The organism is Pseudoalteromonas piscicida (assembly GCF_002744175.1).
GTDB classification, from domain to species: Bacteria; Pseudomonadota; Gammaproteobacteria; order Enterobacterales; family Alteromonadaceae; genus Pseudoalteromonas; species Pseudoalteromonas piscicida_B.
The window spans coordinates 1-56,231 of sequence record NZ_NKHF01000102.1; the positions used below are offsets into that span (position 1 = coordinate 1).

Below are 56,231 nucleotides of genomic sequence, written 5' to 3' on the forward strand. Positions count from 1 at the left end.
ATACCCTTAACATGGTAGGAGGTGGTTCACCCGCCGATGTGTGTGTATACACACCAAGTCGAAGGCTTATGAAAACACGACGGTTTTGTCACCATTAATAAACAGTTTGTGCTCACAAGCTAGTTGTAGTGCATTGCAAAATACAGTTTTCTCTATATCTCGACCAATTTTAGCCATTTCTTCTGCATTATGGGCGTGACTCACTTGTGTGACGTTTTGTGCAATGATTGGGCCTTCATCTAGTTCATCATTGACAAAATGCGCTGTCGCACCAACGATTTTGACACCGCGTTTGAAGGCTTGATGATAAGGTTTGGCACCAATAAATGCGGGTAAAGATGAGTGGTGAATATTAATAATCCTACCTTCAAAACGAGATACAAACTCAGGAGTCAAAATACGCATGTATTTTGCTAACCCGACAATGTCGGGGTTGTATTGCTCAATGAGTTCAGCCATTGCAGCATCGTGCTCTGAGCGGGTTAATCCTTCATGTGAAACTAGATGAAAAGGAATACCGAAGCCTTTTACAAGGGGCTCTAGCGTGTCGTAGTTGGCTATAACGGCTTGCACTTCGATATTGAATGCTTGTTCGTATTGCTTAAGCAAAACGCCACCCAAACAATGCACTTCCTTAGTTGCTAACAACACAACTTTAGTACGCTCTTGACCATAGAGGTTAAGCTTTGCTCCTTCTGGGAGTAATGCTTGAAGCTGAGCGATGAAGCTATTATTTGGTGCGCCGCTGAGCTCTGTGCGCATAAAAAATCTGTTTCCTTCTTTATCAACAAACTCATTATTACGCGTGATGTTTAGATCGTGCTCATGACACAGGCTAGTGATCTTGGCGATCAACCCTATGTCATCTTTGCACTCTGTCGTTAGTATGTAACTCATTTCCTCATTCCTACGGTTAATACTGGTTAAACGAATCAAACAAATTATCAACTTTAACAAGAATTAGCCACGGGGTTAGTTAAATAAAAGGGCTAATGAAGTTGGTATAAGGAGCCATAAAATGTTCCGTAGGCAAGCCGGTTTATCACAATTCACTGCAAATATACCGCTGAGTGAAAGTGAGCCTACGGAATCACAAAATACGTTACATGAGAATCGTTGGCTTGATCTAGGGAGCTGTCGTTTAATTACAAAAATATGGAGAATTAGACCACTGTTATAGGCTTTTATGCTTCATGTAACAGTGGTGGAGTTTTGATTATGAAAACTAGATTGAATAGTCTTTATGCATTCATAAGTCACTAATCATAGTTTTAATTTTTTGCACATATTGATGAGATTCGCCATAGTTTTTAGAAAGAATCTGTATTGCTCTTTTCGCTTTTTCTTTTGCTATATCGACTTCATTCAAGGCGATATATGCTGGCAAAGCATTACGTATTATCAAACCCGTTCTTGCGTGGTCTGCGCCAAAATGCTCTTCTGTCATCGTTATTAAATTATCAAATTGATTTCTGGCAAGCTCAAATCGTTTATTTTCTATGTAGATCCTTGCTAGCCCATTTTTAATAGCAATTATTAAATATGGGTTTATCGAATCCATCGATTTTGCTTGCAAAAGCGCGTGCTTATAGTACTGCTCTGCTTCTGAGTAATTTTTTGCTTTATACTCTAGGTTTCCTATGTGGATAAAACCTACGACACTATCTTGATTAGGTTCTTTGTAAATATCTTTTTGGACGCTAATTGAGCGCTTTAGTAGTTCTCTTGCTTTGTCAAAGTGTTTTAGTTCACTGTAAGTAATCGCTATATTTTGCATACTCTTAGCAACGTATGGGTGTGTCTCACCATAAATTTTTATACTACTAGTTAGGCCTTGCTCTCCAATGTTTATTGCCTCTTCGTATTGAGTTAGGTTATTAAGCATTGCTGAAAGTTCAATCTGTGAATAAGCTATTTTGTGATGGGTTTTAGGTAGGTGCTGCATTAATAGTTCTAGTGACTGCTTTCTTGTTTTTACAGACTCTTTGTATAAAGATTGATTTTGTTGGTTATGTGCCAAATCCAGTAAAATGTCAGCTTTGAGTATTGGGTCCTTCACTAAATTTAAGGCTTCAGTTAGCCGTTTTTCTGCAAGTTCAAATTGACTGTTGTGATCAAGGGCTTTACCGTTAAACCAGAGCGCAGTTAACCTCTCGTTTGGTAGTAAAGTTTTATCATTAAGAAGCTGAGCTGTGATATCTATAGCCTGTTTGTAGTCATTTAAAGCGGTATAGCATTTTGCAATCTTGAGCTTTACAAGATGAACTTGTTGCTCCTGAGGTGAGACCAGTGATAGCGAGGAGCTATATACATCGCGTGCCCTTTCATATTCACCCAGACCATAAAGCGAGTCCGCAATAGTCATTTTTATTTCAAATAAAATATGGGGAGCTGTTGAGAATTTTCTTTCAGCAGTTTCAACATTTCTCCATAACAAGTCTTTGGCTAAAATTGACTGGCCTGAGTTAACTTCTGGGTTGCCACTCGCAAATGTCTCAATCATAAATTTAGCAATGTGCTCAGTCGTTTGTTTTTCTTGGCTTAGTTGTGCATTTTTATAGATAAGGAATGTCGAAAAAGCTAGCACTACACATATAAATATTGCGGTTGCTAGGCTTGAAATGGGGTTGCGCTGTATAAATTTCTTTCCAGAATAAACTAAGCTTTGGTTAATACTTAGGGGGAGTTTGCCCATGTAGTTCTTGATATCTTGCGCAAGTAATGAAGAAGTTGAATATCGCTTACTTTGTTTTTTACAAGCATGTTCTATTATTGCTTTGATTTCATCATTATTAGACTTTAGGGTCTTTTCTAAAATCTTCCCCAAACTATACACATCACTTTGAGTAGTCAGTGGCTCACCCGCTATCTGCTCGGGGCTAGCATAGTCTTTACTGAGGCCGTTAATGTAGGCCGAGTAGGTGGCGTCGCTTTGTTCGCTTAGGGTATGAGCAACGCCAAAGTCAACTAATTTCGGTTCACCAAGCTTGTCGACAAGAATGTTTTCGGGTTTTAAATCACCATGAATAATTCGGTTTTGGTGAGAGTAGTTGACGGCATCACATATTTTTATAAACAGCGACAACAATTCTTTGTTCGGGATATTTTTGCAAAACTTTTGTAGTGGCTCACCCTCAATGTATTCCATTATCAGGTAGATTAAGCCTGACTCGGTGGTGCCAACATCGTAAACTTTGGCAATATTGGGGTGGTTTAAGCGGGCTAAATATTGCGCTTCTTTAAACGCAAGCTCCTTTGAAGTTAACAACGTGATTGATGGTGCAATAATTTTAATGGCAACATGTTGTTCTAGTTGACCATCGCAGCGCTCGGCAAGATACACCACGCCCATACCGCCTGAACCAAGTAAAGTGGTTAGCTTAAAGTGCTGAATTTGTTCGCCATTAAGTGAAAGTAGGCTTTTATCGCTATCTAGGGTATCTACTTGTTCAGCAATAATACTACTGAATAAGGTCTGCTGAGCATTTTTTTTATGTGCTGTAATAAGTGCGCTGACTTCGCTTTTAAGCTCCAATGAGATATCGGGGAGCTGCTCTAACCCAGCTGTTAAGTCATCTGGCGAATGCGTTAATAGATGATCGAATATACTGAGTGCGTCTTTGAAAGTCATGGTGCGTCCTTTTATTTTTATTATGTATTAACTCTTATAAATGCTTTGGCGGCCTCAAGTTCGCGATAAACAGTCGCTTTTGAAATATTGAGCTGTTCCGCCAGCTGTTCAGCTTGGAGACCTAAAAAGTAGTGCTGAGAAAAGATATCGGCTTTCGTTGGGTATTGTTTCGCAAGTTGTGAGAGCGCGTTGTCTAACGCGAGGTATTGATCTGGTGAAGCCTCTGTTGCTTCTTCAACCCAATAAGGCGGGGGCGTTCTCTTTTGTGCTTTTAGTTTGCGGATCTCGTCTCGCAGTACATTGCGAATAAATAGGCTAAGATAGCGGTTTAATTGTGTTTGATGTTCAATGCCATAGTTTGGAGGAATTAGTTCCATCAAGGATTGGTGCAAAAGGCAGGTCGTGTTGGGCAAGTTGTTTAAAATGAATGTCGCATCCAGCTGTTTTTTGTGTGCTTTCAGATGTGAACTGCAAACATTTTTTAAATGGTTATAGACTAAAGCTTTAAGCTTTTTCTCACTCTCTTTACAGTCTTTTTGCCAATTAGCCAACAGTGCAATGATATCCATGCGTATTCCTTTTTTCTGCAATTGCGTAATTATCCTAGCAACAAAATCGATGTAAATGTAATTATTTTTTAACCAGTTGAGAAAATCTCTTTGGTTTTTCGTGGAGATAGGTTTTGTAAAGGACTTCTATAGTCAGGCTATCACTTAGGTGTGACCTGAACGCGACAATAATAAAAAGGTGTTGCGTTACTTTTAAGGACCGAGGAGGGAAATCCATGAAAAATAAATTTACGTTAAGTTGTATTGCCTTGAGCTTGTTATTGGCGGGGTGTGGCTCTGACGATTCATCTCCAGACATACCAAATAATGATAATTCCGGAGATAAAACAACTGATACTGATAAAGCGCCTGTGATAGCAAACATTTCGGACGTTACGGTCGATGAAAAGGCGACAGCAACAATTACAGCAGATGTTGAAGATGAAGGTGAGGTGACTTTTGTTTGGGAGCAAATCAGCGGCCCCGATTTAGCCTTAGAGGGGGCGAATAGTAATAAGCTTGATGTTACCGCTCCTGCTACAACAGACAATGAAGTGGCAAAATTACGCTTGACGGTGACCGATGCGAGTGAGCAAACGGCCACTACAGATGTAACCGTAAACATTAATCAGCTGTTCGACCAAGTTACATTAGAGGGTAAGGTAATAGGTGTTGACTTGGCGGGGGGGACTGTCAGTGCTCAGTACGATGAAAACAACAGTGTTGCGCAAATCGATGAAGATGGTAAGTTTAGCGTATCGTTGAAACAAGATGATGACGCTCCAACCTCCGCTATTGTTTCTTTATATGCTCAAGGGGCCGATGATAAAAGTGCGATCGAGCTGCAGTCCTACACCTTAAGCTTTGCCTCTTTACAATCTCAAGCAGGTGATGACAATAAACTGGCTGATGATGAACTTATACAATTACAATTATCACCGTTTAGCAGTGCAACCGCAGCTTCATTGGAAGCACATAATGGCGATACCATTAAAACTTTAGAGCAGCTGCAGCAAAGCTCGGTCAGTATTGATCATGGGCATAGGATGAATAGCGCAATTGTTTATCAATTATATCTAGATGAGCAAAATCTGACTGTGACCCCTCCTCCAGCCAGTGCCCCAGCGAGCGGCAGTGATACGGTACCACCTCCAACACCACAAAGTTCTCTGGATTGGTTAAAAGATACAGAGGTGTTTAGGCAATACTTAGAGGAAAAAATAGGCTCTCCAGAGTACGCTGACGCTAAAGCAAAATTGTTTGAAACTGAGCAGTTAAGTGTTATTTCCTCGACTCCGGAAGTATTGTACTTATCACACGATTTGTATTTTCCTGGCGGTGGGGGGACTAAAATAACCTTTAACTCCGACGGCACAGGGACAGTCCTGATTGGCGACTTCGAAGACTCGATTAATTGGATATTTAAAGAAGGTTTCATCACGATTACCCCTCAAGACGAGCGTATGCTGGAATCAAGTGCTACCTATTTTCGGTTAGATGAGCAAGGCAATGAAATAGAGGTAACTGTTGTCGAGTGGCTGGATAGTATAAGGATTAGTTTAAGAGACCTTGGCCACAAAGCGCTGAGTGCTGAAACAATAATCAGTAGGCATAGGGAATATCCAAACGGGGGCGGGGAAAATCGAAATTTTATCTTTACCGTAGAAAGTGCAGCGTATAGTAATAACAACCATCAAAAGATAGATATTACCGTTGGCCAAAAGGTTAGCTTACCGTTACTCAGCTACAGTAGTTTAACTGAAGATTCAGGGTTTAGTTCTGCTTTATTCTCGTTTGATACTAGCAATACTGGCACGCTTCATTTATCAAAAGATGAAACTGCCTCCTTTAATTGGCAGTATGCTGGGCAAGGTGTAAATCAAAAAGTAGTGATAGATGTACCGACTTTAGACTTTAACTTTGAATATCAGCTGTTAACACCGCAGGCTAGCCGGTATATGGTTTACGGTAAAGTACAGCAGTCAGACGATTCTAGTACAGTGGTCGGAACGGCTTATAATTTAGATCCGGAAGCTAGCTGGGTTAAAGAAGAAGTCGTAGGCGTATGGAGTAGACGGTATGCAGGGAGCTATTTTGATTCGTTTTGGTATGAACTCTATGATGACGGTAAGTCTTACTCTGTTAGCACGTTTGACTCCAATTATGACGGCTCTCTGACAGAGGATGAGGTTAATGTTGGTTATGGTAATTGGGAGCTGGAAAATGGTGAACTTACACTTCATAACTATCAAGATCCCAATTGTACATTTACTGGCTGCCAAGTATTAAACTCACGTACCTTTACTATTTTGAGTAAAACACCATATAAATATGCTATCCAAGCAGAAGTGAACTATGTCGATGGTTGGTCTGTTCATGAAACCTTTGACTTAACGGCTCATAAAACTCGACCATTAAGCCAGTATTTACCAGCGTCACTGATTGGCACTGTGCTACCACAATTTACACCTAATCATCATGTTCCAAATTTGGTTGATGTTGAGTCATTAATCGATACAGAGCTATATACACTCGAACATGATAACTGGAGTAACCAAGTGGTCAGTTCACTCTATTTAGAGCAAGGTGGAGAGTTTACTTATTCAGGTACTCAGAATATGACCGGAGATTACGACCTTAAGGCAGATCACCGTGTTCGTTTAGAGGTTGATGATCGTAGTTTGTATTTTGCTATTTTAGCAGAGCAGGACAACACTTACCTAAGCGGATTAGATGGTAATGTAAGTCCATATTTTACCCAAAAAGACAATGCCGAGAGCTATGCAAAGGCGGTGAAACAAACGGAACCTGTAGCCTCGTTTAAAGACTTACAAGAACAGGCTATTTATATGGCTGATAGAAGTCGAGAAGGAGATTGGGTTATTACCTACATTGTTGTAAATGAAGAGACAATTACTGTGTACGGCGATGCTGATTTTAGCGATGTACAAGCAACGATGAATTACACTCAAAACGAAGATGGCAGTGTAATCGTTTCCGGCAATCAATTGTTTATTGCACAGCATAATAGCCAGTTTAGTACAGTGATCACTGTTGACGGTGAAGGAAGAGATTTTAATTACTTCTTTTATACAGCCGAACAAGTTAGCGACTTCGTAGAAGCTGCAAATCAATTACAGGCACTGGCATCACACTAGTTCTTGCTTAGCTTTACAATAATAGTAAAGCTTTGATATCCGCGACTAAAGCCTAAGTTTACTTAGGCTTTTTTCATCACCGTCCATGATTGAGTAATGCTTTTAGCTTTGCGGGTTTTACGGGTTTTGAAAGGTAATGAATTTGTTCATTTTTAGCTGTCACTTTTACTTCTTCATCTCTTACAGCAGTAATGAGAATTGCCGGTACAGTGTATTGCCAGATACTGCGTAGTGCTTTGATAAGCGCAATACCATCGCAATCGTTATTCAGTTGATAATCCATTAAGATAGCGTCAGGGGCATCGTTATGCTCAGCATATTCCAGCGCTTCTTCTACCTGACAAAATAGCTGATAGCGGCAATGCCATTTGTCTAATAGGCTTGCCATGGCCTCTAGGTTCTTTGGATCGTCATCCACCGCAACTACATTAAGTTGGGTCTTGTTTTGTGGCTTTTGGCCGATATCTTCTTTTACCTGTAACAAGTCGGCATTGCCGTAAGGGATGTCTATACTAAAGCGGCTACCATGGTTAACCATAGATTTCACCGAGATAGAAATTGAAAGCAAGTCACATAAACGTTTAACCACGCCAAGACCCAGTCCAACTCCTTTGTTATCACCGGCTTGAATACGATAAAAGTCATTAAAGATCTTATTTTGCTCGTGATCTGAGATCCCAGGCCCCGTATCCCATACCTCTAATCTCAAGCTGTGTTTACCGCGGCGGCAGGCAATTAATACTTTACCACTTTCGGTATATTTTACAGCGTTGGAGACCAAGTTTTGAATGATACGGCGCAGATAAGTGGTATCACTGTGCACTATGCTATGAGAGCTCCTGACTTTAAGTTTTAAGCCCTTTTCCTTTGAAAGAATGGCGTATTCGTTGGCTAGCGGCAGTAAGATATCATCAATGTTAAAGTGTCTTGGTGTCGGCTTCATTGCACCTTGTTCAAGCTTTGCAATGTCTAGTAATGCACTCATCAAATGAACGGTAGAATCTAAACTATCAGTGAGTTTTTCAAAGTTACTTTGATCTTTGTTGACTAACTGATCGGTATCAATTGCGGCTAAATATAGACGTGCAGCGTTGAGTGGTTGCAGAATGTCATGACTTGCCAGAGCTAAGAAGCGAGTTTTACTTTCGTTAGCTTGCTCTGCTTCTTTTTTTGCTGCCATTAGGGCTTGCTCTGTCTCTTGGCGGTTTGCGATTTCAGCTTTAAGATCCATATTTATGGTGCGGATCTCTTGTGTCCTAGCTTCGATGCGGTTCTCCAGATCCATGTTGATTTCTTCTAGCGCGTTTTGCGTCGCGATGTGGGTAGTGATATCCGAGAAGCTGGTCACAAAGCCTCCCTCCGGCAGTGGATTACCCGTCATTTCAAATACTTGGCCATTGCGGCGGTGGCGGATAAAGTGATGTGGTGTGCCATTTTTTAGGTGCTGTACACGTTTACCGACATGTTTGTCTATTTCACCTGGGCCACATTCGCCACGTTCTGCATTGAAACGGATCACTTCTTCAATGGGCTGGCCTACTTCTAAAAAGCCATCTGGATAGGAAAACATCTCGTTATAGCGTCTGTTCCATGCCACGAGTTTTAGATCTTTATCGACTACGGAGATCCCGTGACTTAAGTTTTCTAGCGATGTATAGAGTAGATTTTGATTAAACTGCAGTGCTTGTGTGGTTTCATCAAAAAAGTTGACCACTTCTTCAAATGCCATTTGGCGGCCTGATGATACAGTTCGGATCAAAGCTTGAGCTGAAGAGGCGCCTAATACGCCAGTTAGTGCTCTTTCACAGAATGAAATAAATTCGGGAGCTGGGTAGCTATCATTATCTTCTAAAATATTGTTTTGCGCATAATGCCCGAGCAATTGCTGGCTGCGTTGAACGCCTAAAAATGTTTGCAATAGCACCTTAAAATCGTAAACGGTAGCACGAACTTGTTTGTTCAAGCGTTTAGATAGGGCGGCTTGATCTTTGGGATTGACGAACGCGGCGGCCTGAATGCGGTCAACAAGACGTTCTTGGGCACCTATGGAAAAGCTAATATAACAGCTGATATTCGCAAGTAGAGCAAGTAAAGTGCCTCGAGTAATAATGGTTTGACGCATTTCGTAGTCAAGCAGCCCTCCAGCTTCTAGAATTGGGAACATTAAAAATAGCATCCAACAAATGAAACCGGCGATAAGACCAGCATACACGCCATAGGCGTGACCTTTGCGCCAATAGAGTCCACCGACGATCGCTGGCAGTAACTGAGTCACCAGTGAAAAGGCGACTAATCCCATATTAGCCAGCGCTTCACCATGACCAAACCACTGTTGATACATGTACGACAGCAACAATATCGCGGCTATCACAAAGCGGCGAACCAATAATATTTGGCTCTTAAAGCTACTGTTTAAAATATTTTTCTTGAATTTACGTTTAAATAGCAGCGGTAGTATTACGTCGTTTGACAACATGGTACTGAGTGTTAACGTTGCGACGACGATCATTGCGGTTGCCGCTGATAACCCGCCAATAAAAACAAATGTCGCTAAAATGGGATGATCCATCATGATTGGTAGGGCTAGTACAAAACTGTCTGGTGCTGCGCCGTAGCCTATATCTGGATGAATGGCGGCGGTGGCAATGGGAATTATCATCGCTGCAATCAGTAAAAGGTAAAGTGAAAATGCCCAGCGTGCCGTTTTAAGGTGAGAGGTATTATGATTGTCTACCACCACCACATGAAATTGCCTAGGCAAGCACACAATTGCTGCCGCTGCCATTAAGGTCTGACCGACAAAATTAAAGTTGAAAAAGTTAAAGGTTTGCCAATGTTCACTCAAGGCCTCAAAAGAATCGGGAACCTGAGCCAAGGATTGCCATGCCAACACCGCGACAATACCAAGCGCAAGCAGCTTTACAATAGATTCAAAAGCGACTGCGAGCATTAAACCAGAACGATATTCTGTGACATCCACCTTACGAGTACCAAAAAAGATGGCAAATAGAGCCATGATCAAGGTGCCCGCTAATGCAAGCGCCGTCCCCGATACTCGCTCATCTTGTTGTAGCAACAGAAAGCTACTGCTTAGTGCTTTAAGTTGTAGCGCAATATAAGGGATAGTTGCCAATAACGCGATGACAGTAACCATAACTGCTGTGGTTTGGCGTTTACCGTATCTGGCCGATATAAAGTCGGCAATGGTGGTGATATTTTGTTTCTTACTGACCAGTATTAGCTTACGTAAAAAACCTTGGCCAAATAAAAACAACAGAATAGGCCCGAGGAGAATTGGAAAGTAATGCCAACTGCTGGTTGCAGCAGTTCCTACTGAGCCGTAGTAAGTCCAAGAAGTACAATAAATGCCTAAGGAAAAGGCATATACAAACGGATGGTGACTGATTTTTAGTGCGCTTGGCGTAGTTTTGTCTCCCCAATTGGCAAGCCAAAATAAGACACCAATATAGGCGGCGGCAACGAGAAGTAAAATAGCAGTCATAGTGTTTGTTATGATTCTTGTTGTTTATATATCGATACTTTATCAAACAAATGCTGTGCTGAGTCCAGTTTGCTCTATAATTTTATTTAAATAGAATAAATTTATTCATATCAATGCGTTGCGCCTCTATTTGGACATTGCATTATTCATTTTAAGTTAACGTTAGACTAATGTCTTACTGCTCGTATTCTGATGAACATAACCTAGAGTGAGATGCGCTGGAAAAGCTCAACTCTATGTTTTTAATGTCTTTTTTGTTTTATAGGATGGTCACCTTTTACAGTTTACGTAAACGTTAACCATGCGTTACGACTAAGGTCTCAATTCCAACTTATCAAGCCATTGCTACTCTCAATAAGGTCTATTAACACAACTCGCTCTATTGTTGGAGCAAGTGATAGGAGATTTAAAATGGCTTTTAAAAGTGAAGAACAAGCGAAAGCATATTGGTCAGAAAATCTCGCCTTGATGTTTAAGCTACTCACTATTTGGTTTGTCGTCTCGTTTGGGTTTGGCATACTATTAGTTGATGTGCTCAACGAAGTCCGTTTTTTTGGTTTTAAACTCGGGTTTTGGTTTTCTCAGCAAGGCGCAATTTATACTTTTGTTGCGTTAATTTTTGTCTATGTTTCGAAAATGAATGCATTAGACAAAAAATACGGCGTAGACGAGTGAGGAGCTAAACGATGGATGTTCAAATTTTAACTTTTATAATCGTCGGTCTTAGCTTTGCGCTCTACATCGGCATTGCAATCTGGGCTAGAGCCGGCTCAACAAATGAGTTTTATGTCGCGGGAGGAGGCGTTCCACCGGTAGCGAATGGGATGGCAACGGCTGCTGACTGGATGAGTGCAGCGTCATTTATTTCAATGGCGGGTATTATCTCGTTTGCAGGTTACGATGGTGGTGTTTATTTGATGGGGTGGACCGGTGGTTACGTACTGCTAGCCCTTTGTCTTGCACCCTATTTACGTAAGTTTGGTAAGTTCACGGTTCCCGACTTTATCGGCGACCGTTATTATTCTCAGGTTGCCCGTGTGGTTGCGATCCTGTGTGCCATTTTCATCTGCTTTACCTACATCGCAGGGCAAATGCGTGGTGTTGGTGTAGTTTTCTCACGCTTTTTGGAAGTAGATATCGAAACTGGTGTTTATATCGGTATGGTAATTGTGTTTTTCTACGCAGTGCTGGGCGGTATGAAAGGCATTACATACACACAAGTTGCACAATATTGTGTGTTGGTATTTGCCTATCTAGTACCTGCTATCTTTATCTCTTTGATGATGACAGGGCACTTACTGCCACAAACTGGTTTTGGTGCAACATTGGCTGATGGTTCTGGTACTTACTTACTCGATAAGCTAGACGGACTCAGCACCGAGCTTGGCTTTGCACAGTACACCGAAGGCTCTAAGAGTATGGTAGACGTGTTTGCAATTACCGCGGCGCTTATGGTGGGTACTGCTGGTCTTCCGCACGTTATCGTCAGGTTCTTTACCGTTCCAAGAGTAAAAGATACTCGTATCTCTGCGGCTTGGACGTTAGTTTTTATCGCCATCGTGTACACGACTGCGCCAGCTGTAGCGTCTTTTGCTCGAGTAAACATGATAGACACTATCAATGGTAAAGATGGCAGCGGTACGGTATACCAAGAAGCACCACAATGGGTGAAAAACTGGGAAAGAACGGGCCTTATTGTATTCAATGACAAAAATGGTGACGGCAAAATGCAGTACTCGGCAGGCAAGATTGATGACCCTGCAAGTGCAAACGAAGTGAAGATTGACCGCGATATTATGGTATTGGCTAACCCTGAAATTGCCAACTTACCAGCGTGGGTGATTGCGCTTGTAGCCGCAGGTGGTATTGCCGCTGCACTGTCAACTACAGCGGGTTTGTTATTGGTTATTTCAACCTCAGTATCCCATGACCTGTTGAAACGGACACTTAAGCCAGATATTAACGACAAACAAGAGCTATTGGCTGCACGTTTGTCCGCTATGGTGGCCATTGCAATATCGGCTTACTTTGGCATTAACCCGCCAGGATTTGTGGCCTCGGTGGTGGCATTTGCCTTTGGCTTGGCGGCTGCAAGCTTCTTCCCTGCAATTATCATGGGAATATTCTCTAAGAGAATGAATAAAGAAGGTGCAATTGCAGGTATGGTAACGGGCATTGGCTTTACCGCAGCCTACATTATTTACTTCAAATTTATCAGTCCAGAGCTCAATGCACCTGCAAACTGGTTATTTGGTATTTCTCCTGAAGGGATTGGCATCGTCGGTATGTTGGTTAACTTTATCGTGGCTGCCCTAGTTATGAAAGTAACGGCTGAAACACCGGAAGAAGTGAAAGTGATGGTTGAAGGGATCCGCAACCCTAAAGGCTCTAGCACAGCCCACGCGCACTAAATACGGTAAGTGATTGTTGCCCAGCCTATGTGCTGGGCAACTTTGTTTTTAACATAGCGTAGTTGTATATGATTAACCTAAACTTGGGTTAAGAGGTAAGGTAACTCCGGTTCAGGCTAGTTAACAGGATGGTTAGATATGACGCCCGAAATTCAAGATGTCTTTCAGTTTGTGTATAAGCAAGCTCCTTTCTCTGAACTGCCCGAGTCGGCCGCGAGTTATTTTTCAAAACATATACAAATCGTTTATCTTAGCCAGTCCAATCAACAAGACTGGTTACAAAGCGGTAAACCCAACCTGTATTTGATCCGCTCTGGTGTTATCGATCTTATTTCTGCGAAAGATGAAGTGATTGGCCGCATGAGCGAAGGGGATTATTTTGGCTATCCGTCATTACTGACAGGCGATGCGATCCAAAACCGCATTGAAGTACAAAAAGACGGATTGGTTTATATTCTTGGTGAGCAGGATTTTGACTTTTTACGCCGTGAATATAAAGCATTTGAGCAATATTTTGTCCGAGCACATGCGAACCGCCTGCTGGCGTCACGCTATAAACAACAGAGTGAAACTTGGTCTGAGCGAAAAATTTCAGAACTAATGACCAAAGAGGCTGTAACTATCTCGCCAACTGCAAGCATTCGTGAAGCCGCCAAACAAATGAGTGAGCATCGCGTTTCATCTATTATGATCACAAAAGACGATCGTTTAGTTGGCGTGGTGACCGACCGAGATCTACGCAACCGCGTGCTAGCACAGGATAAAGATCCCGAAGCAGCACTTGCCGAGATCATGACAGAAAAGCCAAAGCATATTTTTGAAAATAACCGAGTCTTTTCTGCATTGCATTTAATGCTCAAGCATAATATTCATCATTTACCGGTGCTTAATGAGGATTACAAACCGCTGGGGATGTTAACGAGTACAGATCTTCTGAGACAACAAAAGAGCGATCCGGTGCAATTAATTGGCAGGATCTATAAAGCACAAAATTTATTGGCAATAAAAAATTGCGCTCAAGAGATCCCCGATCTGCTTCGTCAGTTTTCTTATCATATTGAAGACATTTCCTTGATCGGAAAATTACTCAGTGGCCTTACCGATGCACTAACATCAAGATTAATCTACTTGTACCAACAGCAACATGGCGCTGCTCCTTGTCGTTTCGCTTGGATCTGTTTTGGTTCACAAGCAAGGGAAGAGCAGACGCTTCACTCAGATCAAGATAATGGCTTGTTGTTACCTGATTCTATAGCTGATGAGGAGCGTAACTACTTTGCCCAACTCGGTGCTTTTGTTTGTGAGCAGCTTAATGAATGCGGGATCCAGTCTTGTCCTGGCAATATTATGGCGAGTAACCCAGATTGTCGCGGTACGGTAAGCGAATGGACAACCCGATTTAGCCAGTGGATCTTATCGCCAACACCAAGGGCGATGTTGAACTGTAAAATCTATTTCGATATGCGCTTTATTGATGGCGCCAGTGACTTATATGCGGCACTAAGTCAGTCATTGGCTCTGATAAGCAAAAATGAACTGTTTTATGCGGCGATGGCCACTGATATTAACGCTAATTCTGTGCCTATAGGTATTTTTCAGCAATTTAAGTTAGAAAAAGACAAAGGGAATCATAAGTATCTTGATCTGAAAAAGCGTGGCGTAGCTATTATTAATGATGTTGTGCGGCTTTATGCACTAAAAGCTGGAGTTGCCAGAGCCAATACATTAGAGCGACTGGAAGCGCTTAATAAAAGTGCGTTTTTGGCTAAATCGGATATTAATAACCTAAAAGATTGCTGGCGCTTTTTAACACAGCTGAGATTAAAAACTCAGATCAACCGTGAGGGACTGCCTGGTAACTGTATAAACCCTGAGAATTTATCCTCATTGGAAAAACACCAATTAAAAGAAGCGTTTTATTTAGTTAAACAGGCGCAGCAGGCCAGTGCGTTTAAATTTGCCAGAGGAAGTCTATAAATCATGAATTGGCTTTCTCATGCATTCGCAAAGTGGCGTTATAAACATTTACCATTCTCGCAAGCTGAGTTGGTGGTGCTCGATCTGGAACTGACCGGACTGGATCCAAAGTGTCACGAGATAGTCTCTGCGGGCTGGTTACCCATTAAAAATATGCGGATCCAAGTGAGTGATGCACAATATTATTTAAATAAAGAAGTGCAATCACTTGAGCAAAGTCCAATTTTTCACGGTATAGATAGCGCTAGCCTTGCACAGGGTAAATCGTTCAAGACAGTATTGCTGGCACTTCAACACGCTCTACATGGCAACATTTTAGTGGGGCACAATATTTCAATGGATTGGGCATTTCTTAAAGTTGCTTTTCAACGCGTCAATCTTACTGTTAAGCCGGCTTTGATGTTAGACACGATGCAAATTGATAAACGTAGGGTGCTCAAACAAGGCTATCCATTGGCGCAAGATGGATTAACGTTAAATGCATGTAGAATGCGTTATGGATTACCACAACATCAGTTACACGACGCATTAAGCGATGCCTTAGCCACTGCTGAACTGTTACTCGCTCAGTCTCAGGCGATATGCTTAGGAGGCAAGTGCCGGATTGCGGATTTAAGCTGAACAGTGGCCGCTACTCGTTAATATGAGTGCTTGACGCTAACTGAGCTAAAAAGTTTACTCAGCCTCTTACACATTTAGCTTAGGTCGATTACAATAGCGCCATCAAAACGGAGGGGAACTTTCGTACTTGCGACTTCATGGATTTTCAATTTAATGACAATCAAGCTTGCAATTAATGGCTTTGGTCGAATAGGGCGTAATATAGTAAGAGCACTCTATGAGTCAGGGCGTCACCAACAAATTAAAATTGTAGCCATTAATGAACTGGCGGATCCTAAAGGGATCGCGCATCTTCTTAAATACGATACTTCGCATGGGCGCTTTGCGTTTCCTGTCTCGCTAACTGAGTCTTTTCTAGAAGTCGGTGAGGATAAAATACAGCTATTTTCAGAACCAGATCCTAGTCATTTACCTTGGCGCGCATTAGATGTTGATGTTGTTTTAGACTGCACCGGTGTGTATCACTCCCGACAGCATGCTTTAGCTCATATTCAGGCGGGCGCGAAGAAGGTTCTATTTTCTCATCCTGCCGATGCCGACGTAGACGCCACGGTGATCTTTGGTATAAATGATGAAGTCCTGCAACCTGAACACACCATAGTTTCAAACGGCTCATGTACTACAAACTGTATTGTTCCTGTGATCAAAGTATTGGATGATAAGTTTGGAATAGAGTCAGGTGCGATCACTACTATTCATGCCTCTATGCATGATCAGCAGGTGATTGATGCATATCACAGCGACTTACGCCGTACACGTGCGGCAAGTCAATCTATCATCCCTGTTGATACTAAGCTTGCTCGGGGTATTGAGCGGATTTTGCCGAAGTTCCAAGGGCGCTTTGAAGCTATTGCGGTGCGAGTTCCAACAATTAACGTAACTGCGATGGATTTGAGTGTTACGCTCAATGAAAATGTCACAATTGATGCGGTAAACTCGGTACTGCAACAAGCCGCTGGTGGTCGCTTAGAAGGTGTGCTGAGTTACACCGAAGAGCCTTTAGTGTCCGTAGATTTTAATCACGACTCACATTCTTGCATTATTGATGGTACGCAAACTCGAGTAAGCCACAAACGCTTAGTTAAACTCTTAGTTTGGTGTGATAACGAGTGGGGCTTTGCAAATCGTATGCTCGATACTGCTTGCGTGATGGTGCGAGGCTAATAATATCATTTAGCCTTAATACTTGCTCAATTTGAGGGAGTTATCGACACGATTTGCTTACCTCAAAATAGCTCACTTGATTCGGTTAACTGGTATAATTTGTCACAGACGCTGTTATAATCAAACGGCCTGCATAAAAATAAAACAATAATCCAAACAGAAGTGGCCTATGATTGCTACTTTGTAGATAACAAAATGTATCGTTCTTTAAGGAGATGTCCAATGTCAGTCATTAAGATGGCGGATTTAGATTTAAACGGCAAGCGTGTGTTGATCCGCGAAGACCTAAATGTGCCAATTAAAGATGGCAAAGTCGCGTCGGATGCGCGTATTCGTGCTGCATTACCAACTATCAAACTGGCGCTTGAAAAAGGTGCGAAGGTGATGGTGATGTCTCATCTTGGTCGCCCAACTGAGGGAGAGTACGATGCACAGTACTCGATGCAGCCGGTAGTGGATTATCTTAATGATGCGCTATCTCAAGAAGTACGTTTAGTGACGGATTATCTTAACGGCGTTGATGTTAACGACAATGAAGTGATTGTATTTGAGAACGTGCGCTTTAACTTAGGTGAAAAGAAAGATGATGAGGCACTAGCGAAGCAGTTAGCCGCATTGTGTGACGTCTACGTGATGGATGCGTTTGGTACTGCACACCGTGCTCAAGCGTCAACACACGGTGTTGGCTTATATGCCGAAGTGGCTTGCGCCGGACCTCTGTTGGCCGCTGAACTTGAGGCACTAGGGAAAGCGTTAGACAATCCGGCTCGCCCGTTAGTCGCGATTGTTGGCGGTTCAAAAGTTTCAACCAAACTAACAGTACTTGATTCGCTATCAAAAGTCGTAGACCAGTTGGTAACGGGTGGTGGTATCGCAAATACTTTCATCGCTGCCGCGGGTAATCCAGTAGGCAAATCCTTATACGAAGCGGACCTTATTCCTGAAGCTAATAAGCTGGTTGCTGCGGCTAAAGCGAATGATGGTGACATTCCAGTACCAACCGATGTGGTGGTTGGTAATGAATTCTCTGAATCTGCAGTGGCGACAATTAAAGACGTAAGTGAAGTTTCAGATGAGGACATGATCTTCGATATTGGTCCAGATACAGCAACACAACTTGCTGAAATCATTGCAAACGCAGGAACTGTGGTATGGAATGGTCCAGTTGGCGTATTTGAGTTCGATCAGTTTGGTAATGGTACTGAAGCGATTGCTAATGCAATTGCTAAATCGTCAGCATTTTCCATTGCTGGTGGTGGTGACACGCTAGCCGCCATTGATAAGTATGGTGTTGAGCAAGATATCTCTTATATCTCAACGGGCGGTGGCGCTTTCCTTGAGTTTCTTGAGGGTAAAACGCTTCCTGCTGTGGCAATGCTTGAACAGCGAGCTAAAAGCTAAAATTGATTGAGGTAGCGCTACGCTGCCTCTTTTACTATCAGGCAGTCATCACTCTCTCACTTATTTGATGGTTGCTTATTGGCGCTTAGTTGCGTCAGGTTAACCTCGATGAGGGTTAACCTTGCCAGCAATAGCTGGTGTAAACATATTATCCGTTCAAACCGATAGCGGTAGCTATCAACAATTGGAGAAAAGCAATATGGCTTTAATCAGTATGCGTCAACTTCTAGATCATGCAGCTGAGCATGGTTATGGCGTTCCTGCATTTAACGTGAATAACCAAGAGCAAATGCGTGCGATCATGGAAGCTGCGGACAAGACAAATAGTCCGGTTATCGTGCAAGGCTCTGCTGGTGCGCGTAAATATGCTGGTGCACCTTTTATCCGCCACATGATTTTAGCAGCTGTTGAAGAATGGCCTCACATTCCAGTTGTAATGCACCAAGACCATGGTACTTCACCTGCTGTATGTCAACGCTCAATTCAGCTTGGTTTCTCATCAGTAATGATGGATGGTTCTTTATTAGAAGATGGTAAAACTCCTTCTAGTTACGAGTACAATGTTGATGTTACACGTCGTACCGTTGAAATGGCACACGCATGTGGCGTGTCGGTTGAGGGTGAGCTAGGTGTATTAGGCTCACTTGAAACAGGTGAAGCGGGCGAAGAAGATGGTATTGGCGCAGAAGGTAAATTAACTGAAGATCAGCTGCTGACCGATCCGGAAGAAGCGGCAGATTTTGTTAAGAAAACCAATGTAGATGCACTGGCGATTGCCTGTGGTACTTCACACGGCGCGTATAAGTTTACTCGTCCACCAACAGGCGACATCTTAGCTATTAATCGTATCAAAGAGATCCACGCTCGTATTCCTGATACTCATTTAGTGATGCATGGCTCGTCTTCTGTACCACAAGATTGGTTAGCAATTATTAATGAGTTTGGTGGTGAGATCCCAGAAACTTATGGTGTGCCAGTCGAACAAATTGTAGAAGGGATTAAGTACGGTGTGCGAAAGGTTAATATCGATACAGACCTACGTTTAGCATCAACGGGTGCTATTCGTCGTCACCTTGCACAAAACCCTAGTAACTTTGATCCTCGTAAATTCTTAGCAGAAGCAACGAAAGCAATGACAGAGATCTGTGTTGCACGTTATGAAGCATTTGGTACTGCAGGGCAAGCTGCTTCGATCAAGCCAATTTCATTGGATGACATGCACCTAAAATACCTTACGGGTGAACTGGATCCAAAAGTAAAGTAAGTCAAAAGAGATCAAAATTTGACTAAGTAAAATTTTGCACCGCAGATTTATACATAAAAAAGCCTCTAATTTTAGGGGCTTTTTCTTTTCTGAATACCGCCGCTTGTGTTGCAACTAATTATTAGTGCCGCATGTATCCATAATGCTATTTTGTCTTAATGCTTGCTCTGCCTGAGGGATCAGATCTTTACTAACAAGGATCATTGTTATACCAAGCTAGTTGATGCCACTGCTTTAGATCAATAACTTAGGGCTTTCGGGATCATTTTTATACTAACTAGATCCCGCCATTAGGAGGGGAAAGTTGGTAAAAATTTGATCCCTGAGGCGATCACCTTAGTAAAATCACGATCCTATTAGTAATGATCGGGCATAGTTAATAAAATACTGATCCCAACTTCTCTTTCTTGATCTCCAGCCAAAAGAGTCTAACTTTAGAAATACGAGATCGATTTGCTAGATCACCTCTTGCTTACGATCTTATTGCTACCAGTTTGCTTAATTAAGTGAGCTACTTTGAGGCGAGAAAACCTTATCGATGATCAGGCAAAAGTTTCGCGAGTTAGTTATTCTAAATAAGAAATTTTGACGCCATTAGGGTCTGATTTGCTCCCTCAAATTGAGTCATTATTAAGACAAAATGGTATTGAACCTTGTTGTACTGCGCCCAATTAATACCAAGGTGATCAACCATGAAAATGAAATACCTTTCCTTGTTTGCATTAAGCTTTTGTTCTGTAAGTGTTTGTAGCTACGCCAATGATGCTGTATCAGTGTATGGTCGAGCCCATGTCGGCATACAAAATTCTGATCAAGATGGTGACAGCGATACCTCGATAGAAAGCTATAACTCCCGGATGGGGCTGAAAGGATCGACAAAGCTGAAAGAAGGGTTAGATATTTTCTATAAATACGAATTCCAAGTTGAGATCACAGATCAAGATAAAGATGGTAAGTCGGGTGACAACCTGACAGCAAGATCTCAATACTTGGGGATCAAAGGCAGTTATGGTCAACTGTTGATTGGACGCGATGATACCGCGATGAAAAAATCTCAAGGTAAAGTAGACCTCATGAATGACTTTGCCGGTGATATTAACTCCTTCTTTGTTGGCGAAAACCGTCTTGGTGATACTTTGCAATATACCACGCCTGCGTTGAGTCACTTGCAGTTTACGGTTAGCTATATCTCAGAAGATAATAGTAAGCAAAAAGGAGAAGACGGCTTATCTCTAGCAGCCAGCTATGGTGATAGCAAACTTAAAAAGACTAAGGTGTATGTAGCGCTTGCCCATGATAGTAAAGTAGCCGGGCAGGACGTGAGTCGCGTTACCGTTCAAGGTAAACTTGGCGACCTAAAGCTAGGGGGAATGTACCAGCAAAACGAAGCCATAGATACGGATGAAGAAGTTGATAGCTACATGGTGAGTGCTTCATATAATATTGATTCTTATACGTTATTAGCGCAGTACCAAGACTCAGATGGAGCCAGTGGCAAACTCAAAGATTCAGGAAATGCAGCTTCGGTTGGGGTTGAAAAAAGCTTGAGTAAACAGGCTAGAATGTACCTCTGGTACTCAAAGTTTTCTCTGGATAACAGTGAAGATCACGATACCATGGCGGTCACATTGAGATATGACTTTTAATTAACAAGTGGTGATGATTTTTCACATTGAGCGTTAGTCTTTTCAGGCTAATGATAAAGCGTGGTTTGTATGACTTAGATAATTTCTCTGGTTATCTTTAAGAGCAGAAATCGCAGAGTAATTTTTATTGAACTCTTTTTAAAACAAATTGATAGCGAAGTTTTTTGCTTAGCTATATGAAATTAGGCATTTGGGTACTAACAAGCTGGGAGAGCGGTGCTAGTAACGACTAAATATTACGGTTCGCGCTAGGAATATTTTAGATGAATGTCCATATTTTGAAAACTATCTTCACAATACCAAGTTAGAAAAAAATAAATAATAAAAACATTGCCTTACTTTATTTTTAGACGTTTTTTCTGTCGCTAAAAAAGAGATTTTTTTGGCTTGTTTTGCTTTTACACGTTACACTTTCATAAAATTGTCATAGTTAGTCATAATAATGACATCAACAACGTCGGTAACGAGAGAACATTGGGAATGTCACGTAAAGTACTTGTAGTTGATGATGAAGCACCTATCAGAGAGATGTTGGTGTTTGTACTAGAGCAAAATGGTTTTCAAGCAATTGAAGCTGAAGACTATGATTCAGCAGTTGCTGCGATGGTAGAGCCTTATCCAGATATGGTACTACTTGATTGGATGTTGCCTGGCGGCAGTGGTATTCAAATTGCGAAAAAGTTTAAGCAAAGCGAATATACGCGTCAGATCCCAATCATTATGCTAACGGCTAGAGGCGAAGAAGAAGATAAAGTTAAAGGATTAGAGGTAGGCGCAGACGATTATGTGACAAAACCTTTCTCTCCTAAAGAGCTTATGGCTCGAATTAAAGCTGTAATGCGCCGTGTTTCGCCAACGTCACTTGAGGAAGCGATTGAAGTGCATGGATTACGCCTTGATCCGATTTCTCATCGTGTGACATCTGCTGGAACTGAGTTGGATATGGGCCCAACAGAGTTTCGTTTATTACATTTCTTCATGACACACCCTGAGCGTGTTTACAGCCGTGAACAGTTACTAGATCATGTATGGGGTACAAATGTGTATGTTGAAGACCGCACCGTAGACGTACATATTCGCCGTCTGCGTAAAGCTATTGCACCTTTAGGTCATGATCGTTTAGTGCAAACCGTGCGTGGTGCAGGTTACCGTTTTTCGAGTAAACTGTAATTAGTACTCCAAGCGGAACCGAGCAATTAGGTTCCAAAATGGATTTAGTCTATGTATCGAGTGATTGATAAACAGGCGTTAACTAGGCGCCTGTTTTTGTATTTCCTACCATTGGCCTTGATTGGTTATTTAGTCAGTGCGCCTTTTCTATTTCTTTTCATTGGTGCATTCGTTCTATTAGTTTGGCATTACAAACAACTATATCGTTTGAGTGACTGGCTGCTCAATCAACGTAGTTTTAATCCACCGGAAGGTAAGGGCGCTTGGGAGCAGGTGTTTGAGGGGATTTATCAGCTTCAGCAGCGCAATCGCAAAAAGCGTAATGAGCTTGCGGAGCTTATTCGCCGCTTTCGAGAAGGAGCTGAAGCCATTCCTGATGCCGTTGTTGTGCTGCAGCAAGATTTGAGCATTGTATGGTGTAACCAACTTGCATTAAAAGTTTTAGGGTTGCAATGGCCAACTGATCACGGTCAACGATTAGACAACCTTATTCGTGACCCTAAATTTGTAAAATATATGCATGAACACCGTTTTGATGAGGCGTTAGAGCTTGAAACGGGTTTAGCCCATGATCAAGTTTTAGAAATACGGGTTATGCCTTATGCCGAGCAACTTATGCTAGTTGCGCGTGATGTCAGTCGATTAAAGCAACTAGAACAAATGCGCAAAGACTTTGTCGCGAACGTTTCCCATGAACTTAGAACACCACTGACGGTGATGGCGGGCTACTTGGAAATGATGGACAGTGACAACATGCCACCGCCCGCAATGTGGGCTAAAGCCCATGGCACAATGATAGATCAGTGTAAGCGAATGGACAGTTTGGTGAACCAGCTGCTTTCACTATCTCGTATTGAAGGAGCCAGAAAACAAGATAATGACAAAGCGGTAAATATCCCTGCAATGCTCGAACTGATCCACACAGAAGCAAAGTCACTCAATCAGGATAAGGGCCATGAACTCACCTTTGAAGTTGACCCTGAGCTCGATATCAAAGGTGCCGCAGACGAGCTGCGCAGTGCTTACTCTAACTTAGTCTTTAATGCCATCCATTACACCAAGCCTGGCGGAAAAATACAGGTGCGTTGGTATCTAGAAAATGACATGCCTACTTTTAGTGTGGTGGATAATGGTGACGGCATTGCCCCTGAGCATATCAACCGATTAACCGAGCGCTTTTACCGCGTTGATAAAGCGCGAAGTAGAAAAACAGGTGGCTCAGGACTCGGTCTTGCTATTACCAAACATGTATTGTCTCGCCATGATTCTGCTTTACATATTGAAAGTAAGGTAGGAGAAGGCTCTCGTTTTTGGTTTGCTTTTCCAAAACAAAAGCGAATTTTTATGACAAATAATGAAAGTCATAAAAGTGTAATTTAAGAGTAATTTTATTGTCATTTTATGGCTGCACAATGGGCCGCGTAAAATAACTGGGACCAACAACTGGAGTGACCCCAATGAAATTTAAAAGCTTAGTTGCCGCAATGGGTGTGGCTATTACTACATTAGTTTCTACTCAAGTATCTGCATTAGATGAAAAGCTACCAGAGTACAACAAAACCAGCGGTATCTCAGGAAACTTCTCTTCGGTAGGTTCTGATACGCTTGCTAATATGATGACGTTTTGGGCAGAAGAATATAAAAGAATTTACCCTAACGTAAATATCCAAATTCAAGCGGCTGGTTCTTCAACTGCGCCACCGGCGTTAACGGAAGCAACAGCAAACTTTGGCCCAATGAGCCGTAAGATGAAATCAAAAGAAATCGAAGCGTTTGAAAAACGTTACGGTTATAAGCCAACAGAAGTACGTGTTGCTATTGATGCCCTAGCGGTTTTTGTTCACAAAGATAACCCTATTGAAGGCTTAACAATCGAGCAGGTTGACTCAATCTTCTCATCAACGCGCAAATGTGGTGCAGCAGCACAGGCAAACCGTTGGAGTGACATTGGCTTGACAGGTGATTGGGCTGCAAAAGACATTCAGCTTTATGGTCGTAACTCAGTATCTGGTACTTACGGTTACTTTAAGAAAAAAGCACTTTGTAAAGGTGACTTCCGTAACAATGTAAACGAACAACCAGGTTCAGCGTCAGTAGTACAGTCGATTTCATCATCAGTGAATGCTATCGGTTACTCTGGCATTGGTTATAAGACTTCAGGTGTACGTACAGTACCATTGGCGAAAAAAGGCACTAATTTCGTTGATGCGACATTAGAGAATGTAGCGCAGGGTAAGTACCCGCTATCTCGTTTCTTATACCTATACGTGAACAAGCATCCGAACAAAGAACTATCGCCAATTGAAGCGGAATTCTTAAAAATGGTTCTTTCTAAAGAAGGTCAAAAAATCGTAGAGAAAGATGGTTATGTACCACTTTCTAGCGAAATGGCTACACGCGAGTTGAAAAAGTTAGGCCTACTTTAATCGACTCGATCCGAACATGACTTGTTGTTATTAATGCCGCTCACTGAGCGGCATTTTTTTTACATAATTTAGGCTGATGCTTGGTCAAAATTAGGGAGTAATAGCAATTGAATTAAGTCTTCAATCAATTGGCAGGTTTACTCCGTTAAAACTTCTTTCTCTATTGTCATTAACGCCTTTTTGAGAGCGGATAAATCGTGCACGTGAGTGCAACTGTTAGTTGTTGATTTCTGGTATCGGGTATTTGACTTAGACTCAGATGCTTTTACCGGTGATCACCCTCCTTGTTCAGTGAATTAAACAAATTCGTTTAAATTTCTTTCTAACACAGCAAAAAAGCCGGAAATATTCTATATTTAATTAAAATTTACAATAAATCAGTCGATAATGAACTCGTCTTACTTCAAAAGGTGTATATATGAGTCTAGGTACTGCTTTTGCTGATCTTAGTATCACAAAAAAGATCCATGCCATTACGTTCGTTGCGGTTGTTGCTTTTGTAGTCATCGTGTTTGTTAATTATAATGCAATTAGCTCCAACCAACGGGCACTAAACGAGCTTGAGCAACAGACTTATAAAATTCTTAATCTCACTACTGAAAATGCCAATAAACTGCAAAACTTAGATGAGCTGTTCACCCAAGCTGTGACTTTTGGTGATGCTGAACTGCTGGATAAAGCAAAAGAGTATCAACAACAAATCCAAGCGAACCTAGAAAAGATTGATGCGGTACAAAATGGCTTTATGTCATCTCGTAATAGTGATGAACTTACGCAATATACCAATATTGCCCACCAGATAGCGGGTGGAATGATAGACGGTACGGCTGATTTTTCACGTATTCAAGAAGATGCTAAAAGAAAAACAGAAATCTATGAGGGGTTGGTACAGGATTTTACACAGGCTAAAACAAACGCCAACGATCGCTTTTTGGAGTTATTACAAAATACTGAAGCCCGCTCATCCAACGCCCTAACTATTATGCTGATAGTTGCGGTGATTTCACTGCTGGTCTTGGTGTTTTTGGCCGTAATGATAGCAAGGGGAATCGGTAACTCTGCCAAAGATGCAGCACAAAACTTAAAACTACTAGCGCAAGGGCAAGGGTCACTTTCTACAACCTTAAATGTTCGTTCTCGTGATGAAATTGGTCAGGTCTCTATTAACTTCAACGAATTTGTGGCATTACTCAAAGGTGCTGTGGTAGAGGTAATGAGTGTTGTAGAGCCATTAATGAAAAACTCAAGCCGATTGATTACTGGAATGGAGAAAGCTGAGGGGGCGACTAATCAGCAAACCCATGACGCCGAAGTGGTACGCCAGTCAATGGAAGAAATGCGTTTGAGCGTTGGTGACATTTCGCATTCCGCATCGCAGGCATCAGATGCTGCACAGCTAGCTGAACAAGAAGTTGAGCAGAGTAAACGTCAAATTCAAGTTTCTGTAAACGAGTCTCAAGCGCTCAGTGAAGAAATTAATCATGCTGCTGAGACAATTAATAAGCTAGCGGATGATACGCAAAACGTTACACAGATCCTGAACGTTATTACATCTATTGCAGAACAGACTAACTTACTCGCTCTAAACGCTGCAATTGAAGCGGCTCGAGCGGGGGAGCAAGGGCGAGGTTTTGCTGTCGTTGCTGATGAGGTTCGCGAGTTAGCCTCTCGTACTGCCAAATCTACCAATGAAATTAGAGAGCTGCTTAATGTGCTAACCGAAGCGGCAAATCAGGCTGTTAAAGCCATGACTAGTGCAAGTAGCATGGCTATCAACAATGCCGAAGCAGCAGCACAAACAGGCCTCTCAATTGAACAAATCGCAGAGCAGATTTTGTCTATTAATAGTATGAATGGTCAGATTGCGGCGGCAACGGAGGAGCAAACCTCTGTGGCTGCGATGGTTGTGAATAACGTTACCTCTATGCACCAGTCTTTCCAAGATACTATGCAGGCACTGAATGAAGTGCAGGATGTTGCGGAGAGCTTACATGTGTTGTCGGATAATCTAAAAGATGCGACGTCCAAATTTAGAGTCTAGTAAGCTGGTGCTTTATTTATGACAAACAAAAACAGCCACAATGCGTGGCTGTTTTTAGTCATGCTCGAATATAATTAATATAACAGCTACTAGAGAACGAGTTGTCATGCCTAGTTCAGGACAATTAGTACTTACCTATCACCTTGACTGAGTCAGTGACCTTACTTGCGTCCACATAGCCTATAGCGTCGGCATTACTTGCAACAAAATCAATCACTGCTTGGTCGCTGTCTAGTTTTTTCGGTGGGGTTCCTTTTCCGGTGAACACTAATTTAGACCAATGGGCATTGAGCTGTGAGCTCGACTTACCAATAACCTTGTCATTAAATTCGTCAAATACCGCGTTACCATCTTGGTTTACTGGTGTGGCGCCACGGCCATCGGCAAACGATTTACTTTTACCTAAGAACAGTTTTTTGATCGTATTATCATCAACCGCAGAGCCATTAGCTGGGTTAACAATAACGGCAATATCGGCTAGTGCGATATGGCTGCTTAACAGTAGTCCAATTGTTAGGATCTTTTTAAACATGATTACTCCCTATTAGAATACTAAGTCGACACCAAAACTTAACAGCTCAACCTTTTGGTTTGTTAGCGTGTTATCAAATTGGTTGAGTTCAACCTTAAATGCTGCTGATGGATGAAAGTCATAACGAGCGCCTATGCTCCACGTTTCAGACTCTGCTCGAGCGTTCGCAAGGGCACCATTGACCAACGTTCTGAGATAAGGTGCATTTGGGTCGCTTTGGTTGCTGGTGACCGGAATTACAGCTCCGTTTTGAGCTGTAATAGTCAGCGGCACAGAATTAAACTCGCCGCTCTCGTTTTTGTCTTCATTGTGTTCATAGGTGAGGTGTAGCGTCCATTCATCCAAGCGGTAGCCCAGAGATGCATAATATTGTTGTTGCTTTGCAAGGATACTGTTATCCACTTCAAATTGAGTATATTCAGCGTCAAATAGTATATCGTTATAGTCAATAGAAACACCGAAGGCTGCAAAATAGGCATCGTCTTTGTCAATGGCAAGATCATCGGCCTGTTGTGTAAGTCCATACCCTGTGAGGCCGGCTAACAAGCCTGATAGTTGAGGACTGTTAGCTGCACTGATAGTTGCTTCGGTTGCAAAGTACGCTACTCGAGCGCTAAACCAATCTTTACTAAGGGTCCAGTTAGCACCAACGGTATTATTTAGTTCTGCTTCATCAGAATAGGTAATAGCAACAATGTCGTCATCTACACTACCAACAGCGAGCTGTAAGCTGCTTTCCCACTCGCCTAATGTTGAGTTGTGAAGATAGCTTAAGCCGTTGTATGTACTGAAGCTAAGGTTATAAACAGATTGAGGTGGCTTAACCCAACGGTAGGCATAACCAACATCTAAAAAGTCAGAGTAGCGATAAAATGGAATACGCATCTTACCTGCACTGATCTGTGATGAATCAGAAATCGTGTAAGTTAAGTACGCCCATTCGAATTCAGCGTCAAAGTCGTTTTGGCCTCGACCAACAATTTGCGCAGTCGCACTAAGGTTCTCTTGTAAATCTGCGGCAAGCTGTAAAGCGAATAAACTACGATTTTCCATATCAAAGTCATTGTCGTAGCCGTACAGCGTATCATCACTATCTAGAGTCTGACCGCCAATGATGGAAGCAAAACCGTTAATTCTAATTTCAGCGGCACTGTTAAAACTGATTGTCCCCAGCGCTATCGCTAATGCAATTGCTGACTTGTTCATATTGATCCCCGTTTTCTTTGCAAAGAGTCGTATTAGCAACACTAAGCACTAAGGCTTATAAAAAGTGCATGATTAGTATTACTTTTGTCTTAGAGAGTAGAATAAAAACTAGAAATAACAAGTTACTAAGTGGGAGTTAGGCATTATGCATTATTGCTTTGACATAACAGGAAGCACCCGTTGAACCAGTATCAGTGCTACATCCATCTCATCCGACCAGTTTATTGTATCGCAAATTATTACGCTTTTGCGAATAAAAAATGATTGCTAAAAAAGAAAGTGGTTGAATTTGAACGAATAATCGCTAGTTTTACTAGTATAAATAGGGCTGGAGAAGGGCAAACTATCGTTTGCTCTGGGTCACCTTCTCAGCTTGGATCTTGCAAGAATTGTGCTGCTCGATACATTTATCAGTACAGATCTGTAATGACATTGTCTCTGGTGTATTTTGCATTTCACAGCTGCGTTCACATTGATAATTCTGTTGAGCACATTGGTTTAGCTCTGGCGAAATAGAATTGCTACACCCCAGTAGTGCACAAGATAGTATCAACAAAGCGAACGCAGTTTTCATTATTAGTCCTTAAATCGTGACTTGAATATTATCTATTAGCCTGACCTTGCCAAGAAAAGCAGCTGCAAGAATAACTAACTGATCATCTTCGAGTGTAGCAGGTTTCAGGGTGTCTTTTTGACAAATATTAAAATAGTCTAATGTTAGTCCTGCATGATGCAGCATTTCTGTTGCATTTTTTGTGATCTGAACAAAATCTTTTTCACCATTCTCCAATGTCTTCGCCGCTTCCTTAAGAGCTTGAAAAAGTACTTTAGCAGTGTCTTTCTCTGACTCAGACAAATAGCCATTGCGCGAGCTCATCGCCAGACCAGAGACTTCTCTTTGGGTTGGTACACCAATCACTTCGACAGGGATCGACAGGTCTTTGACCATGGTTTTAATCACTTGCAGTTGCTGGAAGTCTTTTTCACCAAAACAAGCAAAATCTGGCTGCACTAAGTTGAACAACTTAGTCACTACAGTTGCAACCCCGCGAAAGTGCCCTGGACGTGTACCGCCACAGTGGCCTTCAGACACACCTGGTACATCAACAAAGCTTTGTGCATCGAGGCCGCTGGGATAAATAGTATCGACCGTGGGCGTAAATACAATATCGGTTTCTAGTTCCGCAAGTCCTTGTTTATCCTGCTCTAGGGTGCGAGGATAGCTATCTAGATCTTCGTTGGCACCAAACTGCATAGGATTGACAAAGATACTAACAACGACTTTATCGGCCAATGTTTTTGCTTTTTCAACTAAGGAGAAGTGTCCACGATGAAGGTTGCCCATCGTTGGTACAAAAGCGATACTCAACCCTTGCTGACGCCACGCCTTTATTTGGCTTCGAAGCGACTTTATCTCAGTAACTGATTGCATGTTGTACTCTAACTCAATAATAACAATACCGATCCAAACAAATCCTTTGAACCGGACTCAGCGATAAGCATCGCTTAGCGCAAATTTAATTAAATTCGTGTTCTGCCGCTGGGAAATCACCTGATTTCACGTCTGTACAAAACTTTTTCACGGCATCGACCATGTTGCCTGTCTCAAGGAGGAAGTTCTTTGAGAATTTCGGGATGTAGCCGGCAGAAATGCCCACAAGGTCATGCATCACTAGAATTTGACCATCGGTTTCTTTACCTGCACCAATACCAATAACTGGAATTGACACCGCATCAGTGATACGTTTTGCCAAAGTAGAGGGCACACACTCGATCACTATCATTTGAGCGCCTGCACGCTCTAGTGCTTGGGCATCATCAATCATTTTTTGGGCTTGTGCTTCCTCACGGCCTTGAATTTTAAAGCCACCAAAGACATGGACAGACTGGGGAGTTAACCCTAAATGGCCGCATACAGGAATGCCCTGCTGCGTGAGCTTTTCTATGCTGTCGTAGAGCCACTCACCTCCTTCTAGTTTCACCATATTTGCACCAGAGCGCATTAGTTTTGCCGCGTTCTCACAAGCAGACTGAGGGTCTGAATAGCTCATAAAAGGCATATCGGCGATAACAAACAGTGCTTTACTGCCAGCTCTTACGCAGCGGGTATGGTAAGCGATATCATCAACAGTGACGGCCAGTGTGTCTTCACCGCCTTGCAAAACCATTCCCAGAGAGTCACCGACCAAAATGACGTCAACGCCATTGTCGTAAAATAACTTTGCAAAACTTGCGTCGTATGCGGTGAGGGCAGTTATTTTTGTTCCTTCACGCTTCATTTTGGCAAGTGTAGATACGGAAGTTTTTGCCATGGTGCACCCCTTGAATTGGTTTAATTTAGGATGGTTAGTCCGTTAAGTGGTAACTGTTGTGCCACAGACTCAAGTGCAGTGCCATCTGGCAGCTCAAGTGTTGGCGCAATTTCTAACAATGGATAGACGACAAACTCTCGTTCTTTTAGGCCATAATGCGGCACTACCAGTCGTTCACTCGTTATCGTCTCGTCATTGAAAAGCAGAATATCTAAATCGAGTGTACGTGGTCCCCAGCGTTCTGATTTCCGCACTCGGCCATGCTCAAGTTCAATCTGCTGTAATACGTCAAGCAAGGACGCAGCTGCTAATGGAGTTTCCAACTTAGCTACCGCATTTACATAGTCTGGTTGATCTTGCGGCCCCATCGGCTTTGAGCCATACAAGCTAGAGTGTTTGACAACGGATAGCGCTGGATGTGAGGCGAGCACTTTTAGTGCTCGCTGTAACTGTGCCATCGGCTCGGATAGGTTTGCACCCAATCCAATGTACGCAATATTCATTTAATCTTCTTTTGGCTTTCTTTTCGGTTTTCGTCTTGGACGACGCTTTGGTTTGCCTTGATTACCTAAGTTACGGACCATTTCTTTTTGGCCGTTGACATCACTTTTTAGGTAGTCTGTCCACCAAGCTGCAAGTTCAGATTGATCTTGCTCGCCACTTTCAACGCGTAATAACAAGAAGTCATACGCAGCTTTAAACCTAGGCTGTAGGCTTAAGCGGTAAGCACGTTGACCAGAACGCTTATCTAGACGTTGTTGAATGTGCCAAATATCGCGTGCACCAAGAGTGAAGCGCTTAGGTACGGCGACGTGTTTAGCGTTTTCAGCAAGTACATGATTAATGGCTTGCATAAATGCGTCGTATTCGTTCATGCCATCTGCGGCCAAAGCTTGGCTCTTTTCCAAAATTGGGAACCATAAAAGGGCTGCATAAATAAAGGCTGGGGTTACTTTTTTATTTGCGTTAATGCGGCTGTCGGTATTGGCAAACATTTGCTGAATAAAGCGACGCTCAAACTCACTTTCGGGCCGAGATAAAATTTTATCAAGAGCAGGGAAAAGCTGAGAAAACAGACCGTATTCTCGCATCTGAAGAAAGTTTTCTTCGGCTTTGCCATTCAAAAATAACTTAAGTGTTTCTTCGAATAGTCTTGCAGCTGGAATATGACCAAGTAGCGGTGACAGGGCTTTAATGGGCGCGCGTGTTTGAGGCGCTATTTCCATATCTAGTTTGGTTGCAAAACGAATAGCACGTAGCATCCGCACAGGATCTTCGCGGTAGCGAGTTTCTGGATCGCCAATCAGCTCAATTTTTCGCGCCTTGATATCTTCAACACCACCAGCAAAATCTCTCAATGTAAAATCATTGATTGAGTAATACAGGGCGTTAATGGTGAAGTCTCGGCGCTCAGCATCTTCTTCGATGCTGCCATAGACATTGTCGCGCAACAGCTGCCCATGCTCGCTTGCTTGGCTGGTAGTAGCGCAGGAGTCATCGCTTTGATGATGACCGCGCATGGTTGCCACCTCAATGACCTCTCGACCGAACACGATATGTGCAAGACGAAAACGACGACCAATTAAACGACAGTTGCGAAAGAGCTTTTTGATCTGCTCTGGCGTGGCGTTTGTCACTACATCAAAGTCTTTTGGCTCAATCCCGAGCATAATATCGCGGATACAGCCACCAACTAAGTAGGCATCATAACCACCGTCTTTTAAGCGATAGAGTACCTTGATAGCGTTAGGGCTAAATTGTTTACGAGATATACCATGCTCGCTACGAGGAATAATCGCAGGTGTCGGGCTGGCCTTTTTCACCGTCTCATCGCCTTTTCCAGTTACGAACTGGCGGCAAAAATTTACAAGCTTGGAAATAATAACTCGTCTCCTGAGCAATCAAGTTTTCTATTTTAGTCGTTGTGGAGCACTGCTTTTGTCTTAAAACAGGTCGCATTTAAGGCTCGCTATCATATACTCAAATGAGACTAAATTGAAGTACTTGAAAACAGTGGTCGAAAAGCAAAGTCGCCATTTTCTAGAGAGTCTAGTTGAATTTCTTGAACTTTAGGAACGCAATCAAGGGTAAAAACACTGATGGCATGGGCCAGTAAAGACTCGATATCTGAATAATCATGCACTGAACCAACAGGCACATTTAAATAACGCAGTGCAGCATGCAGTGTAGGCAATGGATTACGCGTATCAATGGCCGGTGCATGATTTTGTTTGGAGAGTTTAAACCCTGGTTCAGCAACAGCTAGCGGCACATGCGCATATCTTGGTGGTGATTGCTCGAGTTGTTGGAATAAACTAATCTGTCTAGCGGTAGGAGCTAAGAGGTCGGCTCCTCTTACGATATGATTGATTTGCTGCTCAATGTCGTCAACCACAACCACTAATTGATAAGCAAACAAGCCATCTCGGCGTTTAACGATGTAATCTTCATGGGCAATCGCATGGGGGATAACAACAGCGCCTTGTATTGCATCATTAAACTCAGTAACAGGGCAGTGCTGCTGTAGACGCAAAGCATTTTCATGCCAACTTAGTGTTAGGGCTCGGCAATGATTGTTATAAAACCCTCCCATTGCTTTAATTTGCTTTCTAGTACACTGGCAGGCATATACGAGCGAGTCTGAAGTTAACTTATCTAGATAGGCTTGGTATAGAGCATGCCGCTGAGACTGATAGACAATGTCTTCATCCCAATACAGGCCGTATGCTTCAAGCGTTGCTAATATCTCATCAGCAGCACCGGCAACCACTCGCGGCGTATCTATATCTTCGATACGAACTAACCACTGGCCTTGATTAACTTTAGCGTCTAAGTAGCTACTCAATGCAGCGACTAAAGAGCCGAAGTGAAGCGATCCAGAAGGCGAGGGAGCAAATCGACCGCGATAGCTCCCAGATTGCTTTAAGCTTGGGGACACAGGGCTGAGGTTATCCTCGGCCTTGTTGTTTTTCTTTAATTTCTGCGAGAGATTTACAATCTACACATAAATCAGCAGTAGGTCGCGCTTCTAGGCGACGAATGCCGATTTCAATACCGCATGATTCGCAAAAACCAAAATCGTCATCTTCAATAAGTTGAAGTGTTTTCTCAATTTTCTTGATTAGCTTACGCTCGCGGTCGCGAGTACGCAGTTCAAGAGAAAACTCTTCTTCTTGCGCTGCACGGTCCACAGGATCAGGAAAGTTTGCCGCTTCATCTTGCATGTGTGTTTTAGTACGATCAACTTCATTACGAAGATCGGAACGCCATGCTTCTAATATTGCTTTGAAATGAGCACGTTGTGCTTCATTCATGTATTCTTCGCCTGGCTTTTCTTGATAAGGTTCTACACCGGCTTGAGCCAATAACCCTAGTTTTTTCTGGTCTGGCATACCATTCTCCTAAATCCTTAATACATAACCCCAGCTTTCGCCGGCGGGTATAAATAGCAAAATCTTTACCCCTTAGCAAACACTTTTTTACTGCAAATGTCAGCTACTTTTTTCAAAGTTCAACCATTTGGGGGAGAAAACTATCCCGGCTATATGGGGGCGGCAAAAAAAAAGTCAAGCGTAATCAAAGGGGATTTGTTCAATTAATTGAATTTGCTGGTCGTCAATATGTGCCTTATACGCCATGATTTCTACGCCATGAGTGATTGCTTCTTTTATGAGTTCTGCATACTTTTTATCAATATGTTGAGCTGGCTTGACGCTGTTAATCCCGGTATGAAGTGCGGCAAACAAAAGTACCGCACGGTGGCCTTGTTGTTTTATATGGATTAACTCGCGCAGGTGCTTTTGGCCTCTTACGGTTTCAGCATCTGGAAAAAAGCCTTGTTGCTGCTCCAGCAAGGTGACTGATTTCACTTCAACATAGCAAAGTTGCTGGGCTTCACTATCAATAGGGTCGCTTAATAAAATATCGATACGGCTATTTTCAGCGCCATATTTCACCTCAGTTTGCAAAGTTCGATAGCCCTGTAGTTGAGAGATCTTCCCTGCTTCAATTGCTTCAACTGAAACTTTATTGGCCATTGCCGTATTAACACAAATAAAGTGCCCATGGGGATTTTGCGTCAGTTCCAAAGAGTGTTTGTATTTACGTTTTGGGTTGTTACTACTTGAGTAATAGGCGGTAAACCCAGGGTCTGCGCAATGCGTCATTCTTCCTGTATTTGCGCAGTGAACTGTGAATTCATCGCCATTAGGAGCGCGTAAATCAACGAGAAAGCGCTTGTATCGCTTTTGCAGTGTGGCTGGCTGTAGTTGACTAGAAAACTTCATTGGTCGCTTTAGGTTGGGTGTATTTAACGGCTAGTGTACACTTAACCACACTTACAAGCACAAGAGTGAAAGAAGAGAATGTCAGAGAAATTTATTGTACGACTGAGTGAAGATGCAAAACCGGAGTATTTATCAGCTGGTGCGGCACTGTCGTTTGAAAAGGACGGTGCTTTAATTCATTTACAGCAAGATGAGACGCTAAAGAATATTCAAAAAGCGGCTCGTAGCATCGCTCAGCAAGGGATTAAGCAGGTACATCTTGAAGGTGACTTGTGGTGTACTGAGTCTCAATGGGCGTTTTATCAGGGGTTTGTCTCACCTAAAGCTCTAGATGGCGTGGTTTTTGTTGATAATGACCAATCAGACCTGAAAGAGCTTGCTGCATTGCAGTCATCAGCCACTTGGATGCGTCAAATGATCAATGGCACCGCTGAAGATATCTACCCAGAGAGCCTTGCGGGTAAAGCGGCTGAATTCATTCAGTCTTTAGCGCCGGAACATGTTAGTTACCAAATCATTAAAGGCGATGCGCTATTAGAGCAGCAATGGATCGGTATCCATGAAGTTGGTCGCGGTAGTGAGCGTCCTCCTGTTTTGCTTGAACTGGATTACAACCCAACCGGCAATGACGATGCACCAGTGAGTGCAGCGCTTGTTGGTAAAGGGATCACTTTTGATTCAGGCGGCTACTCGATTAAGCCAAGCGAAGGTATGCTCACGATGAAGTGCGATATGGGTGGTGCAGCAACGGTAACAGCAGGGTTAGCTTTGGCTATCCAGCGCGGTTTTGACCGTCGAGTAAAACTATTCTTATGTTGTGCAGAAAACCTGATCTCAGGTCATGCATACAAGCTAGGCGATATTCTTACGTATAAGAATGGAACAACCGTTGAAATCGTTAACACCGATGCCGAAGGACGTTTGGTACTGGCTGACGGCCTCATGGCTGCCGGTGAATCTGGCGCTGAGCTAATCATTGATGCCGCTACGCTGACGGGCGCTGCGCTGGTTGCTGTAGGTCAAGAATACAATGCGCTATTCGGATTAGACAAAGCGCTGGTAAGCGATGTTCAACAGTATGCGAGCGAAGAGTTTGAGGCTGCGTGGCCATTACCACTTGAAAAATGGCACCAAAATAGTTGTCCATCTCCTTACGCCGATACTGCTAATAGCCGTGCGCAGAAGGGCGGAGGCTTTGGTGGCGCTTCTAATGCTGCTGGTTTCTTATCTCGCTTTGTACCGAACGAGGGGCAAGGTTGGGTGCACATTGATTTAGCCGCATCGTTTCAAAACAGTGCTGGCGGACAATGGTCTGCAGGTGCAACCACATTAGGCATGAGAACTGTCGCTAGAACATTACAAGAAAAAGCGTAATCATGTTGAACCACGGTTTATTTCACTGCTTGTGGAATAGACCGTGGTATTGCTTACTTGTCACGAGTAACTTGCCTGCAGTCCCGTCATGCTAAGACAAGAGCGCCGCTGCAAGGCGAACAAAATCTGATGAAGTGAGTATGCCTACTAGTTTATTTTGCTCGTCCACAACAGGCATACAGCCATGGCGATTATCAACAAAGAAGCGTACTACATCATGCAATGATTGCTCTGGTTGTACACTCGCAAAATCCGTTGCCATTATATCTAGTACTTTAGTTTGTTTTTCTTTACGGGCTAGTGCATTAGCACCATAGGTCGCCATAATTCCCATGACCTTGGCAATCATTATCTTCTGCGTCAACATACCAACCAAAGTGCCACTTTCATCAATAACTGGAATGTGACGAACGTTCTTCTCCTTCATCAAATTATGTGCATCTTGTAAGGTATTTTCAGCACTAACGGCAAAGGGATCTGGTGTCATTAAATCAGCTACAGTTTGAGTCATCGGTTACTCCTTTTCACTACACAGTCTTATTACTGAGTTTAGCTTGATTCGACTTTAATGTATGGAATTGAGATCAAGTTTTGAACTATTTCTCGTTATGTACCTCTCATTGAAATAACAATCAAGAGGGTAACCCAATGAAAAAATTACTGATATTAGGGGCTGTTGCGAGCTTGCTTTGCAATTCGGTTTTCGCAGCAGAGCGAAGTGTTGAATATGGCGAGATTAATCAAATTCTAGATTTAATTGCCAACAAAGCGCAGTCGCAATATATCTTGTCTAAATTTACCGTGGAAGTGAAGCAGCCCGATATCAAACTAGAGGATGTGAAACTTTGGTTGGAGCAAGATGGCAAAACCATTGCCAATGGTATCATAGACAAAGATGGCAATATTGATTTACCAATTCTACCGCAGTCACGCGCAGATAAAGTTAGCTTAGTGATCAATCAAGAAAAAGACGCCGTTGCAATTATGGTTAATACGGATATTGCGCCACTGACTAAGCAGCAGGTTATGTATCGCGATTTGTTTATCCTTTTAGAGGATATGGACGCTTTTGTTGATCTAATGGCTGGTGGCTTGTCTTGGCTTGCCCCGAGCTTTGATGAGCTAGAGTTTACTTTTACCGAACCGGCATCCATTCAGTTTGTGGATGTAAAAGGCAAAACCCAAAAGTTTGTTACGGATGACGAGTTTAAGATCCAAATCCCTAATAAGAAAAAGTGGATGAAGCAAAATCCCCCATTGCAATTTAGTGCCTTACCAACACAGTTTGCACCTATTGATTAGGGAAGATAGCCTCTATGCTTACTAACGGGTAGGCATAACTCTTTCCATCAGGTAATTAGTTAACGTTTCGCCACGAACATTCACCTGCTGTTCTTTTACCACTTGGAAACCAAAATGCTCGAAGAAAGGTTTAGCCGTTTTACTAACATGAGAAAATAACCGTGTTGTATTGCGTGTTTTGCTTTGTGCTAAGAGAGCGAGCATAAGTGCTTTCCCTATGCCTTGGCCTTGATGCTCTGTATGGCAAAAAAAGTGATCAATAAGGCCGTTAGCTTGGAGATCGGCAAAGCCAACAACTTTACCTTTTAGCACAGCGACAAGCGGCTGGTTATTCCTTAATCGCTGCTGCCAGCTTTCATCGGCAATGTCGCTATGCGCCCATGCTTTGACTTGGTTATTGGAGTAGTGCTGTATGTTTACCGAGCGTATTGTGTCAAACATAAGTTTGTGTAACACGGCTTCTTCACCGCTTTGAAACGCTCTGATGATAACCATTGTTCGCCTTTATTCTTGAAGTCTTAATTGTCCTGAAATCGCGTGTTGTTCGGCTATCTCGGCAAGCCTGACATATTTTTGTTCTACCAACTGAGAAACGGGCACGAGCTGCGCATTTTTACTGCCAACCTCTGCAAGCTTACGCGCGAGAAAGGCGGCCGTTTCTGGATACGGGTGAGCAATAATAATAACCTGCTCATGGTTTTCAAGTAGCTGGAGCATATATTGCCACTGTTTATTGAGCGCGGCTTCCGATACATCATTGTCCAAAAAGACTTGCCGTGCGATGTTTTTCACGCCATACAGATTCGCTGCGTGCTGTGCTTGACTCTGGCTGGTGGTGCGGCTATCCAAAAAATACAGGCTACGCTTTTTTAGTATTTCCATGGTCCATTTCATTGGCTCGATTTGTTCGGTTAATGCGGAGCCCATGTGGTTATTTACGCCTTTTACTTGGGGCAGGGTCGATAATGCATTACCCAGTGTCATTTGCAGTTGCCACTTTTCCATCTCTGAAGTTAGAGCGCCGGGACCTAATGCTTTTTCTGGATCTTTTGCCTGCATCGGAATGTGGAGTAGCAATTCGCGTTGTTGACGGCTTGCAGCAAAGGCAAACTGCTGAGAATAAGGAGTGTGAGGCAGAATCGAAAAAGTGACCCCACCTGGAAGAGAGAGTAATTCCAAATCGCGTTGATGATTACCTATGTCATCAATCACAATTGCAAATTGTTTTGCTGGCACAGTAAATGCGACACAGGCCAGCAGGAACCCGATAATTTTTATTAGCACACTAATTTATTATTATAGTTTACCGCCCCATTGGGCGGCTTTTCATTATTGTGATTGAACTAGCGCAACAGCCTTAGGCCAATGTGACGCAAGTTGTTCAATACCTGTTGTCTTGATTGATTCTTCACCAGTGATTATAGCGCTTTTATCGAGCAGGGAAAGCGCTTGTTTGGTGAAATATACATCAGGCTCTACACCCGTTCCCTCTATCGATGTCCCGGCAGGCGTATAATACCTAGCCGTTGTTAACTTTAATGCGGTAGTCCCATTTCCGATAGGAATAAGAGATTGCACAGAGCCTTTACCGTATGAACGCAATCCTATGACTAGCGCACGTTTGTTATCTTTTAAGGCCGCGGCTAAAATCTCTGCCGCAGAGGCTGAGTTGTTATTGATCAGAACTAAAATTGGCGCACCATTTAGAATATCGCCTCGTTTTGCAATATATGCCTGATTGGCATCATAAAATCGGCCTTTGGTTGTGACAATGGTGCCACTATCTAAAAATAAGTCAGAAATCGCGACAGCGCTGTTTAACGTACCACCTGGGTTATCTCGCAAGTCGATGACAAGCTTTTTAAGTGGCTCACCAAGCTGCATCTGTAGGTGAGTGATTTGCCTAGCAACATCGTGGTAGGTGTGGTGATTAAAGCTATTAACGCTCAAAAAACCGGTACCGTCATTAAATAGCTTGCTGGCAACGCTTTCAATGACAATTTCTTGTCGTTTTAATTCGATTGAAACTGGCTCGTCGTTCCTTAGTACCACTAGCTTGATCAGGTTTTTACTCGCGGCTTTTAGTAAGGCGGAAACCTCAGCTATGGTGTTGCCCGTTACGTTCACCCCGTTAATTGCTTTGAGCTTATCACCGCCCTCAATGCCTGCAAGCGCGGCGGGAGAGTTGGGAAGTGTATCTAAGATAACCACGTAATCATCTTGCTCTTCGACCTCAATCCCAAGACCTGTATAGCGACCGTTTGCTGCGCTAAAGATGGCCTCTAAATCGTCTTCATCTAAGTATTTGGAATAGGGGTCTAGATTATCAAATAGACTGGTTAAATTCTCCTCGTTGTATCGACTAAGCGGCACATCCTCAACATAGTAGGTGTGGATATGGTATAGGATCTCATCGATTTCTTGAGCGGAAAACTTTTGTGCCGACGCTTGGCTGAGGGCGCTAAAACTTAATAAAAGCAGGAAGCTTAATAATGCAACATAGCGAGCCGCAAGCGCGTAAAAACGGGTTTTTCTATTCATGTGCTGCTCCTCATTAAGGTGCAGCACGGGTTAATCAGTTAACTGGATCTGCACCATTTGATCGGATCGACAGCGCTTCCCTTATGCCGTATCTCAAAGTATAGACCAGGATCTCTTTGTCCGCCGCTTTGTCCAACCAAAGCGATAACTTCGCCACTGCGAACTTGATCGCCAACATCGTGAAGCAGTGTTTGGGCATGACCATACAGGCTCATAAAGCCATGGCCGTGATCAAGTACGATGACCCAACCAAAGCCATTTAACCAATCTGCGTATACTACTTGCCCAGGTGCAACACTGGCTATCTCGGCTCCTTCATTGGCGCCAATAAGCACTCCTTTCCAGTTCATACCGGCATGCTTACTTTGACCAAATCGATGCTTGATCTTGCCTCTGGTGGGCAAGCGCATTTTTCCTTTTAACTTGGCCAAGCCATCTAAGCGTATTTCAGCTTCTTGTTGTGCTTTTGCGAGCTCTTCTAGAGTTTGGATTAGCGTCTGCTCATTCTCCTTTAAATAAGCGATCGCTGAGCGGGTCTCTTTGAGCTTATTATTCAGGCTGGCGAGTTGACTTTGACGTTCTTGTTTAGCTTGCTTTAAGGCTTCAAGGCGCTCACTTTGGTGACGCTTTAGTGCTTCAAGACGAGACTGACTGCGCGCTAGCTCTGTTTGGGTATCGGCAAGTGCTTGGCTTATTACTTTGAGCTGTTCTAGTTGCTCAATTCTGGCCTTGTTTAAATAATCGTAGTAAGCAATGGTGCGCTCTAGTTTGGCTGCGTGATCTTGATTAAGTAGCATTCTCGAATAATCATGTGAGCCGGTCATGTAGGCGCTTTTTAATTGCGCGGCCAGTAGTTTTTCAAACTTCTTCTTATCGCTGAGTAAATTACTTTCTTGCTCTTTTAACGCTGCTTGTTCTACTTTATTTTCTTTAATGCCGACTTCAGTCAGCGAGACTGCTTTGGCACTTTTTGCAATATCAAGTTCAAACGCTTTGAGCTTAGCTTCTTGAGATTTAATTTCGCTACGTTGTTTTGCAAAGGCTTGTTGGCTTGCTTTGAGCTGTTGTTGAACTTCACTTAAGTCTTGTTTAGTGCGTGACTCATTGGCAACAGCGGGAGCTGTCACCATGAGTAGCGCTGCACAGAGTAGTGCAGCATGGGAAAATGTCGTTTTTAGCGGCATAAAAACAAGCCGTTATTTTAAACGCATTATTGGAGTGCCTGTCATTTCGCTAGGCTGCTCCATGCCAAGTAAATGTAGCATAGTCGGGGCAACATCGCTTAGCGCTTTTCCTGCTTGCGGTTCAGCATCGCGTCCAACATAAATGAATGGTACTGGCTCACTGGTGTGTGCTGTGTGTGCTTGACCGGTTTTTGGGTTTTGCATTTGCTCTGCATTGCCGTGGTCTGCTGTGATCAAAGCTTCACCACCGCTTTCTTTTAGTGCCTCAACTACGCGACCAATGCACTTATCAACGGCTTCACATGCTTTTACCGCAGCTTCAAATACACCTGAGTGTCCAACCATATCACCATTTGGATAGTTACAAATAATCACGTCGAATTCGCCGCTATGAATGGCTTCAACTAACTTATCAGTTAGCATTTCTGAGTTCATCTCCGGCTGCAAGTCGTAAGTGGCAACTTGTGGAGAAGGGATCAGTTCACGCTTTTCTCCATCAAATAAATCTTCACGACCACCACTGAAGAAGAAGGTAACGTGTGCATATTTTTCAGTTTCTGATATGCGAAGTTGGGTTTTGTTATGCTTAGCGAGCCACTCACCTAACACGTTAACCAAGGCTTCAGGTGCAAAAGCAATTGGGGCGTTGATGTCGGCAGCATATTCGGTCATCATCACAAAGCCGCTTAGCTTAGGTGCTTTTCGTTTTTCGAAGCCACTAAAGTTTGCATCTACAAAGGCGCGGGTCATTTCTCGGGCTCGGTCGGCACGGAAGTTCATAAAAATAACCGTATCACCGTCATCAATAGTTGCAGCTGGTTCACCCTCTGCAGCAATAACAGACGCTTTGACAAACTCATCATTCTCATCACGTGCGTAGGCTGCTTGCAACGCTTCAACGCCTGTAGGGTAGGTAAATTCTGCTTCACCACTTACCATCAGGTTGTACGCAGACTCTACGCGGTCCCAACGGTTGTCACGGTCCATAGCGTAGTAGCGGCCAACAATGGAGGCGAGTCGACCACAGTTTAACGACTGCATTAAGGCTTCCATTTTCTCAATTGAAGCTTGCGCACTGCGTGGTGGGGTATCGCGGCCGTCTAAAAATGCGTGTAAATATACCGTGGCGCCACGTTGTGCTGCTAGTTTTATCGCTGCAACAATGTGGTCTTCGTGACTATGAACACCACCTGGGCTTAATAGTCCCATCAGGTGAACGGCTTTGCCTTGTGAAACTGCTTTGTCGATATTCTCAACAAGTGTAGGGTTATGGTCAAATTCACCATCATCAATTGCTTTGGTAATGCGGGTAAAATCTTGGTAGACCACTCGCCCTGCGCCAAGGTTAACGTGGCCAACTTCTGAGTTACCCATTTGACCATCAGGCAGGCCAACATCTAGGCCTGACCCTGAAATAAGGGTATGAGGAGCCGAGCGCCAAAGTTCATCTAATATTGGGGTGTTTGCTGCTAAAATAGCATTGCTTTCGCTTTCTTCTCGATAGCCCCAACCGTCTAAAATCATTAATACCAATGGCTTTTTCTTAGCTGTCATTTGCGCTCCTGAAATCCTAAATTAGGCACGATGTTGATGTCTTATGCTGAATGCCTGCAATCATATCGTAAAGGCTTGAATTGCAGTACTTCTTATAAGCTGCTCTGGTTGCTGTCAGTAGAATACCTGTTTTTGTATGAATATTCAGCCCCACGGCGATGAATATTCCATATCCTGATTGATATTTGCTCATATTGAACAAGTCTGTTTTGTCGTGAATAAAGAGGGTATACTTGCTGCCACTTTATGGTTTGATAACTTTTGGTTGATAAATTAATGGAACAATACGTTGCGTTTTTAGGTAACCATCCGGTACTAAGCATTATTTGGGTAGTGTTAGCCCTAATGCTAGTGAACAGTTGGTTCAAAAGTAAATTTTCTAAAATTAGACAAATAAACCCTCAGCAGCTAACTATGTTGGTAAACCGCCAAGATGGCCAAGTAGTCGACATGCGTGCCGCAAAGGAGTTTAATCAAGGTCATATTGCGGGCTCGGAGCAAGTGAGCGCTGAAAAACTCAAGCAAAAAGACTTTGCTGGTCTTGAAAAACACAAATCAAAGCCCATTATATTGGTCTGTAATACGGGTATGACGGCATCCGCTGTGGCTGATAACATGCACAAAGCTGGATTCGAGCAAGTGTTCGTATTATCTGGTGGTATTGGCGCATGGCAAAATGCGGGTTTACCAATCACTAACGGAAAATAATCGAGGTATATGATGAGCCAAGTCGTGATCTACACCAAAGACTATTGCCCATTTTGTCATCGTGCAAAAGCACTTTTAGATGCAAAAGGTGTCACATACACGGAGTATGATATTGGCGCACAGCCTGAACTTCGTGACGAGATGATCGAAAAAGCGAATGGTGGACACACTGTACCACAGATCTTTATCGCTGAACGCCACATTGGCGGGTGTGACGATATGATGGCGCTTGAAGCGCAAGGCGAACTCGACAACTTATTACAAGCATAAGCTTGATTGATGAGCGATAGATTGCTCAACTTAATTTTAAATAATGACTGCTAGCGAATTAGCAGAAACACAACAGAATTTAGGAAATAATCATGGCAGAAGAAAACCAAGCAGCAGAACAACAACAAGAAGGCGCACAGTTTAATATTCAACGCATCTATACTAAAGATGTGTCATTTGAAACGCCAAACTCGCCGGCTATCTTCCAAAAAGAGTGGACGCCAGAAGTTAAGCTAGACATGGACACGCGTTCTGCCAAGCTTGATGATAATGTATTTGAAGTTGTGTTAGCACTCACCGTAACCGCAACAATTGGTGAAGAAACTGCATTCTTATGCGAAATCCAACAGGCAGGTATTTTTGCGATTGCGGATCTTGAAGAGATGCAAATGGCACATATGCTAGGTGCTTTCTGCCCTAATATCCTATTCCCATATGCGCGCGAAGCGGTAGCTAGCCTAGTTAACCGTGGTACTTTCCCACAGTTAAACCTAGCGCCAGTTAACTTTGACGCATTATTTGCTCAGTACATGCAGCAACGTGCAGCTCAAGCACAGCCTGAGCAAACTGCTGACGCATAACCTATGAGCACAGCAAAATCAGCTGTAACTGTATTGGGGGCGGGGTCTTATGGCACCGCCCTTGCTATTTGTTTTGCCCGAAATGGTCACCAAGTGACACTTTGGGGTCGCAATAGCGAACACGTTGAGGCGCTAGCAGCTGAGCGTAAAAACCAACGTTATCTTCCTGACATCCAGTTTCCAAAAACGCTTGAGTTAGAGGCAGATTTAGAAACGGCTGTTAAATCTAGCGAATGTATTTTGGTGGTTGTACCAAGCCATGCTTTCGCTGATACGTTGAAGAAAATTAAACCTATGCTGTTAGACAATGCAAAAGTAGCATGGGCAACCAAAGGCTTAGAGCCGAACACGGGGCGTTTACTACAAGAAGTTGCGCTGGATGTGCTTGGTGATGATGTGCCGCTTGCTGTGTTAAGCGGGCCGACTTTCGCAAAAGAGATGGCAGCAGGCTTGCCGACCGCTATTTCAGTGTCGTCAGTATGTGCTAAATTCCGTGAAGCGCTTGCCGAGATGCTTCATTGTGGGCGCTCGTTCAGAGTATACAGCAATGAAGATTTTATCGGGATCCAGCTAGGTGGTGCTGTGAAAAACGTTATTGCGATAGGCGCTGGCATGTCGGATGGCTTTGGCTTTGGTGCGAACGCAAGAACAGCGCTAATCACCCGAGGGCTTGCTGAGCTATGCCGGTTGGGATGTGCGCTAGGTGCGCGTTCTGAAACCTTTATGGGCATGGCGGGGCTTGGAGATCTTATCTTAACCTGCACAGACAATCAGTCTCGCAATCGACGCTTCGGTTTAGCGCTTGGTTCGGGGAAGTCGGTCGATGAAGCGATGTCGAGTATAGGTCAAGTGGTTGAAGGTTATCGCAACACCAAAGAAGTTTATTTACTTGCCAAACGTACCGGTATTGAAATGCCGATCACAGAGCAGATATATCAAGTGCTGTATGAGCAAAAGGATGTAAAAGAAGCTGCAATGGCGCTGCTTGGTCGCGAAAAGCGGGCAGAATAATTTCCTAGTAGAGAGGCGCTATCGCCTCTCTATATCTACTAATCTTTAAATTTAATCTTGTATCTGCGTTTAAACCACAGCGCAAATGGTAGCTCTATCAGACTGAATACGATAATCGTAAACACCACCCAGTTCGCTTCAAAAAACACTAGTGAAAACTCGACATCCTTTGCGTAATACAAACTGCCAGACACTATTAAAGAAACCGCGGTAACCAGTAAATCTTGTTTACTGATATTCGCAAGACTTTTATCTTGCAGCCTTGGATAGACAATGACATACGCGACAAAAAGTAAAACAAAGTTGAGTAAAATAAGCGTTAGCTCAGGCGACATGGTAACCTCTTTTAGCCTGTGTATTATTTGGTACAAGATAACATAATTTCTCTGCTCTATGCTGCGCTGAAACGCTTTTTATCTGATGCTGAACAGGTATAATGGTCAATCCAACTTTTGAGGTGCACATGATCTCCAAGAATCAACAAAAACTACTTCGTGCTTTAGGGCAAAAAAAATATCGCAAACAACATGGCTTGTACTTAGTTCAAGGCGAAAAGAATGTGATTGAATTGGTTGATGCTGGCATGGCGGTTGAGCAAGTGTTTGCGACGAGTGAATTTATAGCGAAACACAGCAATAAATTGGCTACTGTAGCGTGCGTTGAAGCTGAAGAAGCGGTTCTGAGTAAAGTGAGCACCTTGGTCTCTAATAATGCAGCAATCGCCGTTGTACCTATGCCTCAAGAGGAAGCGATTAATACATCGGGTTTGGTATTAGCACTTGATGGGGTGTCTGACCCCGGTAATTTAGGCACTATTATTCGCCTAGCCGATTGGTATGGGCTCAAACAAGTGGTGGTGAGTGAAAACTGTGCCGATCAGTTTAACCCTAAAGTGATTAGCGCCACCATGGGATCGTTTGTACGCGTGAACGTAATAAGAGCTGACCTCGAAGCCTTTTTACAGCAATACCAAGGTGATTGTTATGGGGCCTTTTTAGGGGGGGAAAGTGTTCACCAATGCCAATTTAGTCGCAATGCGGTGCTGGTAATGGGGAGCGAGTCTCATGGGATCAGTGACTCAATAGCAGCTCATGTTAGTAAAAAGGTTACTATTCCAGCCTTTGGAGGAGCTGAGTCGCTCAATGTTGCAATGGCAACGGGGATCATTCTCGATAATATAAAGCGTTGTCACGTTTAAGTCATAGATCTCATCAATGAATTGTCCTATTCTCAACAATAACAGCGAATAACAATAATAAGCTATGCGACTGAGCAGCATTAAACTGGCAGGCTTCAAGTCTTTTGTGGAGCCAACCAAGATCCCTTTTCCTGACCAGATGACATGTGTGGTCGGGCCTAATGGTTGTGGTAAGTCTAATGTGATTGATGCCGTGCGTTGGGTACTTGGTGAAAGCTCAGCAAAAAATCTTCGTGGCGATGCCATGACTGACGTTATTTTTAACGGTTCCACTAAACGTAAGCCTATCTCGCAAGCCTCTGTTGAGCTGATTTTCGATAATACCCAAGGCCGTTTGCCCGGTACTTTTGCTGATCGTAACCAGATAGCCATTAAGCGCCTGGTTACACGAGATGGTCAGTCGCTTTATTTTTTAAATGGCAGCAAATGTCGTAAGCGAGATATCACAGATATTTTTTTAGGTACTGGACTTGGACCGAGAAGTTACGCAATCATTGAGCAAGGGATGATCTCTCGGCTAATTGAGAGTAAACCGCAGGAGCTGCGGGTGTTCTTAGAAGAAGCCGCGGGTATTTCAAAATATAAAGAACGCCGTCGAGAAACCCAGACTCGGATCAAAAGTACTCGCGAAAATATGGAACGTTTACTTGACGTAAGACAGGAATTACAAAGTCAATTAGATAAGCTGTCGCTACAGGCAGAGCAGGCCAGTCAATACAAATCATTAAAATCACAAGAGCGAGCTCTCAAGGCGTGGATTGCGGTGTTAAAGTGGCAAAGCTTAGAACAGAAGCAAGCGACGAAAGCGAATGAAATCGCAAAGCTAAATGAAAAGCTGGCATTTTTTAGCGAAGCCCATCGTGGGCATGACTCGGTGCTCGCGACGTTGGAACATGAGATCACTCATCTTAATGATGGCTATGAGCAAGCACAGCACAGTGTACACCGTATCGAAACTCAGCTGGCGACAGTAGAGCAGCAAAAAGTCAATTTAACTGACAAGAAACGCCAACTTCTCGAGCAGTCTCAATTGCTAAAGTCACAGCAACAAGAGGTGACAGAAGCATATGACGAGCAGTCACAGTATGTCACCGCCAGCTCGGAAAAGGTTAATGAGACCGCTGAGCAACTAGAGATTGCGTTACTACAACTCGAAGAAGTGCAACTCGCCAATGAACAAAATGACGCCGAGCTGATTAATTTAGAAGAGCAGCTGAGCGCTGCACAGCATGGCTGTCAACAAACTAATACCCAATTACAACAAGCGACAAGCCAATTGATGCAACAGCAGCAAGAAAAGGCGCACATAGACAAACGTCAAGCCGAGCTTTTGGCGCAACTAGAATCGCACCAAGGGTCGACGCTGAAAAGGGACTTGGCTGAAGCGCAAGATGCTCATCATCAATTAGTACAGGCGATGGCGAAGTTACAAGGTCAAGCGAGTCAACTACAAGCGCAGGAGCAAACCAATAAAGAGGACATCTCGTTAGCGCAAACCCAAGCGCGGGAAGCGGCGCATGCGCTACAAGAAGCGCAGTCAGAAATAAAAGCGCTGTCGCGCTGGGCAGATGAAACATCGGAGGTTGCAACTGCGACTATGTTATCGCAACTGGTTGTAGATTCTGGGTATGAGGAGTGTGTTGAAGCTGCGCTTTTGGGCATGACGCACTTAGTAGTTCAGCAATCTGAAATGAATTCAATATGGCCCATGGCGTTGGTAATTCCCGCCGATTCGGTTGCGACCAAAATACGTTCGGGGCTATTTCCCAGCTTTTTAACTAAAATAAAATTATGCGCTGAGTCCGGTGGCTTTGTATCGTGCGAGCAATACGTGCTGGGGGTGACCCCAAGTGGCATTATTGTGGGTGATAACTTTAAAGCCAAGGCGAAAACCAGCGAGGATAGTGGTGCGTTAAAACGTTATGCTCAGTTGCAGTCATATCGTAGCAAACTGCCAAATCTGCAACAAAGTGTCGAGGATGTAGAGCAGGTTGTAGCACAAAAAAGAATAACTCTTGAAGACACACAAGCTAAGTTGTTAGAAACGCAGCAACAGGTTCATGAAAAAGCACAAGCCATTGCCAGCCACAAAACCAAAGTTGAAATGTTGGATGAGCACCTGAGTGCTTGGCGTGTGCAAGGCGAAAAAATGCAGCAGCAGCTTGATACTCTTGCGCAAGCGAAACGCGAGGTTATCGAACAAGTTGAACTTTACTCAGAAGAACAATTACAGCTCGAAACCTTGCTAGAGCAAGCGCAGCAGTCACAACTCTTGGTTGAGGGTAAGTTGAGTGAGTTTAAACAGCAGAGCCAGTCTCGACGTGCGGCATTACAAGAAACGCAGCAATTAGTGCATACGACTAAGCTTGCAGCGCAGCAGGCTGAAAGTGAGCAGCAGCTAAGCAACTCAAAATTAGAGCACTTGCAACATCGTCGTGAAGAAATAGCTCAGCGCATTGAGCAAACGCAAGAAGATATTTTACTTTGTGATGAGCCTCTTGTTGAAGCGAATGAGCAAATAGAGATCTTACTAGCGCAGCACCTAGAAGCGAAAGCGCAAAAGCAAACTATGTTTGATACGCTGCAACAAGCGAAGGAAAAGCTAAGCCAGAAGCAAGCGGCTTTAAAAGATGCAAGCACAGAGGTAAATAAGCTTAATGAGTCTTTGCAGCAACTAAAACTTGATGAGCAGGGCTTAATGCTAAAAGCTCAGGCTGCACTTGAGCCATTGGAGGCGCTTGGACGAACTCTGAAAACCGAGTTAGCTCAGCTGCCAACAGATGCGAACCTCGGACAATATCAAGCTAGTTTAAACCGAGTGAGTAGCGATCTTGGCAAGTTGGGTGCTGTGAACTTAGCCGCAATTGAAGAATTTGAAGAAGCGAAGGAACGTAAAACCTATTTAGATACGCAGCTAGATGATCTCACTAATGCGTTAGAAACGTTAGAAGCGGTGATAAGGAAAATTGACAAAGAGACCAAAACTCGCTTCAGCGCTACCTTTAATCAAGTGAATGAAGACTTAGCCGAGTTATTTCCAAAAGTGTTTGGCGGGGGGAATGCATACCTCGAGTTGACCAGCGATGACTTACTTGAAAGTGGTGTTTCTATCATGGCAAGGCCACCGGGAAAGAAAAACTCGACAATTCATCTGTTAAGTGGTGGAGAAAAAGCGCTGACCGCATTATCATTGGTATTTTCAATATTCAGGCTTAATCCAGCCCCATTCTGTATGCTGGATGAAGTAGATGCGCCGCTAGACGATGCAAACGTAGGACGATTTTGTCGTTTGGTTGAAGAAATGTCGCAAACGGTGCAATTTATTTATATCAGTCATAACAAGGTCGCGATGGAAATGGCGGGTAGACTGACGGGGGTAACCATGGCTGAACCAGGGGTGTCACGCATGGTTGCTGTAGACATAGAACAAGCAGTGCAAATGGCACAGGCATAACAACAAAAAAGGTGAGCAATGGCCACAGAGTTAAGATGGGCATTAATCGTGATCAGTGCGTTGGTCATAGGCGGACTACTCATTCATGGGCTTTGGTCTGTCCGCAAAAAGGACAGTGAGAAGGGAGCTCGGAAAGTAGCAAGTGAACCCAAGGCGCAAACGCAAAATCATGATAAAGAGCCTGACGAACCTGAAATTGGTGAGATGACCTTTAGTGCAGTGGATGAAGAGCCTGTTTCTGAAGGGATCCTTGAGGCTGAACGTGAAGATACTGAAACTGTCGCTGAAACTACTGAGCGAAAAGAACAGGATTCTGACCATGAGGAAAATGTGGCTGAGCCGCAAGATTTTATTATTTTGCATGTCGAGATGCCTGAAGGGTTAAAAATGGCTGGCTCTAAACTGTTGCCGACAGTATTAAGCCTTGGCTTTAAATATTCAGAAGAAGGTTTCTTCAATCGTCATTTGGAGCCATCAGGCAATGGTCCGGTGTTATTCCGTTTGGTGAATATGTTTAACCCAGGTACGTTTGATATCGATAATATGGAACAATTTAGTACAGGTGGTATTAGCCTATTTATGACTTTACCTTGTGATGGTGACAATTTGGCTGCCTTCAATATGCTACATAGCGCATCGAAAAAACTTGCTGAAGAGTTTGGTGCAACCGTACTAGATAAAGACCGTCAGCCATTAACGGTAGAAGCCGTGCGCGGTTATGTTGAAAAAGTGCGTGAATTCGCTGCTTAATACCCCTTAGAAGAAATTATAAGCCACTGGCATTTGCTGGTGGCTTTTTACGTTTAGAGGTCTAAATGTTAAAAAACATCGAAAGCCAAGTTGCCGAACTTAGAGCGCAACTGGAAGATTATAATTATCAATATTATGTATTGGACAATCCGAGTGTTCCGGATGCTGAATATGACCGTTTAATGCGTCAGCTTATTGACCTTGAGCAGCAACATCCCGAATTGCAAAGCCCTGATTCTCCGTCGCAAAAGGTAGGCGGTGAGGCACTTAGTAAGTTTGAGCAGGTAACGCACAAAGTACCCATGTTGTCGCTTGATAATGCTTTTGATGAAAGCGAATTCACAGCGTTTAATAGACGCATCAAAGAGCGACTACTGACGACCCAAGATATCACCTTTTGCTGTGAGCCAAAACTGGATGGTTTAGCTGTGTCAATCTTATATCGCGATGGCGTTTTGGTTCAAGCCGCCACGAGAGGGGATGGACAGGTTGGAGAAAACATTACAGAGAATGTTAAAACCATCCGTAATGTGCCACTAAAGTTACGCGGAGAGAATATTCCGCGCGAAGTTGAAGTGCGTGGTGAGGTGTTTATGGACACCGCTGGCTTTAATAAGCTTAATGAAACGGCGCAAGCAAAAGGCGAAAAAACCTTTGCGAATCCAAGAAATGCAGCTGCGGGGAGTTTGCGTCAACTAGACTCTAAGATCACCGCTAAGCGGCCATTGATGTTTTATGCCTACTCCATGGGGCTTGTTGAGGGAGGTACGCTGGCGACAGAGCATTATGCTCAGTTACAGCAGCTGCAAAGCTGGGGTTTACCTATGAGCCCTGAAACTAAGCTGGTAGACAATGCGCAACAAGCTCTGGATTACTATCAAGATATTATGGTGCGTCGTGCAGCACTTCCTTATGAAATCGACGGCGTTGTCATTAAAGTAAACGACAAAACCCAGCAGGAGCAACTAGGCTTTGTGGCACGAGCTCCCCGTTGGGCTATTGCGTTTAAGTTTCCTGCGCAAGAAGAAATTACACAACTACTTGATGTGGAATTTCAGGTTGGCCGAACGGGGGCAATTACCCCTGTTGCGCGCCTAGAACCTGTATTTGTTGGTGGTGTAACTGTATCTAATGCAACACTTCACAATGGCGACGAGATTGCCCGTTTAGGTGTCAAAATTGGGGATACTGTCATTGTACGCAGAGCAGGGGACGTCATTCCTCAAGTGACTCAAGTCGTATTAGACAGACGCCCTGAAGATGTCAAAGAGATTGAGTTCCCTGATACATGCCCTGTTTGTGATTCGCATGTGGAGCGTGTTGAGGGAGAAGCTGTAGCGCGATGTACCGGTGGTTTAGTATGCCGTGCACAACGTAAAGAAGCGATAAAGCACTTTGCATCTAGAAAAGCGCTCGATATTGATGGCCTTGGCGACAAGATAGTTGAGCAGTTGGTGGAGCGAGAGTTGATCAAAACGCCTGCTGATCTATTTATTCTAAAGCAGGGCCACTTTGAGTCTTTAGAGCGAATGGGCCCTAAGTCTGCTAAAAATTTGGTTGCGGCGCTTGAAGCAGCTAAGCAGACGACATTAGCAAAGTTTTTGTATTCACTTGGGATCAGAGAAGTTGGGGAAGCGACAGCTCAAAACTTGGCGAATTACTTCCTGACGCTTGAAAAAGTAATGGCAGCCTCCATTGATACATTACAGCAAGTGAGTGATGTTGGGGTTATCGTTGCACAGCATATCCATAGTTTCTTTGCGGAGCAGCATAACCAAGAGGTGGTGAACGCCTTAATTGATGTTGGTATTACATGGCAAGATGTAGCAGCGCCTTCTGAAGATGAGCAGCCGCTAGCAGGGCAAACACTAGTGTTAACAGGGACTCTAAGCCAATTGAACCGTAATGATGCTAAAGCAAGGTTACAAGCACTTGGTGCAAAGGTTGCTGGAAGTGTGTCTAAGAATACAAATGCTGTGTATGCAGGTGAAAAAGCCGGCTCTAAACTCGCTAAAGCACAAGAGCTTGGTATTGACGTATTCGATGAAGAGGCGTTGATAGCACTATTAAATCAATACGAGTAGTAAGATGAAAACAGTAACACGATACGGCCCTGAGTATTGGGATAAATTTGGTGTTTACCGACCCCCAATAGCATTTAATTTAGCACTTGTCGTGTTACTTCGTCCGCTGTTGATTTGGGTGTTTTCAGCACTAGCAAGGCGGCCTGACTTAGACCTAATGTCGCTGTTTTTTGAGTCTAAATTTCATTTTTTTGTTGCTACAGGTATTGCGTGTATTGCACTTATCCCAACGGTGGTTTTTTCTCTTAGGCGTCCAACTAGTTCTCCAAAGCTTGCTGTGGTTTGGCGTTATATGCGTTTTCCGCTTATATTAACTGCAGTACTTGATTTAGCTTGGTTAATTATTCAAGCAGCTAAAACCCACTATAGTTTTTCTCCATATTTAGCAGTGCAAATTGTGTTGGTGAGCTGGGTACTGTTGTATCTGATTAAAAGTCGTTACTTAAGCTGTTTTTTTGGCGACTGGCCTTTTCCAGTTGAAGAGCAAAAAGCGCAAGTAAACAAAAGAGAGAACTGAGATGTTAAAGTGGTTAGACATTCTAAACTTTGCTAGAAATGGCAATCCAATTGCACCTCGAAGAGTCGAGAAAACAGACGAACAATGGCAAGCTGAACTTGATCCTGAAACCTATATGATCACCCGTAAAAAGGGAACTGAGCGTCCATTTAGTTCACAGAGCTGCCAGTTGTTTGAGCCGGGTAAATATTACTGTGTATGTTGTCAAACGTTGTTGTTTGATGCGGATGAAAAGTTTGATAGTGGCTCTGGATGGCCGTCATTTACTCAACCTGCAAGTATAGAAGCTGTGGCATATCATGGGGATAAAAGTCTCGGTATGACTCGCATTGAAATCACCTGTAATGTTTGTGATAGCCACCTTGGTCATGTGTTCCCTGATGGCCCTGAACCAAGTGGGCTTCGCTATTGTGTTAATGCTACTTCAATGGAAAAGAAATAATACCAATTACTATAACCCTGGTAATTGTAACTGCTGACTATTCAAAATCGAGCTTCATTTCGCTCAGTTTAGCTTTCAGTTTGCCATAGCGGATCTGTTGCTCGTTATCTAGCTCAGTCTGGTTCAGCAAGGTGGTGCAGCGCTTTGCTAGGTTTGAGTTAAACGTACTGCCAGACTTGGCGCAGCTATCACTCATACACTGCAATAAATTCAACGCAATCCCCGAGTTCTTTGGCATAATTCTAAAAGCTTGTGTGAAGGCTTCTAGAGCTGTTTCGTATTGACCTTTATTGAATTGAGTTACTGCGTGGTTATTGAGCTCTCTTGGGCCCATGGTGATTTCTTTCTTCTCTTGTTGCTGCTGGTAAAGATAATGCATCGTAATAGGATCAGCTGTTGAGCTATGACGTTCGCAATGTGCGATAACTTGGTTAAATAGCTCCTGTGCTTTATGGTTTAACCCCACCTCGTGCAGCGCTTTGGCTTTATCCAATGTTGAGTCTACAGAACGAATAACAGGCTCATCCTCTAATTGTTCTAATAACTGCTTTGCTTTGTGATGTTCGTCTTTTAGATAGTGAACTCGGGCATTAAGGACATCAATTTGAGCCTGGTTTTGGGCATTTGGAAATTGGTTTTTTAGATCATTAAGATATTGCTGAGTTTGCCGAGTTAGGCGTGTAACCTGATCGGACTGATCTGTACTTAATGCAAAGTCGATACCGGCCCTAGCTGCATTTAAGTAAACTTCTGGCTTATCATGGATAGAGTGCCTTGCAAATGCTGCTATATCTTTATGTGCTTTATAGCTGGTCTCATAATCATGGTTAATTTGTGCCACACGCCCCAGCGATTGTTGTCGATTAATATTCCTTGGGGCCATCTCAATTGCTTGCTGTAAAAACTGTTGAGCGTTCTCATACTGATTGAGCTTTATTTCTAGTTTACTTAATAAGTCTAGCGCTGGCAGGCGAGTTTCCGGCTTTTCAATCAAGGTTTTCAGCATTTTCTGAGCGATAACATCTTCATTATTTGTAATTAGCGCCTCAACTAACCCCAATTTCGCCCAAGTAAATTTTTGTAGTGATAATACCGATTTATAGAAGGATTTAGCTTCCTCTAGTTTATTTAACTTGAGAAGCAGCTCACCTTTTAGTTTAAGCAAGAGAGAAGTGTAGTTATGCTCTTTTTTATCTAGTTCTTCGTCCAGTGCTTTGAGTGCCTTGGAGTAGTTTTTATCATCTACAAGCGAGTTTATTTTTGTGAGTGCTTGTTTACGCTTAAGCACTCGCTCGATACGGTATTGCAGTTCTTTAATCGAAAACGGTTTTACCAAAAAGTCATCTGGTTGTAATTCAATTATACTGTGTACTAATTCAGGGCTGGTTTCTGAAGAGATAAAAATAAAAGCGGTACTAGAGCGGATAAGCTGTTTAGAGCGAAGCTCTTCGTAGAATTGATAACCGTTTTGTTTTTTAGCTAGGCCAAAAGAGCAGACGATAAGATCAAACTTATTGAGAGTACATAGCTCTTTTGCGCTGTCTGCACTGTCTGCAAATTTTAAATTTCTAAAGTCTAGTTGCTCTAATGATTGTTTCATATAGCTCAATGCTAGCGGTTGATCTTCAACGATAAGCATTTTGGCATTTTGAATAGATGGAGCTGACATAGAAACAGTAATTAGACAATGGCTTTGCTTCTAGTCTAGTACTTAGGTGTAGTTTTGAAAACAAAAATTAGCTCATTTTTAGTAGGTTAGTCTATTTAACTTATACCAACTATTTGCTGTGCTTAGTGACAAAATAGTTAAAAAATAAATTTAAAGTCTTAGAGAAGCTAGGTTGCTTGTAAGCGAGAAAAGTAATTGTGCTAAGTAGTGAGCAAGAGAATTTTAATGTATTAGAATTGACCAACACTATATTAAAATAGAATTGGTGGGTTGTACTGGACTTGAACCAGTGACCC

The 56,231-nt window shown here is 43.1% G+C and carries 47 protein-coding genes; 25 read left to right on the forward strand and 22 right to left on the reverse strand.

The genetic code is table 11. The features are described from left to right. Positions 1-66: 66 nt before the first annotated feature. From purU to CEX98_RS20730, 3 genes are all read right to left on the reverse strand, one after another. Entirely contained in the window at positions 67-897 is an 831-nt protein-coding gene (gene purU, locus CEX98_RS20720; RefSeq protein WP_099643893.1) for a formyltetrahydrofolate deformylase, read from the reverse strand. Positions 898-1,249: 352 nt separating this feature from the next. Then, entirely contained in the window at positions 1,250-3,631 is a 2,382-nt protein-coding gene (locus CEX98_RS20725) for a serine/threonine-protein kinase (protein ID WP_099643894.1), read from the reverse strand. Positions 3,632-3,651: 20 nt separating this feature from the next. Then, complete coding sequence (locus CEX98_RS20730) at positions 3,652-4,200, reverse strand: RNA polymerase sigma factor (protein ID WP_099643895.1); 549 nt, start codon at positions 4,198-4,200, stop codon at positions 3,652-3,654. A gap of 215 nt (positions 4,201-4,415) precedes the next feature. Here CEX98_RS20730 and CEX98_RS20735 point away from each other — a divergent pair, with 215 nt between their 5' ends. Further along, positions 4,416-7,337 carry a PKD domain-containing protein gene (locus CEX98_RS20735; protein ID WP_099643896.1) on the forward strand — a complete coding sequence of 974 codons (2,922 nt, stop codon included), beginning with the start codon at positions 4,416-4,418 and terminating at the stop codon, positions 7,335-7,337. Between the two features lie 76 nt (positions 7,338-7,413). On the opposite strand, the gene CEX98_RS20740 is transcribed toward CEX98_RS20735, so the two are convergent. Next, on the reverse strand, positions 7,414-10,839 hold the full coding sequence (locus CEX98_RS20740) for a PAS domain-containing hybrid sensor histidine kinase/response regulator (RefSeq protein ID WP_099643897.1): 3,426 nt from the start codon (positions 10,837-10,839) through the stop codon (positions 7,414-7,416). A gap of 411 nt (positions 10,840-11,250) precedes the next feature. Between CEX98_RS20740 and CEX98_RS20745 the strand changes: the two genes are divergently transcribed. The 12 genes from CEX98_RS20745 to CEX98_RS20800 all read left to right on the forward strand — a co-directional run bounded on the left by CEX98_RS20745 (position 11,251) and on the right by CEX98_RS20800 (position 26,960). Beyond that, positions 11,251-11,514: a DUF4212 domain-containing protein gene (locus CEX98_RS20745; protein WP_010378736.1), complete on the forward strand. Its 264-nt coding sequence runs from the start codon at positions 11,251-11,253 to the stop codon at positions 11,512-11,514. A gap of 11 nt (positions 11,515-11,525) precedes the next feature. Continuing rightward, positions 11,526-13,250 (forward strand): sodium:solute symporter family protein, encoded by a 1,725-nt coding sequence (locus tag CEX98_RS20750; RefSeq protein ID WP_099643898.1) that lies wholly within the window; start codon positions 11,526-11,528, stop codon positions 13,248-13,250. Positions 13,251-13,388: 138 nt separating this feature from the next. After that, positions 13,389-15,227 (forward strand): DUF294 nucleotidyltransferase-like domain-containing protein, encoded by a 1,839-nt coding sequence (locus tag CEX98_RS20755; RefSeq protein ID WP_099643899.1) that lies wholly within the window; start codon positions 13,389-13,391, stop codon positions 15,225-15,227. Between the two features lie 3 nt (positions 15,228-15,230). Continuing rightward, positions 15,231-15,848 (forward strand): 3'-5' exonuclease, encoded by a 618-nt coding sequence (locus CEX98_RS20760; RefSeq protein ID WP_099643900.1) that lies wholly within the window; start codon positions 15,231-15,233, stop codon positions 15,846-15,848. A gap of 153 nt (positions 15,849-16,001) precedes the next feature. Next, positions 16,002-17,012: an erythrose-4-phosphate dehydrogenase gene (gene epd / locus CEX98_RS20765; protein ID WP_099643901.1), complete on the forward strand. Its 1,011-nt coding sequence runs from the start codon at positions 16,002-16,004 to the stop codon at positions 17,010-17,012. A 222-nt stretch (positions 17,013-17,234) separates the two neighbouring features. Then, complete coding sequence (locus CEX98_RS20770) at positions 17,235-18,413, forward strand: phosphoglycerate kinase (protein WP_099643902.1); 1,179 nt, start codon at positions 17,235-17,237, stop codon at positions 18,411-18,413. 199 nt (positions 18,414-18,612) lie between these two features. Then, positions 18,613-19,677, forward strand: a complete 1,065-nt coding sequence (gene fba, locus CEX98_RS20775; RefSeq protein WP_099643903.1) for a class II fructose-bisphosphate aldolase — start codon at positions 18,613-18,615, stop codon at positions 19,675-19,677. Between the two features lie 692 nt (positions 19,678-20,369). Next, positions 20,370-21,323, forward strand: a complete 954-nt coding sequence (locus CEX98_RS20780; protein WP_099643904.1) for a porin — start codon at positions 20,370-20,372, stop codon at positions 21,321-21,323. Positions 21,324-21,803: 480 nt separating this feature from the next. Continuing rightward, positions 21,804-22,493, forward strand: a complete 690-nt coding sequence (gene phoB / locus CEX98_RS20785; protein WP_010378755.1) for a phosphate regulon transcriptional regulator PhoB — start codon at positions 21,804-21,806, stop codon at positions 22,491-22,493. A gap of 51 nt (positions 22,494-22,544) precedes the next feature. Continuing rightward, positions 22,545-23,873 (forward strand): phosphate regulon sensor histidine kinase PhoR, encoded by a 1,329-nt coding sequence (gene phoR / locus CEX98_RS20790; protein WP_099643905.1) that lies wholly within the window; start codon positions 22,545-22,547, stop codon positions 23,871-23,873. Positions 23,874-23,950: 77 nt separating this feature from the next. Next, positions 23,951-24,919 (forward strand): PstS family phosphate ABC transporter substrate-binding protein, encoded by a 969-nt coding sequence (locus CEX98_RS20795; protein WP_099643906.1) that lies wholly within the window; start codon positions 23,951-23,953, stop codon positions 24,917-24,919. 418 nt (positions 24,920-25,337) lie between these two features. Further along, positions 25,338-26,960 carry a methyl-accepting chemotaxis protein gene (locus CEX98_RS20800; RefSeq protein ID WP_099643907.1) on the forward strand — a complete coding sequence of 541 codons (1,623 nt, stop codon included), beginning with the start codon at positions 25,338-25,340 and terminating at the stop codon, positions 26,958-26,960. 124 nt (positions 26,961-27,084) lie between these two features. On the opposite strand, the gene CEX98_RS20805 is transcribed toward CEX98_RS20800, so the two are convergent. From CEX98_RS20805 to sfsA, 10 genes are all read right to left on the reverse strand, one after another. Next, positions 27,085-27,492 carry a phosphate ABC transporter substrate-binding protein gene (locus CEX98_RS20805; protein ID WP_099643908.1) on the reverse strand — a complete coding sequence of 136 codons (408 nt, stop codon included), beginning with the start codon at positions 27,490-27,492 and terminating at the stop codon, positions 27,085-27,087. A gap of 12 nt (positions 27,493-27,504) precedes the next feature. Further along, positions 27,505-28,698, reverse strand: coding sequence for a porin (locus CEX98_RS20810; protein ID WP_099643909.1), 1,194 nt, complete (start codon positions 28,696-28,698; stop codon positions 27,505-27,507). Positions 28,699-29,041: 343 nt separating this feature from the next. Beyond that, a complete protein-coding gene (locus CEX98_RS20815) occupies positions 29,042-29,272 on the reverse strand; it encodes a hypothetical protein (RefSeq protein ID WP_099643910.1) in 231 nt (76 codons plus the stop codon). Between the two features lie 9 nt (positions 29,273-29,281). Further along, positions 29,282-30,130 (reverse strand): pantoate--beta-alanine ligase, encoded by an 849-nt coding sequence (gene panC / locus CEX98_RS20820; RefSeq protein ID WP_099643911.1) that lies wholly within the window; start codon positions 30,128-30,130, stop codon positions 29,282-29,284. An 85-nt stretch (positions 30,131-30,215) separates the two neighbouring features. After that, positions 30,216-31,010 (reverse strand): 3-methyl-2-oxobutanoate hydroxymethyltransferase, encoded by a 795-nt coding sequence (panB, locus tag CEX98_RS20825; protein ID WP_099643912.1) that lies wholly within the window; start codon positions 31,008-31,010, stop codon positions 30,216-30,218. 20 nt (positions 31,011-31,030) lie between these two features. Then, positions 31,031-31,513 (reverse strand): 2-amino-4-hydroxy-6-hydroxymethyldihydropteridine diphosphokinase, encoded by a 483-nt coding sequence (gene folK, locus CEX98_RS20830; protein ID WP_099643913.1) that lies wholly within the window; start codon positions 31,511-31,513, stop codon positions 31,031-31,033. After that, positions 31,514-32,833, reverse strand: coding sequence for a polynucleotide adenylyltransferase PcnB (gene pcnB, locus CEX98_RS20835; RefSeq protein ID WP_242441779.1), 1,320 nt, complete (start codon positions 32,831-32,833; stop codon positions 31,514-31,516). Between the two features lie 167 nt (positions 32,834-33,000). Further along, the gene (gene gluQRS / locus CEX98_RS20840) at positions 33,001-33,948 is read right to left on the reverse strand and encodes a tRNA glutamyl-Q(34) synthetase GluQRS (RefSeq protein ID WP_099643914.1); all 948 of its coding nucleotides are present in this window, start codon (positions 33,946-33,948) and stop codon (positions 33,001-33,003) included. 10 nt (positions 33,949-33,958) lie between these two features. Further along, the gene (gene dksA, locus CEX98_RS20845) at positions 33,959-34,402 is read right to left on the reverse strand and encodes an RNA polymerase-binding protein DksA (RefSeq protein WP_099643915.1); all 444 of its coding nucleotides are present in this window, start codon (positions 34,400-34,402) and stop codon (positions 33,959-33,961) included. Positions 34,403-34,576: 174 nt separating this feature from the next. Then, a complete protein-coding gene (gene sfsA / locus CEX98_RS20850; protein WP_099643916.1) occupies positions 34,577-35,296 on the reverse strand; it encodes a DNA/RNA nuclease SfsA in 720 nt (239 codons plus the stop codon). A gap of 78 nt (positions 35,297-35,374) precedes the next feature. Between sfsA and pepB the strand changes: the two genes are divergently transcribed. Further along, complete coding sequence (gene pepB / locus CEX98_RS20855; RefSeq protein WP_099643917.1) at positions 35,375-36,670, forward strand: aminopeptidase PepB; 1,296 nt, start codon at positions 35,375-35,377, stop codon at positions 36,668-36,670. A gap of 91 nt (positions 36,671-36,761) precedes the next feature. Here pepB and CEX98_RS20860 read toward each other — a convergent pair whose 3' ends face one another. Beyond that, positions 36,762-37,181, reverse strand: a complete 420-nt coding sequence (locus tag CEX98_RS20860; RefSeq protein WP_099643918.1) for a CBS domain-containing protein — start codon at positions 37,179-37,181, stop codon at positions 36,762-36,764. Positions 37,182-37,318: 137 nt separating this feature from the next. On the opposite strand from CEX98_RS20860, the gene CEX98_RS20865 reads away from it, so the two are divergent. Continuing rightward, on the forward strand, positions 37,319-37,972 hold the full coding sequence (locus tag CEX98_RS20865; protein WP_099643919.1) for a DUF2987 domain-containing protein: 654 nt from the start codon (positions 37,319-37,321) through the stop codon (positions 37,970-37,972). Between the two features lie 21 nt (positions 37,973-37,993). Here CEX98_RS20865 and CEX98_RS20870 read toward each other — a convergent pair whose 3' ends face one another. Genes CEX98_RS20870 through gpmM form a run of 5 tightly spaced genes read right to left on the reverse strand, consistent with a single transcriptional unit; the run spans position 37,994 to position 43,251 of the window. Continuing rightward, positions 37,994-38,467, reverse strand: a complete 474-nt coding sequence (locus CEX98_RS20870; protein ID WP_099643920.1) for a GNAT family N-acetyltransferase — start codon at positions 38,465-38,467, stop codon at positions 37,994-37,996. 9 nt (positions 38,468-38,476) lie between these two features. Next, entirely contained in the window at positions 38,477-39,262 is a 786-nt protein-coding gene (locus CEX98_RS20875) for a divergent polysaccharide deacetylase family protein (protein WP_431520168.1), read from the reverse strand. A gap of 39 nt (positions 39,263-39,301) precedes the next feature. Then, positions 39,302-40,513: a S41 family peptidase gene (locus tag CEX98_RS20880; protein ID WP_099643921.1), complete on the reverse strand. Its 1,212-nt coding sequence runs from the start codon at positions 40,511-40,513 to the stop codon at positions 39,302-39,304. A gap of 38 nt (positions 40,514-40,551) precedes the next feature. Then, positions 40,552-41,697: a murein hydrolase activator EnvC family protein gene (locus CEX98_RS20885; RefSeq protein WP_099643922.1), complete on the reverse strand. Its 1,146-nt coding sequence runs from the start codon at positions 41,695-41,697 to the stop codon at positions 40,552-40,554. Positions 41,698-41,709: 12 nt separating this feature from the next. Continuing rightward, positions 41,710-43,251 (reverse strand): 2,3-bisphosphoglycerate-independent phosphoglycerate mutase, encoded by a 1,542-nt coding sequence (gene gpmM, locus CEX98_RS20890; RefSeq protein WP_099643923.1) that lies wholly within the window; start codon positions 43,249-43,251, stop codon positions 41,710-41,712. 276 nt (positions 43,252-43,527) lie between these two features. On the opposite strand from gpmM, the gene CEX98_RS20895 reads away from it, so the two are divergent. The 4 genes from CEX98_RS20895 to gpsA all read left to right on the forward strand — a co-directional run bounded on the left by CEX98_RS20895 (position 43,528) and on the right by gpsA (position 45,821). Next, complete coding sequence (locus tag CEX98_RS20895) at positions 43,528-43,959, forward strand: rhodanese-like domain-containing protein (protein WP_099643924.1); 432 nt, start codon at positions 43,528-43,530, stop codon at positions 43,957-43,959. Positions 43,960-43,971: 12 nt separating this feature from the next. Beyond that, the gene (gene grxC / locus CEX98_RS20900) at positions 43,972-44,229 is read left to right on the forward strand and encodes a glutaredoxin 3 (protein ID WP_172439820.1); all 258 of its coding nucleotides are present in this window, start codon (positions 43,972-43,974) and stop codon (positions 44,227-44,229) included. A gap of 92 nt (positions 44,230-44,321) precedes the next feature. Continuing rightward, positions 44,322-44,810 carry a protein-export chaperone SecB gene (gene secB, locus CEX98_RS20905; RefSeq protein ID WP_099643926.1) on the forward strand — a complete coding sequence of 163 codons (489 nt, stop codon included), beginning with the start codon at positions 44,322-44,324 and terminating at the stop codon, positions 44,808-44,810. A gap of 3 nt (positions 44,811-44,813) precedes the next feature. After that, positions 44,814-45,821, forward strand: a complete 1,008-nt coding sequence (gpsA, locus tag CEX98_RS20910) for an NAD(P)H-dependent glycerol-3-phosphate dehydrogenase (protein ID WP_099643927.1) — start codon at positions 44,814-44,816, stop codon at positions 45,819-45,821. Positions 45,822-45,859: 38 nt separating this feature from the next. Here gpsA and CEX98_RS20915 read toward each other — a convergent pair whose 3' ends face one another. Beyond that, positions 45,860-46,156, reverse strand: a complete 297-nt coding sequence (locus CEX98_RS20915) for a hypothetical protein (RefSeq protein ID WP_099643928.1) — start codon at positions 46,154-46,156, stop codon at positions 45,860-45,862. A 128-nt stretch (positions 46,157-46,284) separates the two neighbouring features. Between CEX98_RS20915 and CEX98_RS20920 the strand changes: the two genes are divergently transcribed. The 6 genes from CEX98_RS20920 (at position 46,285) to msrB (ending at position 54,266) form a co-directional block, all read left to right on the forward strand. Next, on the forward strand, positions 46,285-47,019 hold the full coding sequence (locus CEX98_RS20920) for a TrmH family RNA methyltransferase (protein WP_172439818.1): 735 nt from the start codon (positions 46,285-46,287) through the stop codon (positions 47,017-47,019). A gap of 64 nt (positions 47,020-47,083) precedes the next feature. Next, a complete protein-coding gene (locus CEX98_RS20925) occupies positions 47,084-50,473 on the forward strand; it encodes an AAA family ATPase (RefSeq protein ID WP_099643930.1) in 3,390 nt (1,129 codons plus the stop codon). An 18-nt stretch (positions 50,474-50,491) separates the two neighbouring features. Beyond that, complete coding sequence (gene zipA, locus CEX98_RS20930; protein WP_099643931.1) at positions 50,492-51,223, forward strand: cell division protein ZipA; 732 nt, start codon at positions 50,492-50,494, stop codon at positions 51,221-51,223. A gap of 65 nt (positions 51,224-51,288) precedes the next feature. Further along, the gene (gene ligA, locus CEX98_RS20935) at positions 51,289-53,307 is read left to right on the forward strand and encodes an NAD-dependent DNA ligase LigA (RefSeq protein WP_099643932.1); all 2,019 of its coding nucleotides are present in this window, start codon (positions 51,289-51,291) and stop codon (positions 53,305-53,307) included. A 4-nt stretch (positions 53,308-53,311) separates the two neighbouring features. Then, positions 53,312-53,824, forward strand: coding sequence for a DUF2919 domain-containing protein (locus CEX98_RS20940; RefSeq protein WP_099643933.1), 513 nt, complete (start codon positions 53,312-53,314; stop codon positions 53,822-53,824). Between the two features lies 1 nt (position 53,825). Next, positions 53,826-54,266: a peptide-methionine (R)-S-oxide reductase MsrB gene (gene msrB, locus CEX98_RS20945; protein WP_099643934.1), complete on the forward strand. Its 441-nt coding sequence runs from the start codon at positions 53,826-53,828 to the stop codon at positions 54,264-54,266. A 37-nt stretch (positions 54,267-54,303) separates the two neighbouring features. Here the strand turns inward: msrB and CEX98_RS20950 are convergent, their stop codons facing one another. Next, complete coding sequence (locus tag CEX98_RS20950; RefSeq protein WP_099643935.1) at positions 54,304-55,935, reverse strand: response regulator; 1,632 nt, start codon at positions 55,933-55,935, stop codon at positions 54,304-54,306. Positions 55,936-56,231 lie beyond the last annotated feature (296 nt).

Coding starts and splice junctions, on each gene's coding strand:
- CEX98_RS20865 (WP_099643919.1), top strand. CDS start 37,319: ATGAAAAAATTACTGATATTAGGGGCTGTTGCGAGCTTGCTTTGCAAT.
- CEX98_RS20740 (WP_099643897.1), bottom strand. CDS start 10,839: ATGACTGCTATTTTACTTCTCGTTGCCGCCGCCTATATTGGTGTCTTA.
- gpmM (WP_099643923.1), bottom strand. CDS start 43,251: ATGACAGCTAAGAAAAAGCCATTGGTATTAATGATTTTAGACGGTTGG.
- CEX98_RS20915 (WP_099643928.1), bottom strand. CDS start 46,156: ATGTCGCCTGAGCTAACGCTTATTTTACTCAACTTTGTTTTACTTTTT.
- dksA (WP_099643915.1), bottom strand. CDS start 34,402: ATGCCAGACCAGAAAAAACTAGGGTTATTGGCTCAAGCCGGTGTAGAA.
- panB (WP_099643912.1), bottom strand. CDS start 31,010: ATGGCAAAAACTTCCGTATCTACACTTGCCAAAATGAAGCGTGAAGGA.
- pepB (WP_099643917.1), top strand. CDS start 35,375: ATGTCAGAGAAATTTATTGTACGACTGAGTGAAGATGCAAAACCGGAG.
- CEX98_RS20950 (WP_099643935.1), bottom strand. CDS start 55,935: ATGTCAGCTCCATCTATTCAAAATGCCAAAATGCTTATCGTTGAAGAT.
- CEX98_RS20750 (WP_099643898.1), top strand. CDS start 11,526: ATGGATGTTCAAATTTTAACTTTTATAATCGTCGGTCTTAGCTTTGCG.
- CEX98_RS20730 (WP_099643895.1), bottom strand. CDS start 4,200: ATGGATATCATTGCACTGTTGGCTAATTGGCAAAAAGACTGTAAAGAG.
- CEX98_RS20860 (WP_099643918.1), bottom strand. CDS start 37,181: ATGACTCAAACTGTAGCTGATTTAATGACACCAGATCCCTTTGCCGTT.
- CEX98_RS20805 (WP_099643908.1), bottom strand. CDS start 27,492: ATGTTTAAAAAGATCCTAACAATTGGACTACTGTTAAGCAGCCATATC.
- CEX98_RS20880 (WP_099643921.1), bottom strand. CDS start 40,513: ATGAATAGAAAAACCCGTTTTTACGCGCTTGCGGCTCGCTATGTTGCA.
- epd (WP_099643901.1), top strand. CDS start 16,002: ATGACAATCAAGCTTGCAATTAATGGCTTTGGTCGAATAGGGCGTAAT.
- CEX98_RS20725 (WP_099643894.1), bottom strand. CDS start 3,631: ATGACTTTCAAAGACGCACTCAGTATATTCGATCATCTATTAACGCAT.
- grxC (WP_172439820.1), top strand. CDS start 43,972: ATGAGCCAAGTCGTGATCTACACCAAAGACTATTGCCCATTTTGTCAT.
- CEX98_RS20885 (WP_099643922.1), bottom strand. CDS start 41,697: ATGCCGCTAAAAACGACATTTTCCCATGCTGCACTACTCTGTGCAGCG.
- phoR (WP_099643905.1), top strand. CDS start 22,545: ATGTATCGAGTGATTGATAAACAGGCGTTAACTAGGCGCCTGTTTTTG.
- CEX98_RS20925 (WP_099643930.1), top strand. CDS start 47,084: ATGCGACTGAGCAGCATTAAACTGGCAGGCTTCAAGTCTTTTGTGGAG.
- CEX98_RS20810 (WP_099643909.1), bottom strand. CDS start 28,698: ATGAACAAGTCAGCAATTGCATTAGCGATAGCGCTGGGGACAATCAGT.
- CEX98_RS20770 (WP_099643902.1), top strand. CDS start 17,235: ATGTCAGTCATTAAGATGGCGGATTTAGATTTAAACGGCAAGCGTGTG.
- msrB (WP_099643934.1), top strand. CDS start 53,826: ATGTTAAAGTGGTTAGACATTCTAAACTTTGCTAGAAATGGCAATCCA.
- CEX98_RS20755 (WP_099643899.1), top strand. CDS start 13,389: ATGACGCCCGAAATTCAAGATGTCTTTCAGTTTGTGTATAAGCAAGCT.
- gpsA (WP_099643927.1), top strand. CDS start 44,814: ATGAGCACAGCAAAATCAGCTGTAACTGTATTGGGGGCGGGGTCTTAT.
- panC (WP_099643911.1), bottom strand. CDS start 30,130: ATGCAATCAGTTACTGAGATAAAGTCGCTTCGAAGCCAAATAAAGGCG.
- folK (WP_099643913.1), bottom strand. CDS start 31,513: ATGAATATTGCGTACATTGGATTGGGTGCAAACCTATCCGAGCCGATG.
- CEX98_RS20760 (WP_099643900.1), top strand. CDS start 15,231: ATGAATTGGCTTTCTCATGCATTCGCAAAGTGGCGTTATAAACATTTA.
- CEX98_RS20800 (WP_099643907.1), top strand. CDS start 25,338: ATGAGTCTAGGTACTGCTTTTGCTGATCTTAGTATCACAAAAAAGATC.
- CEX98_RS20780 (WP_099643904.1), top strand. CDS start 20,370: ATGAAAATGAAATACCTTTCCTTGTTTGCATTAAGCTTTTGTTCTGTA.
- CEX98_RS20745 (WP_010378736.1), top strand. CDS start 11,251: ATGGCTTTTAAAAGTGAAGAACAAGCGAAAGCATATTGGTCAGAAAAT.
- CEX98_RS20735 (WP_099643896.1), top strand. CDS start 4,416: ATGAAAAATAAATTTACGTTAAGTTGTATTGCCTTGAGCTTGTTATTG.
- phoB (WP_010378755.1), top strand. CDS start 21,804: ATGTCACGTAAAGTACTTGTAGTTGATGATGAAGCACCTATCAGAGAG.
- ligA (WP_099643932.1), top strand. CDS start 51,289: ATGTTAAAAAACATCGAAAGCCAAGTTGCCGAACTTAGAGCGCAACTG.
- CEX98_RS20870 (WP_099643920.1), bottom strand. CDS start 38,467: ATGGTTATCATCAGAGCGTTTCAAAGCGGTGAAGAAGCCGTGTTACAC.
- zipA (WP_099643931.1), top strand. CDS start 50,492: ATGGCCACAGAGTTAAGATGGGCATTAATCGTGATCAGTGCGTTGGTC.
- CEX98_RS20795 (WP_099643906.1), top strand. CDS start 23,951: ATGAAATTTAAAAGCTTAGTTGCCGCAATGGGTGTGGCTATTACTACA.
- purU (WP_099643893.1), bottom strand. CDS start 897: ATGAGTTACATACTAACGACAGAGTGCAAAGATGACATAGGGTTGATC.
- secB (WP_099643926.1), top strand. CDS start 44,322: ATGGCAGAAGAAAACCAAGCAGCAGAACAACAACAAGAAGGCGCACAG.
- CEX98_RS20920 (WP_172439818.1), top strand. CDS start 46,285: ATGATCTCCAAGAATCAACAAAAACTACTTCGTGCTTTAGGGCAAAAA.
- CEX98_RS20940 (WP_099643933.1), top strand. CDS start 53,312: ATGAAAACAGTAACACGATACGGCCCTGAGTATTGGGATAAATTTGGT.
- fba (WP_099643903.1), top strand. CDS start 18,613: ATGGCTTTAATCAGTATGCGTCAACTTCTAGATCATGCAGCTGAGCAT.
- CEX98_RS20895 (WP_099643924.1), top strand. CDS start 43,528: ATGGAACAATACGTTGCGTTTTTAGGTAACCATCCGGTACTAAGCATT.
- CEX98_RS20815 (WP_099643910.1), bottom strand. CDS start 29,272: ATGAAAACTGCGTTCGCTTTGTTGATACTATCTTGTGCACTACTGGGG.
- sfsA (WP_099643916.1), bottom strand. CDS start 35,296: ATGAAGTTTTCTAGTCAACTACAGCCAGCCACACTGCAAAAGCGATAC.